The sequence below is a fragment of the Hydrogenophaga sp. genome (assembly GCF_011390835.1).
In the GTDB taxonomy this organism is placed as follows: domain Bacteria; phylum Pseudomonadota; class Gammaproteobacteria; order Burkholderiales; family Burkholderiaceae_C; genus Hydrogenophaga.
Map to the genome: position 1 here is coordinate 1 of NZ_JAABRQ010000021.1, position 56,231 is coordinate 56,231.

Here is a 56,231-nt window from a genome sequence, read left to right on the forward strand (position 1 = left end):
GCTGGGGGCCGTGGGCCAGCTGCAATTCGAGGTGGTGGCGCACCGGCTGGAGCACGAGTATGGCGTCAAGGCCCGCATCATGAACAGCCCCTATCAGGTGGCGCGCTGGGTGACTTGTGCGCCGGAAGACGGCGGCGAGATTGAGCTCAAGAAGTTCATCGATGCAAACAGTCACCGGGTGGCGCTGGATGCGGTAGACGCGCCAACGTTGCTGGTCGACCACGCCGCCACCCTGCGTGCGGTGGAGGCCAACTGGCCGAAGATCAAATTCCACGCGATGCGCGAGCATGCGGGGCTGGTATTTCAAAAGAGCATGTGACCCCCCCGCGCCGAAGGATTGAACCACCCCCCGCACCGGGCTTCGCCCGTCACCCTCTCAAGGGGGCTATGCCTGCGGCCTGGCAGAGCCAGTTCCGCGACATTCGGAAGTGCTCCCCTTCACGGCAAAGTTATCAGTCGCTCCACCACCCTGGGGTAAATCAAATGCTCTTGCGTGAGCACACGCGCCGCAAGCGATTCGGCCGTGTCGCTCGGCAGCACGGGCACCACCGCCTGCTCGAGTATTTCGCCATAGTCGAGCTCGCCGGTCACCCGGTGCACGGTGCAGCCCGCCACATGGCAACCGGCGTCGATGGCGCGCTGGTGGGTTTTGAGCCCGGTGAACGCGGGCAGCAGACTGGGGTGGATGTTGATCAGGCGGTCTGCATAGTGGGACACAAAGAGCGGCGTGAGAATGCGCATGAAGCCTGCCAGCACCACCAAGGCGGGTTGGTGCTGATCGATTTGTGCGATGAGCGCGGCGTCGAAACCCTCGCGAGTCGGGTAGGCTGTGTGATCGATCACGCCGGTCTGCAGACCCAGCTCGCGCGCCAGGGAAAGTCCTGGCGCCTCAGTCTTGTTGCTGAACACAGCCACCACCTGGGCACCATGGCGCTGGCGCCAGTGGCAGCGGCGAGACGCATCGACAATGGCCGCCATGTTGGAGCCACTGCCCGAGATCAGAATCACAATGTTTTTGTTCACGCCAGCCCGCACGCGCCGGCGTGCATGTTCTTCCAGAGGCCCGAAGTGTAATGACCCCTGAATCCACCACCCCAGACCCGCACCGGCACGACGTCGCTCAACACCCCTTCACTGCGGTCGAGGCGCGCGTCCTGGGCACGCTGATGGAAAAGGCCCGAACCGTGCCCGACAGCTACCCGCTCACGCTCAATGCGCTTGTGACCGGCTGCAACCAGAAATCGAGCCGAGAGCCGGTGATGCAGCTGCCCGACGCCGCGGTGATCGAAGCTCTGGACGACTTGCGCCAGCTCAACCTTGTGTTCGAGACCAGCGGGGGTCGAGTGGCCCGCTACGAACACAACTTCCTGCGCGTCATGGGCGTGCCGGAGCAGTCGGCAGTGTTGCTGGGTATGCTGGTTCTGCGCGGTCCGCAGACCGCGGGCGAGCTGCGGCTGAACACCGAGCGCTGGTACAAGTTTCTCGACATCGCCTCGGTCGATGCGTTTCTGGAGGAAATGCAGGCCCGCTCGGCGGACAAGGGAGGCCCGCTGGTGGTGAAGCTGCCACGCGCACCCGGCGCGCGCGAGCAACGCTGGGCGCACCTGCTGTGTGGGCCAGTGGACCTGAGCGCAGCCCAAGTCATGGCCAGCGCCCCCGGCACCAGCGCCACCGAAGACGATGTCATCAGGCTCACCCGTCGCGTGGCCACTTTGGAAGAGACAGTCGCCACACTACAGGACCAGCTGGAAAACCTGTGCGAGCAGCTCGGTCTGTCGCAGCCCGGACAGGACTGAAACAAACGGTCGTGCGAAACTAAATTGAACTTCCGGCGATCGCTTGCCGGCCACCGAACAAGGAGACCCCCCATGGACTTGGCATTCACGCCCGACGAACAGGCGTTTCGCGAAGAGATTCGCTCGTGGGTCAAGGCCAACCTGCCCGCCGATATTGCCCAGAAGGTGCACAACGCGCTGCGCCTCTCGCGCGACGACATGCAGCGCTGGGCCAAGATCCTCGGCAAGAAAGGCTGGTTGGGTCATGGCTGGCCCAAGGAATTTGGCGGCCCAGGATGGAACGCGGTGCAAAAGCACCTGTTCGAAGAAGAATGTGCGCTGGCCGGCGCACCCCGAGTGGTGCCGTTTGGCCCGGTGATGGTGGCGCCGGTAATCATGGCCTTTGGCAACAAGGAGCAGCAAGAGCGCTTCCTGCCCGGCATCGCCAGCGGCGAAGTCTGGTGGAGCCAGGGCTACAGCGAGCCTGGCTCAGGCTCGGACCTTGCCTCGCTCAAATGCAAGGCCGAACGCCAGGGCGATCACTTCGTCGTCAACGGCCAGAAAACCTGGACAACTCTCGGCCAGTACGGCGAATGGATCTTCTGCCTGGTGCGCACCAGCAGCGAGGGCAAGCCCCAGACCGGCATCAGCTTTCTACTGATCGACATGAAGTCGCCCGGCGTGAGCGTGCGGCCGATCAAGCTGCTCGATGGCGAATGTGAAGTCAACGAAGTCTGGTTCGACAACGTCAAGGTGCCGGCCGAAAACCTCATCGGCGAAGAGAACAAGGGCTGGACTTACGCCAAGCACCTGCTCAGCCACGAACGCACCAACATCGCCGATGTGAACCGCGCCAAGCGCGAGCTGGAGCGGCTCAAGCGCATTGCCAAGGCGGAGGGTGTCTGGGACGACATCCGTTTCCGCGACCAGATCGCGCTACTGGAGGTCGACGTGGTGGCGCTGGAGATGCTGGTGCTGCGCGTCTTGTCGGCCGAGAAATCGGGCAAGAATTCGCTCGACATCGCCGGTCTGCTCAAGATTCGCGGTAGCGAAATCCAGCAACGCTACAGCGAGCTGATGATGCTGGCGGCCGGCCCTTACAGCCTGCCCTTCATCGAGGAAGCCATGGACGCTGGCTGGCAGGGCGACTTCCCCGGCGGCGTAGTCGCCAATGCACCGCTGGCCTCGACCTACTTCAACATGCGCAAGACCACGATTTACGGCGGCAGCAACGAAGTGCAACGCAACATCGTCGCCCAGACTGTTCTGGGTTGACCACAAGGAGCTGAGATGGACTTCGACTTTTCTGACGACCAAGAACAACTGCGCGACGCTTGCACCAAGTGGGTGGAGAAGGGCTACAGCTTCGATCGCCGGCGCGCCATCGTGGCCGCCGGTGGCTTTGACCGCGCGGCCTACTGCGAGCTGGCCGAACTCGGGCTGACCGGCCTGTACATCCCGGAAGCCCTCGGCGGCATGGGCATGGGCCCGATCGAAGCCATGGTGACGCTAGAGGGCCTGGGCCAGGGCATTGTGCTCGAACCCCTCGCGCAGGCGCTCATCAGCGGGGCGGTGCTGGCAGGCTACGCCCCCGAAGTCGTGCAGACCGACTGGTGCCCACGCATCGCAAGCGGCGAGGCGCTGGTGGTGCTGGCGCATCAGGAGCGGGGCTCGCGGTATCGACTCGATGCCTGCTCCGCACAGGCACAGACCAGTGGCGACGCGTGGACGCTCACCGGCCACAAACACCTGGTGCCCGCCGGCGACCAGGCCAATGGCTACCTGGTTCCGGCCCAGATCAAGGACAAGATGGCGCTGTTTATGGTCGCCAGTAAGGACCAAGGCGTCACCGCCCAGGGATATCTCACCCAGGATGGCAGCCGTGCGGCCGACATCAGCTTCGACAAGGCGAGCGCCACCCTCGTGACCCTGGATGGTCAAACCGCGCTGGATCACGCCGTGGACATCGGCATCGCCGCCACCTGCGCCGAGGCGGTGGGCGTGATGGACAAGACCCTCGCCATTACGGTCGAGTACATGAACACCCGCAAGCAATTCGGCGTGGCGATCGCCAGCTTCCAGGCTTTGCGCCACCGGGCGGCCGACATGAAGATGCAGCTGGAGCTGGCGCGCTGCATGAGCTACTACGCGTCGCTCAAACTCAACGCCCCTGCCCCGGAGCGCCGCGCCGCCATGGCGCGCGCCAAGGTGCAGCTCGGCCAGTCCATGCGCTTTGTCGGACAACAGAGTGTGCAACTGCACGGCGGCATTGGGGTGACCGACGAGTACATCGCCAGCCACTACTTCAAGAAGCTCACCCAGATGGAAATGAGCTTCGGCGACACGCTGCACCACCTGGGCGAGGTCAGCGCCCGCATGCAAGACACTGCTGGCGTCTTCGCCTGAGCGTCCGCCAGGATGTGCTCTGCAGCTGAGCCTGACGAGATCCTGAGAAATACTGCTCACCTGGCGTAACCCGCCATGTAAGCCAGGTGGGGTCAAGCGGTGGGGTAGACCTACAATGCGAACTTAAGTTCAACGTTGGTTCCGCTGGCCATGACTCCTTTGCGACTGATCTTGTCTCGCGTTCGTATTCTCGCGACCACCTTAGCATTGGGGGTGGCTTCCACCACCAGTTGGGCCCAATCCAGCGCGTGTGGGCCCAACGAAGACGCTGTCACCTTCAACTTCGCCGCCGCATCCAGCACCTCCGCCACTGGAAGCTCCCGAACGTGGACCGCCTCGGCCACCAGCGCCACGTTCGGTGTGGCTACGCCCGGCACACTGCGCAGCAACACGATCAACTTCAGCATTTCCATTACTGGCGCAGTATGGGTTACCGGTTTTCCCGCGCTCAATCAGCAAGGCGGAGTTCCGAACAGCCTCGACCTCAACATGGACTCCGGCGCTCCCGGCGACAGCGTCAACATGCTCATGACCTTCAACCGTCCGATGAGCAAGGTGCGCTTCAACATGTACGACGTCGACAGACAGAATGGCAGTTGGCAAGACGTGCTTCGCATCTCTGGCTCGTTGAATGGCGCGACGGTTCCGATTCCGGTGCTTGTGCCGACCACGCCCGGCAATTACTCCACAGCGACCATCGCCGGCGGCAACCAGATCACAACCAACGTCAGCAGTAATTGCGCCAGCACCATTGGCAACTGCAATGTACAAATCAACTTCGACAATCCAGTTAACCAGATCAGCGTGCTCTTTTTGGCAGGCCCCGCGGTGGCCAGTCCAACGAGCCAGCGTGTCGGATTCAACGATTTCTCTTACTGCGTCATCAAGCGCGATCTCAGCCTAAGCAAGGTCGGCGTGGCGCCCACCTTTGTGGCCGGGCAGAGCGGGTCCTATACCCTTACCGTGACCAACCGGGGCGGCGCCGCCACCACAGGCAACGTCACGGTGAGCGACATCTTGACCGACAGCAGCGTCAGCTTCGTTAGCCCGCAAGTCCCTGGAGGGGGATGGGTATGCAGTCTGAGCGCCACCAGCCATGCCAACGACACCGCTACCTGCGTGCGGTCGGCCAGCATTGGCGCCGGTTCGTCGGCCCAGCTCCCACTGACTGTGACCGTCAGTCCCGACGCAAATTCTGCGAGCTTTGACAACCGGGCCAAGGTCTTTGGTGGAGGTGATGATTTCAAACCCACCCTGACGACCACCGGCCCCATTGCTGATTGCAGCAGTCTCAACGAAGGCACCTCCGGCGGCGGCTCCGGCAGCAACGCTGGATGTGCATTTGAAAACACTTTGCTCGTCCGTCAGGGCGCGCTGAGCATCAACAAGACCAATGTGCTCAACACGCTCACAGCCGGACAGACAACAACCTACACGATCAACGCCACCAACGCCGGTCCCAGCAGCGCAAACAGCGCCATCTTGACTGATCCAGTGGCTGGTGGCCTGATCTGCACCAGCGTGACCTGTTCGGCTGCGAGTGGTGGGGCGGCCTGTCCACCGAGTGGCTCTGTGACGATCTCGGCGCTGCAGAACAGCGGCATCGCCCTTCCCGTGTTTCCACCAAACTCCAGCCTGGAATTCCAGGTCACCTGCACCGTCAGCGCGACCGGGGTTCCTTAGGCGGCGTACCCGGATGGGGATCGCGGCAAAGACTGCAGGTATTTGGCCCGAGCAGGTCCTGCAGGCGGCGAGATCACGTCCATCAGATTGGTCTTAGTCAAACTCAGTCTGCGGTCGGCAGCTCAACCAGCAGATAGCGCCCATTCCCTTGTATCGGCGACGAGAGGACATAGCTTGTCCCATCGAGCCGACTGGTCGCCGGGATGCATGCCCAAGCATCGCCCGCTCCCAGTATGCACAGGGACATGTTGTCGGGGCGTGGGACAACACTGACATCCAAAGTGAAGTAGATAGTTGGGTTGCCGGGTTCAAAGTTGCCGAAGAGCTCGATGCCCGCCACGGGCACCCCCGGCAGCGAATTCACCGGCAGATGCGGTAGCGCATCGCTGAACCACTGCACCTCGGTCTGGCCCTCCACCACGTTCACGCGGGCCAAGCCTTTCACACAGGCCAGAGCACCGACCAGAAATGGGCCATTCATCGCCACGCCCATCCGGTTGACACCATGTCCCAAGTCGAGGCTGCCCATCCGGAAGTCGGTCTGAGGAATCGCGATGTCCATGCGCACAGATGTGTCGAAGTAATCAGCGGAAGCCAGATAGCCCACCACCTGTGAGAACCCGCCAAATGTCGCGAGAAAGCTGCCGCTGTTGATGGTTGTGGCACCAAAGTCTTCAAAACTGCTTTGGCCACAGCGGCTGGATACCGAACCCAGCTGGCGAGCGTCGGCGGAGGGCCGTGAGTCAATCGAGGTCGGTGCGCTACCGACCAAGGGCGCGAGGTCGTCACCCCCGCCGCCGCAGCCTACCAGCAGCGTGGCCGCGACCGTCACAGAGACACCCACCATCCGTACGTCCCTGAGCGATACCGACATGAAGTTCCCCTTGTTCAGATTTCGAGATACCGCAGAGACAGCGTCGAGATGGACGGGCCGCAACTGAGATTCATTCTGTTTTCGGTCATCGCTCAGCTTTCTTGAGCGCTTTGATCGGTACTTTTCCTCGGAGACCGAGGCCAACGGACAGGCTCCTTTGCTGAACCAGCTAAACTCCCATTAGTACTTTTTTCGCCCTTTCCGGTGACGTTTCGCGTACCCGCTTTGTGACGTGCCTGATCGACTCCAAGAGCTCAAGATGCACCGCCTATTGAAATATTTGTGCCTAGGCGTGTTGACGCTCACCCTGATCGGACTGGTCAGTCCAGCCTGGGCGCAGGTCTGCGGCGCGCCGGGCAAGGACGGTGTCAGCTTTTCCCGTAACAGCTACTTCCCTGGTAGCGGCACCGCTGGCGCCGGGTCAAGCGTGGTGAACTTTGGTGCTGCACGAATCGACGCCAACGCGGTATCGACGGCATTTGGGGCAGGGGACCTGGCCCTGGTGATTCAGATGCAGGACGCGCTGGTCAATAACGCCGACTCGGGCGCCTATGGCGACGGCGTCGCCGGGGACCCTGCCACCGGCTCGACCAACCTGCGCAGCACGGGCTTCTACGAATTCAGACGTGTGGTGGCCGCCAGCGGCGGTTCGATCACGCTGGACACCCCCCTAGTCAACACCTACACCACCGCCAACGCCGACACCACTTCTGGCAACCGCCGCTTCCAGGTTGTGCGCGTGCCCCAGTTCGCCTCCGTCACACTACCGGGCGGCATCCTGAATGTCACACCCTGGAACGGCAGCACCGGGGGCCTGATGGTGATCGATGCGTCGGGCCTACTGAACCTCAACAGCACCACAATCAACGCCAATGCCGTCGGCTTTCGCGGCGGTGGCTCTCAAAATGCCACCGTCATCTCTGGTAGCAACGTCACCACCTATGCCAGCGCCCAGGTAGCTGGAACACCACCCGCTAATCTTGGTGCAGCCAAAGGTGAAGGCATCGCGGGTACGCCCCGCTTCGTGCGCTCCGACACGGTCATCAGCAACGGCTACAGCGGTATCAACCTCGGCACATCGGGCTACGCGAACGGATTCGATCTCGCCCGCGGTGCGGCAGGCAACGCCGGCGGCGGCGGCACACAACACAACGCCGGTGGCGGCGGCGGAGGCAATGCAGGTACTGGCGGTCGGGGCGGCAATACCTATGCCAACTTCAGCGGCACCAACACAGGCAGCTGCGTTCAATTCGGTCCTGGCTTTTTCGCTTGTGGCGGCGATGGCGCTCGAGCCATGGGTGGCTTTGGCGGACTGGGTGTGACGCCCACCGCTGCCCGCCTGTTCCTTGGCGGCGGCGGCGGCGCTGGCGAAAGCAACAACGCCAACGACAACCCCACCGTGGCGCAAGGCAGCGGCGGCAACGGCGGTGGTCTGATCTTTGTCCGGGCCCGAAGTGTCTCGGGCAGTGGTGTGTTCAACGCCAACGGTGGCATTGGACAGCCGGGCGGGCGCGACGCGGCGGGTGGCGGCGGCGCCGGGGGAACGGTGGTGCTGATCACTGAATCGACTTCGGTGCCAGGCCTTCAGGTCAACGTCTCAGGCGGTGCGGGCGGCAACACGGGTCTACCGCTTCGAGGCAACGAAACTCAGGGTACGGGCGCCGGTGGCGGTGGTGGCGCCTTCATCCGCTCGACCGGGGTGACCGTCGGTGCGACCCAGATCGCAGGCGGCGCTTCCGGCGTCAACGTACCGGTGAATGGCGTGTCCAACACCTTTGGTGCCTCTGGTGGCGCAGGCGGTGTGGCGAACGTCAATTTCTCCGGCACCCAGTTTCCCAATCCCACCAGCTGCTTCCCGCAGCTCACCGTGCTCAAGAGCACGACAACGCCCACGCGCACCGTGCCCACCGACAGCACGGCAGGTTATGTGGTCTCGGTTCGCAACGCCGTGGGTGTCGGTGTGGCGGTGGGCGTAGCCGTAACCGACGTGCTGCCCGCACCGTTCACCTTACAAAGTAGCACCGCCACGGTGGCGCTGGGCGCAGGCTCTCTAGGCCCTTCGCCTGCCCCGGCCACAGGCACCTCCACCGTGACCATCGCCACACCTGGCAGCAGCACTGCCACCAGCTTTTTCATCCCGCCAGGTGGCGAGGTCACACTCACCTTCAATGTCAGCCTGAACGGGGCTGCACCCGGCACCTACCAGAACCCGGCCGACACCCTGTACAGCGATCCCACGCGATCGGTGGCGGCGGGCGTCGTCACGCCCGGTGGCGGCTACGCCAACGGCGGCGGCACAGCAGGCGGCTCCAACTACGCCTCGGGGGCCAGCATCCAGGAAGACGTGTCGATCACCGCGTCCACCTTGCTGACCATCACCAAAACCAATGCCGTCGGCACCGTGACCGCCGGCACCACCACCAGCTACACCATCACGGTGGCCAACGGTGGACCGTCTGCCGCAGCCAACGCCGTGCTCAGAGACCCGGCCGCCACTGGCCTCAACTGCACGGCTGTGAGCTGCTCCGTCAGCGGCGGAGCAGCGGTCTGCCCGGTAGCACCCGCGCTGAGCCTCGCCAACCTGCAGTCGCCTGTCGGCGTGACCATTTCAAGCTTCCCGGCCAACTCCAGCCTGAGCTTTGTGGTGACTTGCGGCGTGACCGCCACCGGCGTGCCGTGACGGCCCATCGATGCCGCTTATCAACAAAAAGCCCGCCTCGGCGGGTTTTTTCATGGCCTCCGAACGAAGGGATCAGGCATGCAGCCGCGAAGTCTTGGGCAGGTGCGACATCAGGAACTCCATCTGGTCTGCCAGGATGCGGCGGTTGCGCAGGATGAAATCCTCCCACAGGCTGGGCACGTACGGCGCGTACAGCAGCGGCATGTGGGCCTGCTCGGGTGTGCGGTTGCCCTTGCGGTGGTTGCACGATTTGCAGGCCGTGACCACGTTCATCCAAAGGTCGCGCCCACTCTGGCCCAGCGGCACGATGTGCTCGCGCGTCAGTTCGTCTTCGTGGAAATGACCACCGCAGTAGGCACACAGGCTCCTGTCACGGGAAAACAGCTTACTGTTGGTGAGCGAGGGCCGCAGGTCAAACGGGTTGATGCGCGGTACACCGTGGGTGCCGATGATGGAGTTGACCGTGATGATGGATTGAAGGCCGGTGACCGCGTTGTGCCCGCCGTGAAACACGGCAACCTCGGCGCCCATCTCCCAGCGCACCTCCTGCGCCGCGTAGTGCAGCACCGCTTCTTCGAGGCTGATCCACGACTGTGGCAACCCCTGGGCGGACAACTTCAAGACCTTCAAGACCCACCTCCCTGTTGAATTCCAACCGGACAATCTGTCTTCGCAATCGAACGCGCCCCATATTACGGGGAGCAACCATACGCGTATGTCAATATACCGTGCTTCCAAGCCAATCCGCCTGACGCTGGCGATTCCCATCTCGTCATGAACATCATCCGAGGCCTCCGAGGCCTACCCTCTTCAGGTGGCGCCGGCTGCGCCCTCATCATCGGCAATTTTGATGGTGTGCACCGGGGCCACCAGGCCATGCTGGCCCTGCTCAACAACGAGGCTCGGCACCGCGGCGTGCCCAGCTGCGTGATGACCTTCGAGCCCCATCCGCGCGACCACTTCGCCGCCGTGCACCAGAAGCCAGAACTGGCACCTGCGCGCATCGCCACTTTGCGCGACAAGCTGGAAGAGCTGGCTCGCTGCGGCGTTGACCAATGTGTGGTCATGCCGTTCAATGCCGCGCTCGCCGCCCAGTCGCCGCAGGCCTTCATCGAAGACATCCTGGTGGGGCAGCTTGGCGTTCGCTACGTGCTGGTGGGCGACGACTTCCGTTTCGGCGCCAAGCGGGCTGGCGACTACGCCATGCTCGATGCTGCCGGCCAGCGCCTGGGGTTCGACGTGGCGCGCATGCAGAGCTACGAGGTGCACGGCACACGGGTCTCCAGCTCGGCGGTGCGCGCGGCCCTGGCCGGTGGCGACATGGAGCGGGTCGCTGCCCTGCTCGGTCGGCACTACGCCATCAGCGGCCACGTGGTACACGGCCGCAAGCTCGGCCGCGAACTGGGCGCCACCGCGGCCGGTGCGGGTGACGGCTTTCGCACCCTCAACCTGCGCTTCGCCCACTGGAAGCCTGCGGCCAGCGGCATTTTTGCGGTACTGGTGCACGGGCTGCTGCCTAACGGACCAGCCTTGCCTGGCGTGGCCAACCTGGGCGTTCGCCCCTCGCTGGACCCGCAAGACGTCAACGGTGGCCGGGTGCTGCTAGAGACCCACTGCCTCGACTGGCCGGCGGCCCTGACGCTGCACCTGGGCGGCAGGGAGGCCTACGGTAAAATCATCCGCGTGGAACTGCTGCACAAACTGCATGACGAGCTGAAGTACGACAGCCTGGACGCCCTCACCCGGGGCATTGCCCAGGATTGCGACGCCGCGCGGCAGTTTTTTGCCACCCTGCCCGAGCAAGCCTACGGCCAGACACACCGCCAGACCACGCGCGACCGAATTTAGACCGGTTGGTCCGCCCGGTCGCCGCCCTCGACAGGCTCAGGGCGAACGGTTCACCCCTTTCCCACTTGCCCGCCCGAGCCCAGCGCCCGGGCTGAGCCTGTCAAAGTCTTCACCGAGCCGAGCCCATGTCAGACACACCACACACCGCGGGTGCATCGCCCGCCAGCAAGCCCGAAGCGAGCGCCTACCGCGCCACGCTCAACATGCCCGACACAGCCTTCCCCATGCGCGGAGACCTGCCCAAGCGCGAGCCGGCCTGGGTCACCGAGTGGAACGCCAGCGGTGACAACCAGGGCCTCTACATGCGCCTGCGCGAGGCGCGCAAGGGCGCGCCGCTGTTTGTGCTGCACGATGGCCCCCCCTACGCCAACGGCAAGCTGCACATCGGTCACGCGCTAAACAAGATCCTGAAGGACATGATCGTGAAGTCCAGGCAGCTTGCTGGCTTCGATGCGCAGTACATTCCCGGCTGGGACTGCCACGGCCTGCCGATCGAAAACGCGATCGAGAAGCTGCACGGTCGCAATCTGAGCCGCGATGACATGCAGGCAAAGAGCCGCGCTTTCGCCACCGAACAGATTGACCAGCAGCGCGAAGACTTCAAGCGCCTGGGTGTGCTGGGCGACTGGGAGCGGCCTTACCGCACCATGGACTTCGCCAACGAAGCCGGTGAAATCCGCGCCTTCAAGCGCGTGATCGAGCGCGGCTTTGTCTACCGTGGCCTCAAACCCGTCTACTGGTGCTTCGACTGCGGCTCGTCGCTGGCCGAGTTTGAGATCGAATACGCCGACAAAAAGAGCGACACGCTGGACGTGGCCTTTGAAACCGACGATGCATCGAAGCTGGCCAACGCATTCGACCTGGCCTCATTGCCCGCTGGCAAGAGCGCCTTCGCTGTGATCTGGACCACCACCGCCTGGACCATCCCCGCCAACCAGGCGCTCAACGCCCATCCCGAGTTCACCTACGCCCTGGTTGAGACGCCCATGGGCTGCCTGGTGCTGGCCGAAACGCTGGTGGAGAAATGCCTGGAGCGCTTCGGCCTAACCGGCAACGTGCTGGCCACCGCCACCGGTGACAAGCTCGGCGGGCTCAATTTCCGCCATCCACTGTTCGACGCCGACGCGGGCTACCGCCGACTCTCGCCGGTCTACCTGGCCGAGTACGTTAGCGACGCCGACGGAACCGGCATCGTGCACTCTTCGCCCGCTTATGGCGTAGACGACTTCAACTCCTGCGTCGCCAACGGCCTGGCCTACGACGACATCCTGAACCCGGTGCAAGGCAACGGCACCTACGCGGCCGATTTCCCGCTGTTCGGCGGATTGCACATCTGGAAGGCCGTTTCGGTCATCCTAGAGGCGTTGAAAACCGCTGGGCGCCTGATGGCCACCGTCTCCATCACTCACAGCTACCCCCATTGCTGGCGCCACAAGACGCCGGTGATCTACCGCGCCGCCGCGCAGTGGTTCATCCGCATGGACGAAGGCGAAGGGGTGTTCACTAAAGACAAAGCCTCTAAGTCCCTGCGCCAGCTCGCGCTTGACGCGATCGACCACACCCACTTTTACCCTGAAAACGGCAAGACCCGACTGCGCGACATGATCGCCAACCGGCCCGACTGGTGCATCAGCCGCCAGCGCAGCTGGGGCGTGCCCGTGCCCTTTTTCCTTCACAAGGATTCGGGCGAACTGCACCCGCGCACCATGGCCATCCTGGACCAGGCAGCCGACATCGTGGAGCAAGGTGGCATCGAGGCCTGGAGCCGCGTGACCGCCGAAGAGATCTTGGGCGCCGAGGACGCGCCGCACTACACCAAGAGCACCGACATCCTGGAAGTCTGGTTCGACTCGGGCTCCACCTTCCAGCACGTGCTACGCGGCAGCCACGCCCAAGCCTACCCCAACGGCGCCTTCCACGCTCAAGGTCCGGAAGCCGATCTCTACCTTGAAGGACACGACCAGCACCGAGGCTGGTTCCACAGCTCGCTGCTGCTGGGCTGCGCGCTGCACGACCGGGCGCCGTACAAAGGTTTGCTGACCCACGGCTTCGCCACCGACGGCCAGGGCCGCAAAATGAGCAAGAGCCTGGGCAACACGGTGGAGCCACAAAGCGTGACCAGCAAGCTCGGCGCGGAAATCGTACGCCTTTGGGTCGCGAGCACCGACTACTCGGGCGACCTCAACATCGACGACAAGATCCTCGCCCGCGTGGTCGACAGCTACCGCCGCATCCGCAACACGCTGCGCTTCCTGATGGCCAACATCAGCGACTTTGATCCTGCGACCGACGCGGTGCCGCTGGATCAGATGCTGGAGATCGACCGCTATGCCTTGGCGCGCGCCGCTGAGCTGCAGGCCGACATCCTGAAACACTTCGACGCCTACGAATTTCACCCAGTGGTGAGCAAGCTGCAGGTGTACTGCTCGGAGGACCTAGGGGCGTTTTACCTCGACGTGCTCAAGGACCGGCTCTACACCACCGCACCCAAAAGTCTGGCGCGCCGCAGCGCCCAGACCGCGCTGCACCAGATCAGTCACGCCATGCTGCGCTGGATGGCGCCCTTCCTCAGCTTCACGGCCGAAGAAGCCTGGCCGGTGCTGGCGGGTGACAAGACCCAGGGGTCGATCTTTTTCGAGACCTTCTCGCCGCTGCCCTCTCCGAACGAGGCGCTGCTGGCCAAGTGGTCGCGCATCCGCGCCATCCGCGATCTGGCCAACAAAGAAATCGAAGCCGTGCGCACCACCGGTAGCGTCGGCGCCTCACTGCAGGCCACGCTGACTATCACAGCAGGTGCCGACGACGCGTCGCTGTTGCGCTCATTGGGCGACGATCTGCGCTTTGTCACCATCACCTCGGCGGTGAAGGTGAACGACGGGACCGAGCTGGCCGTGACCGTCACGCCCAGCACCGCCACCAAGTGCGAGCGCTGCTGGCACTACCTTGGCGACGTTGGCAGCGACCCCGCCCACCCCACCATTTGCGGCCGCTGCGTGAGCAACCTCGCTGAAGCGGCGGGCAGCGGCGCGGGCGAAGCCCGAAAGGTCGCTTGATGGCCGCGCACCGCAACGCCAGTTTCTGGCCCTGGATCGGCCTGGCGGCGTTGATCCTCCTGGCTGACCTCTTCACCAAGGCGCTGATCCTGGGTTATTACCGACTGGGCGACAGCACCTACGTGACCTCGTTCTTCAACGTGGTCCGGGTGCACAACTCGGGTGCTGCGTTCTCCTTTCTGGCAGGCGCCGGCGGCTGGCAACGCTGGTTTTTCACCGCCATCGGCATCGGTGCAGCCATCTTCATCGTCTGGATGCTGCGCTCACACAGTGGTCAGAAGCTGTTTTCGTTCGCCCTGGCCTGCATCCTGGGCGGCGCGATCGGCAATGTGATCGACCGGGTGGTGCACGGCTACGTGGTCGACTGGCTTGACTTCCACTTCAGCTTTCTATCGGGTATCTTTCACGGTGGGCATTTCCCGTCGTTCAACATCGCCGATGTGGGCATTTCCATCGGCGCGATGTGCCTCATCCTGGACGAAATACTGAGGGTTCGGCGAAGCCGCTGAGCGGGTCGCTGCCCACGCACCGGGAGGGACCCGGTGCCTTCCGAGTCCAGGGGCTGATCCGGCTTGGTGCTGCCTGGCGCCGGATCGATCGTCGCAGCGCTCTGCCGCTTCGTGGGTTGCTGCCCCTGTGCTAATCTGATTGACCCGCTGCCGTCCGGGCAGCTGAAGGAGACACCATGCCCGCCCTGCTGCCCAACATCGATCCTGAAGGCCTGCTCGAATTTTCGGTGGTCTACACCGATCGCGCGCTCAACCACATGTCCAAGCGCTTCCAGGGCGTGATGACCGACATCTCGGACATGCTCAAGCGCGTCTACGGCGCTCACTCTGCCGTGCTGGTGCCGGGCAGCGGCACCTTTGGTATGGAGTCGGTGGCGCGTCAGTTTGCTCACGGAAAACACGTGCTTGTGATCCGCAATGGCTGGTTCAGCTACCGCTGGACGCAAATCTTCGACATGGGTTCGATCCCTGCCAGCCACACCGTGATGAAAGCGCGCCGCACCAGCGAGGGCTCGCAGGCCCCATGGGCACCCGCGCCGATCGACGAAGTGAAGGCCGTAATTGCCAAGGAGAAGCCCGCGCTGGTGTTTGCACCGCACGTGGAAACCTCGGCTGGCATGATCCTGCCCGACGACTACCTGAGCGCGGTGGCCGACGCGGCGCACGCAGTGGATGGTCTGTTTGTCCTCGACTGCATCGCCTCGGGCGCGATGTGGGTCGACATGGCCGCCACTGGTGTGGACGTATTGATCTCAGCGCCTCAAAAGGGCTGGAGCAGCTCGCCTTGCTGCGCCATGGTGATGCTGAGCGAGCGCGCCAGGAAAGCCATCGACAGCACCCAGAGCACCACCTTCGCGATGGACTTGAAGAAGTGGTTGCAGATCATGGAAACCTACGAAGGCGGCGGTCACGCGTATCACACCACGCTGCCGACCGATGCGCTGGTCCGGCTGCGCGACACCATGAACGAGACCGAAGACTATGGTTACGCCCGGGTACGCGAGGAGCAGGTGGCGCTCGGGCAAGGGGTGCGCGATCTGGTGGAGCGCCACGGCTTCCCCAGCGTGGCCGCGAAAGGGTTCCAGGCGCCAGGCGTGGTGGTGAGCTACACAACCGATCCTGACATCCAGTCGAGCAAGAAGTTTCTCGCCGTGGGCCTGCAGACCGCCTCGGGCGTGCCGCTGCAGTGCGACGAGCCAGCGGATTTCCGCAGCTTTCGAATCGGGCTGTTCGGTCTGGACAAGTGGCACGATGTGCCGACCACGCTGCAACACCTGGAGACGGCTCTGGCTGAGGTGGCTCCTGCTACCGTGTCTGCCTGAGAGCGTCGACAACCAGCCCATAAATAGGCCCCGCTGCAGCCGCAGCGGGGCCTATTTTTCAGAGCACGGCGAGGTCAGGGCAGCAACACTGTGCACCCCGTAGTGGCACGCGCCTCCAGGCTCTTGTGCGCGGCCTGCACCTCGGTCAGCGGGAAGCGCTGATCAATCCGGATCTTGACCTGACCGTTCAGCACCACCGCAAACAGATCGTCGGCCATGGCCTGCGTGCGCTCGCGGCTGGTGATGTGGGAAAACAGCGTCTGGCGCGTCACGTAGATCGATCCCTTGGGACCCAGGATGCCAGGCGCAAACGGCGCCACCGGACCGCTCGCATTGCCAAAGCTCACCATCAGGCCAAAGGGCATGAGGCAGTCGAGCGATTTGTCAAAGGTGTCCTTGCCCACCGAGTCGTACACCACCTTCACGCCTTTGCCGCTTGTAATCTCCTTGACCCGGGCAGCAAAATCTTCGCTGCGGTAATTGATGGTGAACTCGGCGCCGTGCTCCCGGGCCAGCGCGCACTTTTCGTCTGAACCGGCCGTGCCAATCAGGCGCAGGCCCAGGGCCTTGGCCCACTGGCAGGCGATCAGGCCCACGCCGCCGGCAGCCGCGTGGAACAGCACGAAGTCGCCGGCCTTCAGGCCTTCCACCGGCGGGCAACGCTTGAGCAGGTACTGGACCGTCAGGCCCTTGAGCATCATGGCCGCGCCAGTTTCAAAATCGATGCCGTCGGGCAGCTTGCAGACGTTCATGGCCGGCATCACCCGCACATCGCAGTAGCTGCCGGGCGGGTTGGCGGCGTAGGCCGCGCGGTCACCGACCTGCAGGTGGGTCACGCCCGCGCCCACCGCCTCGATCACACCCGCGCCCTCCATGCCCAAGGCCAGCGGCATGCTGTTGGGGTAGAGGCCACTGCGCTGGTACACATCGATGTAGTTCAAGCCAATGGCTTGGTGGCGGATGCGCACCTCACCTGCACCAGGCTCGCCCACGGGCACGTTATCGATTACCAACTGCTCGGGGCCACCGGTGGCATGGATGCGCACAGCGCGACTGGTCTGGGTCATGGGGTCTCCTGGCCGGTGATCCGGCATCGTGTTGTTGGGAAAGGGCCCACATGCTGCCACGAAATCGCCGCGCCTGTGCGACAGGCGAGATCGCCCACGACGCAGTCGTGCAGCGCAGCATTGTTAAAGTGCCGGCCATGTCCTCACCTTCTTCCGGTCAGCTCACCGCCAGCACCGCCGCCCTCTTGCTGATTCCACCAATGATGTGGGCGGGCAATGCGGTGGTAGGCCGGATGATGCAGGGCGTGATCCCGCCGATCACGCTCAACTTCGCGCGCTGGTCACTTGCCCTGCTGCTCTTGCTGCCGCTGGCGGGCTGGGTGCTGCGGCGCGACAGCGACATGTGGCACCACTGGCGCCGCTTCGCCTGGCTAGGTCTGCTCGGTGCGGGCCTCTACAACGCGCTGCTGTATTTGGCGCTCAAGACCTCTACCCCCATCAACGTGACCCTGGTCGCAGCGGCCACGCCGATCTGGATGCTGCTGCTGGGTCGGGTGTTCTACAGCGTGGCGATTTCGCGCCGCGCCGCCTTTGGTGCCGCGCTGTCGCTCAGCGGCGTAGCGGTGGTGCTGTCGCGTGGCGATGTGGCGCAGTTGCTTGGAGTCAAGCTGGTGCCGGGTGACGCCTGGATGCTGCTGGCCTCACTGGTCTGGGCCACCTACAGCTGGCAGCTTGCCAAGCCGCCACCCGGCTCGGAGCCCCCGGCCATCAAGGCCGACTGGGCGGCGTTTTTGCTCGCTCAGGTGGTTTTTGGTGTGGCTTGGTCGGGCATGCTGAGCGCCGGCGAATGGCTGACGCTGCCGGCTGCCCCAGCTGGACAGCCTCATATCGTCTGGGGCTGGCCGCTGTTGCTGGCGCTGGTTTACGTTGCAGTCGGGCCTTCCTTGCTGGCCTACCGCGCCTGGGGGGCCGGCGTGGGCCGGGTGGGTCCGACCATCGCCGGCTTTTTCTCCAACCTCACACCGGTGTTTGCGGCGGTGCTGTCGACGGCCTTGCTGGGTGAGCCGCCGCATCTGTACCACGCGCTGGGTTTTGCACTCATAGTGGGCGGCATCCTGATCAACGCGCGGCGCTGAACAACCAACCCGCACGATTTCAATACGTACCCGGGTAGGCGCCACCATCGGCCAGCACATTTTGGCCCGTCATGTAACCCGCGTGCACGCTGCAGAGGAACGCGCAAATGGCGCCGAACTCCTGCGGCGTGCCGAAACGGCGGGCGGGAATGGTCTGGCGCCGCGCGTCCATCACCGCATCCAACGGCTTGCCGGTCTTGGCAGCCGCGCCTTCCATCGTGGCTTTGAGACGATCGGTGTCAAAGGCACCGGGTAGCAAATTGTTGATGGTCACGCCCTGCGCCGCCAGGCCGCTGCGCGAGACGCCGGCCACAAAACCGGTGAGGCCACTGCGCGCGCCGTTCGACAGCCCCAAGATGTCGATCGGCGCCTTCACCGCGCTGCTGGTGATGTTGACGATGCGGCCAAAGCCGCGCTGGGCCATGCCGTCCACCGTGGCCTTGATGAGCTCGATAGGTGTGATCATGTTGGCGTCCACTGCTTTGAGCCAGATCTCGCGGTCCCAGCCGCGGAAGTCGCCCGGCGGCGGGCCGCCCGCATTGGTCACCACCATGTCGAAATGCTTGCCCGGCCCTCCCGCCACCGAAAAAGCCGCCGCACGACCCGCCTCGGTGGTGATGTCGGCCGCCACTGGCAGCACCTGCACGCCGGGCGAAACTTGGCGAATGACCTCTGCCGCGGCGTTCAGCGCATCGACCCCACGTGCCACGATCACCAGGTTGACGCCCTCGCCCGCCAGCGCCTGCGCGCAGCCCAGGCCAAGCCCTTTGCTGGCGCCACACACCAGCGCCCACTTGCCTGAAATACCCATGTCCATTCAAGTCTCCTGAAAATTATTTGGCGCCCGCCTGGGCTCTACCATAGCGGGTCACCAGAAATACACCTGTGACCACCAGCACCGTGCCAGCGACGATCCAGGCGTTGAACGGTTCACCAAGAATCACCACGCCCATGGCAATGGTGGACATGGGTCCGATCATGCCAGTCTGCGCAGCCAGCCCCGCTCCCAGCCGCTCAATGCCCATCATCACCATGAGCACCGGCGCAAAGGTGCACAACGTGGCATTGAGCACCGAGAGCCAGATCACCTCGGGCGCCACCACCGCTGCGCTCATGGGCCTCAACAGCACGAATTGCAGAAGCACCAGCAGGCAGGCCACGCTGGTGGCCAGCCCAACCAGACGGAGCGAGCCAAGCCGCTTGACCAGTTCGCCGCTGTAGACGATGTAAATCGCGTAGCTGATCGCACTGCCGAACACCAGCAGCGCGCCAACAGCCGCGTCCGGCCCTTGCAGCCCGGCCTCGTGTCCGAACACCAGCAACACGCCGGCATAGCTCACCGCCATGGCCACCGCCTGCAGCCGCGTGATGCGCCGCTGGTACAGCACCCAGCCTAGCACCAGCACCAGCGTAGGGTTGAGGTAAAGAATCAACCGCTCAAGGCTGGCGGTGATGTACTGCAGACCCCAGAAATCCAGAAAGCTCGCTAGGTAATACCCGGTAAAACCCAGGCCCAGAATGCCCAGCCAGTCGCTGCGCGTGAGCGCCTCCTTGCCTCGGCTGGCCCACCACGCCAGCGCCAGAAACAGTGGCAGCGCAAACAGCATGCGGTACATGATGAGCGTGACCGCATCCACCCCGTACTGGTAAGCCAGCTTCACGATGATGGCCTTGCCGCTGAACGCGATTGACCCCAGGCCGGCCAGCAGCAGGCCGCTGGCGAGGTGGGTGGGCGGCACGTGCACGGCGGAGGTCATGCGGGGATTATCCGCAGCAGACCGCGCGGCCGCTGTCGCCCGGCCATCCCGCGTCAGCGTTCAGGGCTTAGGCGCCACCAGCGCCTCGGCATCCACCACCCGGTACACGCGGCCATGGTTGTCGAGCGGCTCGATGCAACCTTCGCGCACGAAGGCGTTGACAGTGCGGCTCACAGTCTCCAGCTTCAGGTCGAGCATGGCGCCCATGTCTTCGCGCGAAAACAGCGTACTGACCGAGGCGTCGTGATCGGCGCGCATCTTCAAGATCAGCCCGGCGACTCGCTGGCGCGCGGTGCCGAAGTTGAGGTCGGCCAGCCAGTCGTCGGCCTCCTTGAGGCTGCGGTGCCAGCGCTCCAGCAGGCGCTGGTGCAGCCGGGGCGTTTCCCGGTTCAGCCGCTGGATCACTTGCAGCGGCAGGCGGCAGACCTTGATGCTGGTGAGGCCAATGGCGTCGGACTCGTAAGTGGGCGCCATCAGCGCTTCCAGCCCGATCACGTCGCCCGCGCGCAGCACGCGCACGATGCGCTGGCGACCATCCAACGTGTTGCGCACCAGTTTGACGATGCCGGCGCGCAGGGTGTAGAGCGAGGTCGCGGTCTCGCCCATGCGCACCAGCGCGTGGCCCGCCGGGTATTCCAGATCGTCGATGGGCGCGTGGATGAGCTTGAAGTCTTCTTCATGCAGATCGGCAAACAGCACCATGTCTCGGATGCCGCAGCTGCGGCAGTCGGCGGTGCCGCGCCAGGCGGATTCGGTTTTGATGGGGATCATGCAGGTGGCGCTCGGTGTGGGTGGCCCAGTGGTCAATGTACGGCAGTGAACGCGATCCGACGCCGGGCCGCCCCAGGGCGGATCGGCCCCCGCGGGGGACTGCGACCCGCGAAGCAGCGGAGCGTGGGGGCGCTCAATTCACCGGCGGCGTGGTCGCCAGCACCTCATCGAGCGTGGTGAGGCCTTCGGCCACGCGGGCGGCGCCGGCCAGGCGCAGCGGGCGCATGCCGTCTTTCACCGCCTGCTTGCGCAAGCTCTCCAGGCGTGGCTCGCGGTTGATCTGGTCCTTGAGGTCTTCGGTGACCACGAGCAGCTCGTACAAGCCCATGCGGCCGCGAAAGCCGGTCATGCGGCAATCGACGCAGCCCACGGGTCGATAGGGTTTGTACTTGCCGCTCACCTGCCAGGGTTTGACCAGGTCGGCCAGCGATTCGCGCGAGGACTTGGTCTCTGCTTCGTCTTCGCGTGTGCGGCAGGCCGGGCACAGGGTGCGAACCAGGCGCTGCGCGAGCACGCCGAGCACGGTCGCGTTGATAAGGTAAGGAGGAATGCCGAGTTCCATGAGCCGCATGATGGCGCTGGGGGCATCGTTGGTGTGCAGCGTGGTGAACACCAGGTGGCCGGTGAGCGCGGCCTGCACCGCCATCTCGGCGGTGGGCAGGTCGCGCACCTCGCCCACCATGATGATGTCCGGGTCCTGCCGCATCAGGGCGCGCAGACCCTGGGCGAAGTCCAGATCCAGGTGCGCCTGAACCTGGGTCTGGTTGAAGGCTGGCTCGATCATCTCGATCGGGTCTTCCACCGTGCTCACGTTGACCTCTTCGGTCGCCAGGCGCTTCAAGGTGGCGTAGAGCGTGGTCGTCTTGCCCGAGCCGGTCGGCCCGGTCACCAACACGATGCCGTGCGGCCGCTGCGTGAGGCCTTCCCAGCGCTGGGCATCGTGCGCCGCAAAACCGAGTGCGCTCAGGTCCTTCACCGTGGAGTCGGGGTCAAAGATGCGCATGACCAGCTTTTCGCCAAAAGCGGTGGGCAGGGTGGAGAGGCGCATTTCCACTTCGTCGCCCTTGGCCCCACCGATACCGGGGCGCAGCGTCTTGATGCGCCCGTCCTGCGGCCGGCGTCGCTCGACCACGTCCATGCGCCCGAGCAGCTTGATGCGCGCCGTCATGGCGTTCATCACGCCGATCGGCATCTGATACACCGGATGCAGCACACCGTCAATGCGGAACCGGATCACGCCCTGCTCGCGCCTCGGCTCCAGGTGGATGTCGCTGGCTCGCTGGTCAAACGCGTATTGCCACAGCCAGTCCACCACCTGCACCACGCTCTGGTCGTTGGCGTCAAGCTGCTTGTTGGTCTTGCCCAGCTCCACCAGCTGCTCGAAGCTGCCAAAGCCGGCCTGACCACCGCTCTTGTTGGCTGCACGAACCGACTTGGCAAGCGCAAAAAACTCGGCGGTGTAGCGCGAGATGTCTTGCGGGCTGGCCAGCACCAGGCGCACCGTCTTGCGTGTCTGGCGCTCCACCTCTTGCACCCAATCGCGGATGAAGGGCTCGGCGGTCGCCACCACCACCTCGACCGGGCTCACCTGGACCGGCAGCACCTTGTGGCGCTCGGCGTAAGCGGCGCTCATCACATCGGCCACCCTGCCCACGTCGACCTTGAGTGGGTCGATGCGCAGGTAGGTCAGGCCTGAGCGTTCAGCCAGCCACTGGGTGAGCGACTCGGCATCGAGCACACGACCATCGGCGGCCCGCGCCATGGCCACCACGGCCAGGCGCTGCAGGGGGTGCTGGGCGCTGTGGGCAGAGGCGCAGCGGGCAATGGTGCGACGCGCCTCGTCGGCCGAGATCACCTCGTCGGCGCGCAGCCACTCGACCAGCGTGCGCCAGTCCAGCGGACCGGGGTTGAATTCGGCTGCGGCGGCATGGGCAGAGGCTTGGTTTTTCATGCAGGCCTCAGCATACCGGTTTGAACAGCTTGAGCCATTTGACCGCCGGCAACCCCCAGCGGGCCTGCACGACTTCAGCGCGGGCCAGCAGCTCCATGCGTGTGGGTCGCTCTGGCGTGCGCTGGGCCAGCACGATGGTGTTGCCTTCGCGCGTGGGCTTGAAAGCCCACAGGGCATCGTCACCAAACGCAGCTGCCAGGCTTTGCAGCGAGCGCTCGTAGCTGGCGTCGCGACCGAACAGGTTGACGGTGAGCAGGCCGTCGTCGCTGAGCACGGTGCGGCAGTCGGCGTAGAAGTCGGGGCTGTCGAGCACAGGGGCGGCGGCTTCGTGGTCGTAGAGGTCGACCTGCAAGGCGTCGATTCTGCCGGTGTGCTCGGGCTTTCGCACTTCTTCGGCCGCATCGGCCAGCAGCACGCGCAGGCGCGGACCATCAGCCGGCAGCTTGAACCAGCCACGGCAGGCCGCGAGCACCTGCGGGTTGATCTCCACCGCGGTGGTGTCCATGCGGCAGGCCTTGAAACAGAACTTGGTCAGTGCCGCCGAGCCCAGACCCAGCTGCATGGCGCGGCGCTTGGGCACCGAATCGGGCTCCACGAACAGCAGCCACGCCATCATGCGCTGCACATAGTCGAGCTCGATGACAAACGGCGCGCCGATCAGCATCGAGCCCTGGATCCATTCGGTGCCCAGGTGCAGAAATCGAACCACACCGTCTTCGGACAGAGTGACCTCGGGCAAGTCCTGAGGGCCACTGCGGCGCCTGGCGGCTGCGTTGGCGCCGGCCTTCACGCCCACCTCTGCTTATGGTAGGCACGCAACACCCATGGGTACAAGGCCACGCTTGAGCCATCGAATTGGCCTGCAGGCGACCGGTGCCGAGGGGCAGGGGATGGGTCGGACATAAGGTTGAAGTTCACCATGAAAGGCTGAATTATGAACACCGACGTGATCCTGAATTTTCTGACTACCCAGGGCGCCGACTTCGCGCTGAAGATCTTGGGCGCCATCGTCGCCTGGATCATCGGCCGCTGGCTCATCGGCCTGGCGACGAGGTTGATGGGCAAGGCTCTGGAGCGCGGCAACAAGTTTGACGCCACGCTCATCACCTACCTCAAGTCCATCGTCTCTGTGGCACTGACGGTCATCCTCGTCATGGCCATCCTCGGCATCTTCGGTGTCCAGACGACTTCGTTCGCCGCCTTGCTAGCAGGTGCCGGATTGGCCGTCGGCGCAGCCTGGAGCGGCATGCTGGGCAACTTTGCCGCAGGCCTTTTCCTGCAGGTGCTGCGGCCCTACAAGGTGGGTGATTTCATCAACGCCGGTGGCACGCTGGGCACGGTCAAAGAACTGGGCCTGTTCACCACTACGGTGCTCACCATGGACAACGTGCTGACCATCGTCGGCAACAACAAGGTCTTTGGCGACAACATCCAGAACTTCAGCGCCGAGCCCTTCCGCCGCGTGGACTGCGTAGCCAAGGTGGCCAACAGCGTGGACGTTCAGGACGCCATCGCGCGCCTGCGTCCGGTGATCACAGCGATCCCCAATGTGAAGGACAGCCCCGCGCCGGACATCGAAATCCTGGAGTTCACGCCCGAAGGCCCCAAGCTGTGCGTGCGCCCCTACACCCACACCGACCACTACTGGCAGGTCTACTTCGACACCCACAAGGCCATCGTCAACACCTTTGGTGCGGCCGGCTACCCTGTGCCGGAGACACCGGTGGCGCACCGAACCGTGTGAATCCCAGCGCGGCGCATCGCGCTTGACCCTCCAGCGAGGGGCGATGCTGGCGGACCCGCCAAGCCGGTTCCGCGGTGTCCTGGATCAGGCATTTGGCGCCGCCACTCCTGCTGCTTCAAAGGCATTTCGCCACGCCTGCAGTTTTCGCTCGAAAGACCAGCTCGCGTTGGCTGGGCTGGTCGACGGCAGCTTGTGCACGGGTAAACCCAGCACAGCCGTATGGCGAGCATGTTTGAAGCTTTCGCCGCCGTTGTGTGCGATGGCCTGCAGCTGGGGACAGCGTTGGCGCAACCCCGCAAAGTCGTTCAGTTCGCCAGCGCGGATGGCGGTATCCAGGCTGCCAACGCGCTCGCAGGCGGCGTACACGTCCCAGATGCCCAGACCGTGGACGCGCGCCGACGCGATGCGCTCGGCGTAGGAGCAAGCCATCAGGTCTTGCGACCAGAGCGATCCCAAAATCTTCCAGAACTGGTTCTGCGGATGGCCGTAGTACTGCTGCGCGCGCAGCGAGGCCACGCTGGGGAAACTGCCCAGCACCAGCATCCGCGTGTTTATATCGACCATCGGCGCCAGGCCGACCAATCGCACCATGTCAGCCTGCACCGGCCTGCAGCGCTGCGAGCCGGGGCAAGGCGGCGCGGGCGTTGGCGCTGGTGGCACGGGCCAGGACCTCGGGGCCCATGCTGCGCAGGCCGGCGATCACCGCGCCAATGCGGGGCAACTCGGCTGGCGTGTTCAGGCCTTGGGCCTGGCCCGCCGCGCGCTCGGCTGCGGTGGCGTACAGCCATTGCGGCGGGATGTCGGGCGCGTCAGTTTCCAGCACCAGGGCCGTGAGCGGCAGGCTGGCCGCGAGCTCGCGCAGGCGGCGTGCTGGCTCAAAGGTGGCCGCGCCGCCAAAACCGAGCTTGAACCCGAGGTCGATGAAGGTTTGGGCCTGTTGCGCGCTGCCGTTGAAGGCGTGTGCGATGCCCCTCCCGATGGGAAGCTCGCGCAGGTGCTTGAGCAGGGCGTCGGCACTGCGGCGCACGTGCAGGATCACCGGCAGGTGGTGTTGGCGCGCCAGGCGCAACTGCTCGCGGTAGAAAAACGTCTGGCGCTCGCGCATCGCGGGCTCGCACAGCGCAGGCACAAAAAAATCCAGCCCGATCTCGCCCACTGCGACCAGGCGCGGATCGTCGCGGTGCTCGGTGAGCGCGGCGTCGAGCGCCAACAGATCGTCTTCTTGGGCCTGCGGCACGAACAGCGGGTGGATGCCCAGGGCGTAGGCGTCACCCATGCGGTGCGCCAGGCGGCGCACGGTGTCGAAATTGGCGCGTGCCACCGCGGGGATCACGCACAGGTCAACACCCAGACTCGCGGCGCGCTCGCGGGCCTGTACTGCCAGCGCGTGGTCCGGACCGAACTCGGGCGCGTCCAGGTGGCAGTGGCTGTCGATCCACATGGCAGGATTCAGGTCAGCACGCCGGTGGTGAGGCGCAGCACGCGGCTGCAGCGGGCGGCCAGCGTTTCGTCGTGCGTGACGACGATGAAGGCCGTGCCTTGATCGCGAGCGAGCTGCAGCATGAGTTCAAACACCCCGTCGGCGGTGGCGCGGTCAAGATTGCCCGTGGGCTCGTCGGCCAGCACGCAGGCCGGTTGCGTGACCAGGGCGCGCGCGATCGCCACGCGTTGGCGTTCACCGCCTGAGAGTTCGGCAGGCCGGTGGTGCAGCCGCTCGGCCAGGCCGACGCGGGCCAGCACCTTCGCGGCCTGCTCGCCGGCCTGGGCACGCGGCAGGCGGCGGATCCACAGCGGCATGGCCACGTTGTCGCGCGCGCTGAACTCGGGCAGCAGGTGGTGAAACTGGTACACAAAACCCAGGTGCTGGTTACGCAGCGCGCCCTGCTTCGAGGCGCTGAGGCCATCCAGGCGCTGACCCTGCAAGGTCACATGGCCGCTGGTTGGCGCGTCCAGCCCACCCAGCAGGTGCAGCAAGGTGCTTTTGCCCGAGCCCGACGCACCAACAATGGCCACGGTTTCGCCAGCGCGCACCGTCAGATCCACACCCTGCAGCACGGTCACATCGAGCCGGCCTTCGGTGAAGCGTTTGGTGAGACCTTGAGCAGCGAGCACCACCCGGCCTTCAACCACAGACGAACGATCCGGCGCCGGGCCACCCCAAGCCAGATCAGCCCCCTCGGGGGGCAGCGACCCGCGCAGCGGTGGATCGTGGGGGCTCAATTCATTCATACCGGAGTGCCTCCGCCGGGTTCACGCGGCTCGCGCGCCAGCTAGGGTAGATCGTGGCCACGAACGACAGCGCTAGTGAAATGATGGCTACCGGCAGGATGTCAGTACGTTGGGGATCGCTGGGCATGCGGCTGATCAGGTACACGTCCTTGGGCAGGAAACTCGCGCCCAGCACACGCTCCAGCGCCGGCACCAGGGTATCGATGTTGAAGGCCACGCCCAGGCCGAGCAGCAAGCCCAGGCCGGTGCCAATCACGCCCACCATCGCGCCCTGCACCATGAACACGCCCATGATGCTGCGCGGGCTGGCGCCCAGCGTGCGCAGGATGGCGATGTCGGCACGCTTGTCGGTGACCGTCATGACCAACGTGGACACCAGGTTGAACGCGGCCACCGCCACGATCAGCGTAAGGATGATGAACATCATGCGTTTCTCCAGCTGCACAGCGGCAAACCAGGTGCGGTTCTGGCGCGTCCAGTCGCGCACCAGCAGGCCGGGATCCAAGTCGGCGGCGATCGAGATGGCCACTTCGCGCGCAGCATGCAGGTCCTCGATCTTGATGCGCACGCCGGTCGGCCCTTCCACGCGGAAGATGCGCGCGGCATCGTCTTGGTGCAACAGTGCCAGGGCAGAGTCGTACTCGAAATGACCGGAATCGAAGGTGCCCACCACCGTCATGCTGCGGATTCGCGGCACTACACCTGCCGGCGTGACTTGACCGCTGGGCGCGATCAGCGTCACCGTGTCGCCCGGGATCACGCCCAGGCTGCGCGCCAGTTCACCGCCCAGAATGATGCTGAAGCTGCCCGGCACCAGGCGCTGAAGCGTGTTGGGCGCCATGTCGCGCACCAGATCTGTCACACGCGGCTCCAGCGCCGGGTCGATGCCGCGCACCAGCGCGCCTTTCATGTCTTCGCCGCGAGCGATCAAAGCCTGTGCGCCCACAAACGGCGCGGCACCGAGCACCTCGGGATGGCGCTCGATGGTAGCCAGCGTCTGCGCGAGGTTGGGAATGGCCTGACCGCCGGGCTCAAACACCTCGATGTGCGAGAGCACGCCCAGCATGCGGTCGCGCACCTCTTTCTGGAAGCCATTCATGACCGAGAGCACGATGATGAGCGCCGCCACGCCCAGCGCAATGCCCAGCATGGACACGCCCGAGATGAAGGAGATGAAGCCGTTGCGCCGGGTGGCGCGGCCGGCGCGGGTGTAGCGCCAGCCGAGAATGAGTTCGTAGGGAGTTTGCATAAATGGGGTTGAGCCGAGAGATTGTGGCATCCCCGACAATCGCGTCATGCCCGCTTCCCACCCAGCACCTGAGTCCGCCCACCACCTGCTGGTTCCCTTCGCCACCGCCAGCGCGCCTGAATGCCGCGCCCTGCTCAGCGGTTTTGCCCTGCCCGGTCTGACCGCCCTGCTGGCCGAACTGACCCTGGTGGCCAGCGAAACAGGTGACGATCAGGATCTGGATGCACCGCACGAGCGTGCGCTCGCGTCGGCCCTGGGTCTGCAGGCAGCCGGGGCCGACTGCCTGAGCCCCGGGCGTTTCCCCTGGGCCGCCGCGTCCAGCGAGCAGCCGCTGCAGCCCCAAGCTTGGTTCACGCCCAGCCACTTCCAGGTTGGTATGGATCAGGTAACGCTGTTGCCCGGCGACCGGCTGGCGCTGATGGATGCCGATGCGCGCCCGCTGTTCGACGCTCTCACCCCGCTGGCGGCCGAAGATGGCATCGAACTCTTCTACGAATCGGCGACGCGCTGGCGCGCCACCGGCGAACCGCTGCGTGATCTCGTGTGCGCCAGCCTGGACCGCGTGAGCGGCCGCTCGGTGGCCGACTGGACACCCACCCAGGGGCGTCACCCGCTCATCACCCGCCTGCAGAGCGAAGCGCAGATGCTGTTCTACACGCACCCTGTGAACGACCGCCGCGAGGCCGCACACCAGCCCATCGTGAACGGGTTCTGGGTGCACGGCGCGGGGGCACTCACGCAGCCTATCGCCGAGCCTCAAAGGCCCACCCAACCCGACACCCTGCGCCAGGCCGCGCTGCTGGGCGACTGGCGCTCCTGGCAGCAGGCCTGGCAGGCGCTGGACAGCGGAGCCATCGCCGAGCTGCTGGCGCGCGCGCGCGCTGGCGAGCCTGTCACCCTCACCCTGTGCGGCGAACGCGGCTGGGCGCAATGGGCCTTACGGCCGCACGGCCTGGGTCAGCGCCTCATCCGCGCCCTGCCATCGTTGCGCGGCATACCGCCAGCCTGGAAACACCTCGACACCTTATGAAAATCATCACCCGCGATGTCCCCCCGCGAGCCGCCTGGGCGCTGGAACAGGCCGGCCTGCATCCGCTGCTCGCGCGCCTGTTCGCCGCCCGCGGCATCACCCACCAGGACGAGCTGGACGACGCGCTGTCCCGCCTGCTGCCACCCGCGAGCCTGCTGGGCGCTGACACTGCTGCGCGCGCCCTGGCCGACGCCATGGCCGGGCAACAGCGCATCTGCATCGTGGCCGACTACGACTGCGACGGCGCCACCGCCTGCGCCGTGGGCCTGCGCGGCCTGCGCATGCTGGGCGCGCCCATGGGCTTTGACCGGGTGAGCTACCTGGTGCCCGATCGAGTCACCGACGGCTACGGCCTCACGCCTTCGATCGCGCAGCGCGTCAAAGCGGCCGGCGCTGATGTGCTCGTCACAGTGGACAACGGCATCGCCAGCCTGGCTGGTGTGAGTGCCGCCCGCGCGCTGGGCCTGCAAGTCATCGTGACCGACCACCACCTGCCCGCGCTGCAAGACGGCGAAGTGGTGGTGCCTGCGGACTGCCTCATCGTCAACCCCAACCAGCCCGGCTGCGGCTTCGAGAGCAAGGCCATTGCCGGCGTGGGCGTGATGTTTTATGTGTTGCTCGCGCTGCGCGCCGAGTTGCGCACGCGTGGCGTGTTCGACGCCACCACGCAACCGCGCATCGACGCGCTGCTGCCACTGGTGGCGCTGGGCACCGTGGCCGACGTGGTCAAGCTCGACGCCAACAACCGCCGCCTGGTGGCGCAAGGCCTGAAGCGGGTGCGTGCCGGCGCCATGCCGCCGGGCATGAGGGCTTTGTTCAACGTGGCCGCACGCCGGCCCGAGATGGCGACCAGCTTCGACTTCGGTTTTGCGCTCGGCCCACGCCTGAACGCCGCGGGTCGCCTGGCCGACATGACGCTGGGCATCGAGTGCCTGATCACAGACGACGCGCTGCGCGCCGACGAGCTGGCCCGCACGCTGGATGGCATCAACCGAGAGCGCAAGGCCATCGAAGGCGACATGCGCGAGCAGGCACTGGCGCTGGCCGAAGACATGTTCGACGACTCAGAAGAACCTCCGCCTGCGATGATCGTGTTCGATCCCGATTTCCACGAGGGCGTGGTCGGCATCGTGGCGTCGCGCCTGAAAGACAAGCTGCACCGCCCGACATTTGTGTTCGCCGCCAGCGGCGCCGAGGGCAAGGAACACGAGCTCAAGGGCTCGGGCCGGTCCATCCCCGGCTTTCACCTGCGCGACGCGCTCGACCTCGTGGCCAAGCGCCACCCCGGAGTGTTGCTGCGCTTCGGCGGCCATGCCATGGCCGCGGGCTGCACCATCGAAGAAGAACACCTGGAGACCTTCGAAGCAGCGCTGCAACAGGTCGCCCACGAATGGCTGGACGCCGCCACCCTGCAGCGCCGCCTGGAGGCCGACGGCGCACTCGACAAGCAGTACCGTCGCACCGATCTGGTCGACACCCTTCACAAAGAAGTCTGGGGCCAGGGGTTTGCGCCGCCAGTGTTCTGCGAAGAGGTGCAGATCGTCAGCCAGCGCCTGGTCGGCGAAAAACACTTGGCGCTGAAGATGAAGCACCAGGGCGAGCCGGTCGACGGCATCTGGTTCGGCCACACCGAGCCACTGCCCGAGCGGGTCAAGCTCGCTTTCCGGCTCGATGCCGATGAATGGCAAGGCCAGCGAAGGGTGCGGTTTCTGGTCGAAGCGGCGGAGCTGTAGCCCAACTCGCCGCTCCTACCGGAACGCGGCGTTGATGGTCATGAAGCCGATGAACAGCCGCGTGGGCAGATCGAGGGTTGACGGCAGATTCACCACCAACTCCCGCTTCACGCTAAACCAACGCGGTTCCTCCACCGTTCCAAGGCACTGACCTGCCTGCTCCAATCGGTAGCGAACCCGGCCCCATCGGCCCGCGGGTTTGAGCTGAGCTGCCAGGGGATGACGCAGGTGCACCTCCTGTCGCCGCAACTTGCCTAGCGGCGACATCACATCGGCCACCGACAGCGGTTCGGCGCCTTGGTGCAGGGTGTAGCGGGTCTCGTTCAGAAAACCCCGGCTCAGGTATTCGAACCCGATGCGGTACAGACCTTGCGGCATGCGAATCTGCACGTCGCCGTCGGGTGAGTCGTTCGGGTACCAGCGCAGCCGCGCATTTTTTGCTTGCGCAAAGTTGGGCCAGACCAGGTCAGCCAACAGGGCGTTTTGGGCGTCGAAGGCCTGGTAGTGAAAACCGGAGAGCGGGGACTTCTGCCGAATGCGAAGCATGCTGGCCGCGTCGCGATCAGGTCATCAGTGCCTCACGCACCGCCGCCAGCTGGCGCCGCGAGACTGCGAGGCGCTCGTCCACGCCGTCGAGCCGCACCGTCCAACCTTCGCCCTCGACCGGGTCGTTGTGCTTCTCCACCGCGCGCACGGCGCGGCGGGCCACCAGTGCGTTGCGGTGCACCCGCACGAACAGGTGAGCGTATCGCTGCTCCAGATCGTTCAGTGCGCCGTCGTAGATGTGTTCCTTGTCTGCGGTGCGCACGGTGATGTATTTGAGCTCGGCCTTGAGGTAAACCACTTCCGACAAAGCCACGCGCTCGCTGCGACCACGTTCCTGGATGATGAGGTGCTCGGTGGCACCACCGGTGTCGACACCGCTTTCGGCCACGCTGCGCGCCCGCTGCACCTTTTGCAATGCTTGCTGCAAGCGCTCGCGGCGCACCGGCTTGGTGAGGTAATCGATCGCTTCCAGCTCGAAAGCTTCGACCGCGTGCTCGGCGTAGGCGGTCACAAACACGATGGACGGCGGCGCCCCCATTTCGCGCAGGCGGCTCGCGAGCTGCACGCCGTCCACGCCAGGCATGCGCACATCGAGCAACAACAGGTCGCAATGCGTGCGCTGGATCTGCTCGACCGCCTGCACCGCGTTAGCGGCTTCGCCCACCACATCGGCACGCGGATCGGTGCACTCAGCCAGCAGCGTGCGCAAGCGGGATCGCGCGTGCGATTCGTCGTCAACGATCAATACCTTCAATGTCATACCATGCTCCGTTGCCCTCTTACCCTGCAGCTTATACCGGGATTTCCAGCCGCACCTGAAAAACGTCCTTCACCAGCGCACTCTGGAAGCGGCCTTGCACATCGTGCAACAAGGTCAGCCGCTGGCGCACATTGTCCAGCGCCAGGCCGTGGCCGCGCCGCCCGCTGCCCGCTGGCACGGTGTTGGTCACCTTGATGATCACCACGCCACCGCGTCGTTTGGTACTAATGCGTACCATCGCGCCGCCCGGGCTGGGCTCCACGCCGTGCTTCACCGCGTTTTCCACCAGCGGCTGCAAGATCAGCGGTGGTAGCTTAGCCCGCGACGCGGCCTCGTCCACGCTCCACTCCACCTTGAGCCGGTCGCCAAAGCGCACCTGCTCGATCGCCAGGTAATGCTCGGCCAGCTCCAGCTCCTGCCACAGCGGTACCGATTCCTGGGTGTCGGCCAGCGCGTGGCGAAACAGCTCGCTCAGGTCTTCCAGCAGGCTCTCGGCCTTGGCTGGCTCCTCGCGCACCAACGCGATCGCGGTGTTGAGCGTGTTGAACAGAAAATGCGGTCGGATGCGGGCCTGCAACTCGGCCAGCTGCGCCGTCGTTCCGGCGGGCATGCGCGCCTTGGCGCGCCAGACCAGGGCGGCGACCAGCACGGCCGACAGCAGCGCACCCGCGGCCGCGCTCGCCAGCCAAGGAGCCGGCTCCACCAGACCCATCCAGCTCAGCAGCCCGCACCCGTACAGCCCCGCCAGCATACCCAGGCCAATACCCACCGCCCACTGCATCGGCATCGACAGTCGACTGATGGGCTTTTTCACCGCGCACGCGCTCAGCAGCCAGGCCAGCGTGGCGGGCAGAGCCGCGCCGGTCAACACCGCCATCTGCGTCAGCCAGCCCCAGGCGCTCGGCGCACCAAACAGCGCGGCCACCGCCACCACAGCCTGCACGAACAGCACCGCGCGCAAGACCACGCCCACCTTGCAGGTGTCGAACACCAGCTCGCGCGTTACCTGCGGCATGTCCGACAGCGGCAAGGCGCCGAGGGTCGGATGCAGGTCCTGGTAGCTCGATAAAATCTTGGAGTCTTTCATGGCTGCACACTATAGGCGCACTGCGCCGCGCGTCCACCCGCGCTGACGCACCGTGAAACACCTCCCCTGGACCGGGCGCAGCTGCTAGATGCTGGCCTGGCGCCCAGCCCCCACCCCGATCGCCGGACCCCGCGGCGGCGAGCACCGACCCCCACCATGAGCAACACTCAGCAGTTCGACCAAAAAGCCCAAGCCTGGTCCGCCTTGTTTTCCGAGCCCATGAGCGAGCTAGTCAAGCGCTACACCGCCAGTGTGTTCTTCGACCAGCGCCTCTGGTTGGCCGACATCACCGGCAGCCTGGCCCATGCCGAGATGCTGGCCGCGCAGGGCATCATCAGCGCACAGGACCGCGCCGAGATTGAGCGCGGCCTGGCCCAGGTCCGCAACGAGATCGAAGCTGGCTCTTTTGACTGGAAGCTCGACCTGGAAGATGTGCACCTCAACCTCGAAGCTCGCCTGACCCAGCTGGTGGGCGATGCCGGCAAACGCCTGCACACCGGGCGCAGCCGCAACGACCAGGTCGCCACCGACGTGCGCCTGTGGCTGCGCGACGAGATCGACCTCATCACCCAGCTGCTGATCGAGATGCAGACCGCGCTGGTCGACGTGGCGGAAAAAAACGTGGAAGTCATCCTTCCCGGCTTCACACACCTGCAGGTGGCGCAGCCGGTGAGCTTTGGTCACCACCTGCTAGCGTATGTGGAGATGTTTTCGCGCGACGCCGAGCGCATGAGCGATGTGCGCCGCCGCACCAACCGCCTGCCGCTGGGCAGCGCGGCCCTGGCCGGCACCACCTACCCGCTGGACCGCGAGCGTGTAGCGCGCACCCTGGGCATGGTGAATGAGCAGGGTGAGCCCCAACTGTGCCAGAACAGCCTGGACGGCGTGAGCGACCGCGACTTCGCCATCGAATTCACCGCCGCGGCCACGCTGTGCATGGTGCACATCAGTCGCCTGAGCGAAGAGCTGATCTTGTGGATGAGCCAGAACTTCGGCTTTGTGAAGATCGCCGACCGCTTCACCACCGGCTCATCGATCATGCCGCAGAAGAAAAACCCCGACGTGCCCGAGCTCGCGCGCGGCAAGACCGGCCGCGTAGTCGGCCACCTCATGGCGCTGATCACCCTCATGAAGGGCCAGCCTCTGGCCTACAACAAGGACAACCAGGAAGACAAAGAGCCGCTGTTCGACACGGTCGACACGCTGAAAGACACGCTGCGCATCTTCAGCGAGATGGTCGGCGGTCAGCTCAACCCGGCCACCGGCCAGAAAGAAGGCGGCATCACCGTCAACGCCATCGCGATGGAAGACGCCGCCAAAAAGGGCTATGCCACCGCCACCGACCTGGCCGACTACCTAGTGAAAAAGGGCTTGCCGTTTCGCGATGCCCACGAAACCGTGGCCCATGCGGTGAAGGCTGCGCAATCGCACCAGTGCGACCTGTCCGAGCTGCCGCTGGTGGTGCTGCAAGGTTTTCACGCGAAGATCGAAAAAGACGTGTACGAGTGCCTGAGCCTGCGCGGCTCGCTCAACGCCCGCAACACCCTGGGCGGCACCGCGCCCGCTCAGGTGCTTGCCCAGATCGCGCGCCACCGCCAGCGCCTGGCCTGAGCGCCCATTGAGGCCCCGGAGCAGGGTTCAAAACGCCCTTTTTCGGGCTCAAGATCGGGCCTTACGCGCCGATGACATGAGGACAACCGGGGGGACCCTTGCCTCGGCACTTTTTTTCGTGACGGGAGTCTTCGCGTGTCAACCCTGTACCTTTGGATCGCCCTGGTGCTTGCCGCTGCCTTGGGCTGGTGGGCCTGGCGGCGCCCCGCGTCGCGCCCGATGTCGGCCCCGGCCTCCACGCTGACCGCTTTTCCCCCCCAGCCCACCCGGACACCCCGCTCCGCCCGCCCCGCACCGGTTGCGACCGTGGTCCCCGCTGCGCCGCCTGCCGAGCCGGTGCCGCCCGAGCTGGCCGCGCTGGTGTGGCAGCGCGAAACCGATCTGGAAACGTCGCGTCGCGAGGTCTTGCTGGCCACCATTCGCGGCATCCCGCGCCCACCGGGCTCGCTGCAGCAGCTGCTGTCTCCCGAATTCGTGGCCCGCGCCAGCTCGGCCGAACTCAGCGAACTCGTCATGGCCGAACCGCTGATCGCCGCCAAGGTGCTGGGCACGGTGAATGCGCCCTTTTACGGCCTGCACCGCCCGGTGAATGGCGTCGGCCAGGCCGTGACCTTCCTGGGCATGAACACGGTGCGCAACATCTGCCTGCAGTACATGCTGGCCGAAGCGTTCAAACCCCGCTTGGCCTCCTCAAAGCGGGTGTTTGACGAAGTCTGGAAAGCCAGTGCCATCGCCAGCGAACTCAGCGTTCGCCTGGGCAAGGCCTTGAACCTGCCCGACCAGGGCGGCCTGGCCACCCAGGTGGTGCTCGGCTTCGTCGGCCACCTCGCCACCGCCTCGCTGATGCCGCCCGAAGCACTGGACAGCTGGTTGTCCCGCCACCGCGTGGACCGCACCGCACACGAGCAGGCGGTGATGGACCTGAGCGCCAGCGAAATCGGTGGCTTGCTGCTCAAATCGTGGTCCCTGCCTGACGCCCTCATCGCCGATGTGGGCGACATCGGCCGCCTGCTGGTCACACCGGTGGGCAGCATCGAACCTGCGCGCGTGCCACGGCTGGCGCTGAGCTACCTGTGCTCTCGCCTGGGCGAGCGGCTGGCGCTGGGCCAGCTGCCCAGCCTGGCCGACTACGACGCCACGCAAGACCTCGGCCCCGACACCCACCACCTGCGCAGCTGCCTCGCCCACCCCGCGCTCGCCGGGCTCAACGCCGCCCTGCAGGCGCCCGAGCTGCACACCGCGCTCCAGCTGATGCTGGACATCACTCCCCGGGCCAAATAGGCCTGTTGCCCGCGCCGGCCTGCACACTGGCGGGCCTGTTCGCACCCAGAAAGACCGTGTGAACAGGCCCTAAACTGCTCCCTCGATTCACGAGGGCCGTTCCATGCAGGTGTTCACCCCCCAGGGCTGGCTGGAAAAGCTGCTGGCCGGCCTGCAGCGCGCTTCGCTGCAGTTGCTGATCAAGCCGGTGTTTTCGCCGCGCTTCTCCATCGGCTTTCAGCGCCGCTGGCTTTCGCTGCTGGCCAAGCTCTCGCTGCCGGTGCCGCGTGCCGCTGTGGTCACTGCCGACCAGGTGGGCGGCGTGCCGGGCGAATGGCTGCGCCCGCGCAAACACAACCACGCCACGCCACCTGCCACCGTCCTCTACCTGCACGGCGGCGCCTTCTGCATCGGCTCACCGCGCACCCACCGCTCGCTCACCGCGCGCCTGAGCCTGGCCAGCGGCCTGCCGGTGTTTGCACTCGACTACCGGCTAGCGCCCGAGCACCCCTACCCCGCCGCGCTGAACGACGCGCTAGCCGCCTTCCGCGCGCTGCGGGTTGATGGCCCGGTGATTGTTGGTGGCGACTCGGCCGGCGGCGGCCTGGCGCTGGCGCTGGCCATGGCCTTGCGCGACGCGGGCGAGCCCGGGCCGGCCTCGTTGTTGCTGCTCTCGCCTCTGGGCGATGCGGTCACACCCGATCTGCTGCCGGTGCCACCGCCCGGCGAAGCCATGCTGAGCACCGCCTGGGCCCAAGCTTGCGTGGACTTTTACCGCGGGCAATACAGCGCGGCAGAGCCCGGCATCTCCCCGCTGCGTGGCGACCTGAGCGGCCTGCCGCCCACGCTGATCCAGGCCGGCACCGACGAGCTGCTGCACGACCAGGCGCTGGCGCTGGAGACCGCGCTGCAGGCCGCCGGCGTGCACACCCGCGGCGAGATCACACAACACCGCTGGCATGTTTTCCAGCTGCACGGTGGCGTGCTCAAGAGTTCGGACGAAGCCATCGTGCGCCTGGCCAGCTTTGCCCATGCGCACCTGCCGCGCGAGTCTGAAGGCGTGACCGAGCATGAGGTGGTCATCCTCGGCGCCGGCATGTCGGGTCTGTGCATGGCCATGCAGCTGCAACGCGCGGGGCAACACGACTTCGTCCTGCTGGAAAAACAGCCCGGCCTGGGCGGCACCTGGTGGGACAACACCTACCCCGGCGCGCATGTGGACGTGCCCTCGCCGGTCTATTCGTTCTCCTTCGCGCCGAACCCAGGCTGGACGCGCCGCTTCGCCGGCGCCCGAGAAATCCAGACCTACATGCAGCAGCTCGCCGAGCGCCACGGCCTCACCGAACGCATCCGCTTCAGCACCCGACTCGCCGAAGCGCGTTTTGACGAAGCCAGCGGCCTCTGGCACTTCACCACCGAAGACGGCCGCCGGCTGCGCTCGCGTTTTTTCGTCTGCAGCACCGGCCCGCTCAACCAGCCGCGCTGGCCCGACATCCCCGGCCTGGACGGCTTCCAGGGCCAGCGCCTGCACTCCGCGCGCTGGGACCACAGCCTGCCGCTGGCGGGTCAGCGCGTGGCTGTCATCGGCACCGGCTCCACCGCTTCGCAGCTCATCGCCCCGGTGGCCGAGCAGGCCAAGCAACTGTTTGTGTTCCAGCGCACCGCCAACTGGGTCATGCCCCGGCTGGACCGTCGCTACGGCGCCCTCGACCGCGCGCTGGCGCAGTCCACGCTCTACAACCGCGGCGTGCGCTGGTGCTGGATGCACATCCTCGAATGGGGCCGCCGCGGCTTCGACGAAGGCACGCTGGCGCGAAAGGGCATGCTCAAGACCGCTGCCATGCACCGCCAGCGCCAGGTGCCCGATGCCACGCTGCGCGCCCAGCTCACGCCCGACTACCCGCTGGGCTGCAAGCGCATCATTTATTCCAACGACTTTTTCCCCGCGCTGGGCCAGCTCCACGTGGCGCTGGTCACCACGCCCATCGAGCGCTTCACACCCACCGGCATCGTCACCAGCGACGGCCAGGCCCGCGAAATCGACGTGCTGGTCTGCGCCACCGGCTTCGACACCCAGCATTTGTTGTCCAGCATCACCGTCACCGGGCGCGGCGGGCAGACGCTGGCGCAGGCCTGGCAGGCCGGCCCCGAGGCCTACCAGGGCGTGAGCGTGGCCGGTTTCCCCAACCTCTTTCTCATGCTTGGCCCCAACACCGCCACCGGCCACACCTCCACCCTGCTCTTCATCGAGCCCGAGGTGCAACACGCCATCGCCTGCATGCAGGCGGTGCGCGCCGGCGGCCAGCGCAGCATCGAGGTCAGCGAGGACGCCATGGCCACCTACAACCGCGAGCTGCAAGCCCGCCTGGGTGGCTCGGTGTGGGGCCAGTGCCGCAGCTGGTACCGCATGAACGACGGCAAGATCGTGGCCATCTTTCCCGGCTTCACCGCCGAGTATGTGAGCGCCGTGCGCCAGCCCGACTTGAGCCGCTACCGCTTTGCATGAACCGGCCGGCTTGACGTGCATCAAGCACCGCCCCAGGGCAGCCGGGTAAGCTCGCCCCCCATGCACACCGACAGCCCCACCCTCACCGCCCCGGCCAGCGCCGGCCTGGACTGGTCGCCCGCCCTGTCAGTTGGCGACAGCCGCATGGACCACACCCACGAAGAGTTCGTGACCATGCTCAACCGCCTGCTCGCCATCCCGCAGGATCAGCAACTGCCCCTGTACCGCGAATTCCTGGCTCACACAGTGGAACACTTCGCGCAGGAAGAGCGCTGGATGCTGGCCACCGGTTTTTCTGCCGACAACTGCCACGCCTCGCACCACGCCACGATCCTGGAAACCATGAGCGCGGTAATTCCGCACTATCAGAACGACGACCCGGAGATCATCACCCGCCTGGCCGAGGCGCTGGCCGAGTGGTTTCCGCAACACGCCGCCAGCATGGACGCCGGCCTGGCGCAACACCTCAAAGCAGTGGGCTTCGACACCACCACCGAAACCGTGGCCGACCCTTCGGAGATCCGGCCTGCGAGCATCAGCGGGTGCGGCAGCGTGAGCTGCAGTTGAGCGAGCCCGCGCCCAGCCAAAGAGCACCGCATTCGCTGCGCAGCAAGCAGGCTCTGCATCGGCAAACCCGCACAACTCTTTTCAAACCTGCAGGCACGCGCGGCGTTTTTTGAGGACGCTCATCAGAGCCAGCTTGCCCACGAGTGTGTTTCAATCGATCTGCCGTGCATTGCTCGCAGTCACCGACTGCGCCGTGTTGGTCCATCGAGAGGTTTCGAACACATGAACACAGCCAAACTCCTGGGCATCGCACTGCTGGTGGCGGGCGCACTTGCTCTCGTCTATGGAGGCTTCAGCTACACGAAGGACACAACCGCGGTGAAGCTTGGCCCGCTCGAACTGACCGTGAAAGAGAAGGAGTCTGTCAACGTTCCTGTCTGGGCAGGTGTCGGCGCGATCGTAGCGGGTGGCTTGCTGCTGGTGTTCGGAGGCAAGAAGGGCTGAGGCCTGGAGGAAAGCGGCGAACGGGTCGCGCTGCTCGCGGTCGGCGACAAGTCCAGCCGGCATCGAGACCGGGAGACCGCCTTGGCGCGGGCTCGAAAGCTCGGAAAGAATAGCCATGACGCAAGCCGCCCGGCAGGCCAGGACCGCAGCCTACGGCGTGACCGAGCCACTGCGCTCGCCGTGAGCAAGGGCCGCCAGCGTCGGCACCTCGCACAGCGGCCTGGGATCGGGCCGCGGAATCAGAACAGGGCGGGCCGCCCGGCGCTCACTTGCGCTGGTCGCTGATCCAGTCGGCCAGGGCGAACAGCAGGCCCGAGACCACGAAAGTCAGGTGAATTGCGATCTTCCACTTCAGTTGTTCGCTGCTGAGCGTGGTGCTGACGAGGAAGGCCTTGAGCAGCTCCACCGCCGAAATCGCCACGATCGCGCCGATCAGCTTCATCTTCAGGTCGGAAAAGCCCACTTTGCCCATCCAGGCCGGCCGGTCCTCATGGTCGCCAATGCTCAGCTTGGAGACGAAGTTTTCATAGGAGCTGAACACGATGATCAGCAGCAGCACCGCGATCAGCGCGGTGTCCACCAGCGTCAGGATGGAAATGACCGTGTCGTGCTCGATGATGCCCAGCACACCCTGGATCAGCAGCGCCATTTCCTTGAAGAACTTGATCAGCAGCACCGCCATGCTGACGATGAGCCCCAGAAAAAATGGCACCAGCAGCCAGCGGCTGGAGAAAATGACCTTCTCGAGCGTCAGCTCGAATTTGTTGGGGATGGAGGACATAGGAAAGGCTGGCGTTGCACAAGCGCGCAAGCATAGCGAAAGATGGGCGCGCTGGCGGGGCGGCACCCGCGCGGCACCGTTCATCGCCGCGGCACGGGCATCACACCAGGGCGTTGAACCGAGTGCCCGCCGTGACCTCGCTCGCCAGCGGCAGCTGACCCGCCACGGCATTCAGCAGCGCCGAAGCGGCTGACTTGGCGTTCAGCACCACAAACGCCACCAGCACGACCTCTCGCCACCCGGCTGCTCCAGCCGCCGTTCATCAGCGCTGGGGACTATCCGGCGCACGACCCTGCGGTGATCGGCACGCCGCGCCGCGGCCTCGCTCAGTCCGTAGGCGGGCAGCGCCAGGGCAAATGGCAGCAGATAGTAGGCGGCCCGATAGGCCAGCATCGCGGCCAGCAACTCGGTCTTGGGTAGCCGGTCGCCGAGCGAGGCCACCACCAGCGCTTCGAGTACGCCAACGTTGCCGGGTACATGGGTCACGACGCCGGCCACCGCCGCCAGCAGCATCACGCCGAGTACCGAGGGGTAGTCGACGCGCATGCCGAGCAAGATCCAAACGATGGCGCCAATGAGCAGCCAGTTGGCACCGCCCGCTGCCGCCTGCCAGCTGGCCATGCGCCCGCTTGCCAGTTCCAGCCGATGCACGCGCCAGCTCAGCTGTCGCTTCGGCGAGTACCGGCACAGCGCCAGGTAGGCGAGCGCGGCGCCGATCATCACCAGCCCGATCACACGCAGCCAGCCGGCAGAGGGCAACCCGACCAGGGCCAGCGTGGGCGGCGCCCACACCAGCACGGTGCCGCCCACCCAGAGGTAGCCCAGCCAGTTGGTCACCATGCTGTAAGCGACGATTTGCACCACGGTCTCAGTCGGGAGCCCCCAGCGCGTGTACAGCCGCAGGCGCAGGGCCAGACTGCCCACCCAGGAGCCCAGGTTGAAGTTGAAGGCGTAGCTGATGGCGGCGATGCCCAGGGTTCTCGACATCGGCAGCCGGTGGCCGGTGAGCCGGCGCCCGATGAGGTCGAAGGTGGCGTACAGGGCGTAGCTGATCAGCGACAGCGCTGCTGCGGCCACCAGCCAGCCGGGCGATTGTTGTCGCAGGGCCAGCCAGACGGCTGGCCAGTCGACCCGGCGTGCCTCGAACGCGACCAGCGTCAGCACCAGCCCCGCCAGCACCCAGGGCGCCACCCGCTTGAACCACCACCAGGCGCGCTGCGCGGCCGACCTCACGGCGCGTCGCCGCGCAGCGGCACAACCCGCGGCGCACTCGCCGGAAACATCCGGATCCAGACGGGAAAGCGGCGCATGACGTGGAACAGGGCGAAACTGCGCAGCGCGATCCAGGCCGAGCGGAGCGGCCCCGGCGTTGGCACTTGCACGCGCTCACAGCGTTGCTGCATCAGATGTTCGAGCCGATCGCGCAACTGCCCGGCAAAGACTGGGTCGCGTACGACGACGTTGGCCTCGAGGTTCAACCCCAGGCTGGTCGGGTCGAGGTTGCTCGAGCCGACGGTCGCCCAGTGGTCGTCGATCACCGCCACCTTGGCGTGCAACGGCCGCTCGCCGTACTCGTACACGCGCACGCCGGCACGCAGCAGGTAACCGTACAGCAGTTCCGACGCACTGCGCACCCAGGGCAGATCAGGTCGGCCCTGCAGGATGAGGTCGACCTGCACACCGCGCCGCGCCGCATAGCGCAGATCGCGCAGCAGCCGGTGGCCGGGAAAGAAGTAGGCGTTGGCGATCAGCACGCGCTGGCGAGCACCGCGGATGGCCACGCGGTAGTGGCGCTCGATGTCGGTGCGGTTGCCCTGGTTGTCGCGCGTGACGAAGGCGGCCAACGGGCCGCTGGCGGCGTCGGCCCGAGGGACACCGGCGGCGCCAGCGCCAGCGCCAGCACGGCCTGCACGCCAGCGCCTCAGCCACAGGAACCGGGGCGGTTGCGGCGCTTCCACACTGGCGCGGCAGAAGGCGCGGATCTGCCCGACCAGCGGCCCCTGGACCTCGACCGCATAGTCCTGCTTGCCCAGCGGCCCGGACCCGGCCAGCTGATCGACCGAGAAGTTGATACCCCCGACAAAGGCCAAGCGGCCGTCCACGACCACCAGCTTGCGGTGCATGCGGCGCAGCAGATTGACGCGGGTACCGAACAGGCGCTGGGCGGGCTCGTAGCTGCGCAACCGCACACCGGCTTCGAGCAGTGGCTCCGTGAACGACGGCGGCAAGTCGGGCGAGCCCCAGCCGTCGACCATCACGTGCACGGTGGCGCCACGCCCGGCGGCGCTCAGCAGGGCTTGCTGCAAAGCGCGACCGACCTCGTCGTCGAACAGGATGAAGGTCTCCAACAGCACCTCTGTCTCAGCCGCGGCGATGGCCTCAAAAACGCGTGGATAGTAGGCCTCACCGTTTTCGAGCAGTGCAATGCGGTTGTCGGGCAGCCAGTGCGAGTTCACGGCAACTCCGGCAGATCGATTTCGGCCGCCAGCGGCGCGTGGTCGGACAGGCGCGCCCAGGGCTGGCGGGGCAGTCTCAGCGGCCGGTGCGCGGCGGTGCCGCGCACGTAGATACGGTCGAGCGGCAGCAGAGGCATGCGAGCCGGGAAGCTGCGCGCATGGCGCCCGTGCGCCTGACGGAAGACTTCGATCAGACCGCACGGTGCCAGCAGCGAGTCAGCGCGCGCGCGCCAGTCGTTGAAGTCGCCGGCAACGACCAGTGTCGCGTCGGCGGGCACGCTGTGGCGGATGACCTCGCACAACCGAGCCAGCTGGTGGCTCCGGTGCGCCTCGCTCAGCCCCAGGTGCACGCACATCACATGCAACTCCGGCTGGCGCGCCGGCCGGGCCAGCACACAGTGCAGCACCCCGCGCGGCTCGACGCCCGGCAACGACACATCGTGGTTGTAGCTGCGCAGCACCGGCAACCGGGACAACACGGCGTTGCCGTGGTCCTGCCCTTCCGCCACGGCATTGCGGCCGTAGGCCCGGTCGTGCCAGATCTCGTCAGCGAGAAACTCGTAGTGCGCGCCGATGTCGGCTGCGCCTGCGGGAACCGATCCGCCCCCGACCTCCTGCAGGAACACCAGATCGCTGCCCTCCGCGCGCACCGCGTCGCGCAATTCGTGCAGGACGAATCGCCGGTTGAAGGCGTTGAAGCCCCTGTGGATGTTGAGGGTCAGCACACGCAAGGGCCTTGGCGATCGCTGTTCATGCATGGTGCTCAGCATGCCACATGGACAACCGCAGACCCGATGTCCGCCAGTCCCGCAAGCAACGGGTACGTCGCCCGCACCTCACGCACGCAACCGAATCCTGCAACCAATATCCAGTCTTGAGAATTTCCCAAGAGCCAATCTGCTTTCTTAGCACCGTCTTCAACACCTTGTCATAGTTGTTCTTCGGCAGCGCGTCCACGAACGCATAGCGCTTGGCCGCTTGAAGCGGGCGATATGGTCCAGGCAGAAGGCGTCCAGCGATCTCGAATCCACCGTCTCTGAAGCCGCAGCATTCGCCTGCAGCACCACAAACGCCACCGCGATTTCGCCCCACTCAGGATCCGGCGCGCCGACCACAGCCAATTCGGCCACACAGGGGGCCGTGAGCAGCACCTCTTCCGCCTCGCGCGGGTCGATGTTGCCGCCGCTGATGATGATCGCCTTGCAGCGCTATGCAGAGACTGACGCTGTCAGTGGGAGTCATGCCACGAGGTACGCGCACCGCACAGGCCTTGGCGGCGCTGCCGAACCACCAATGGCAGCTGGCTCAGACCTGTTCGGCAACTGGCTCGAACGCAGCCGTTGGCGGGGTCAGCCCGGCGAGGTTGGTGAGGGTAGCGGCGGCGCGGCGCGGCACGATCCTGGCGGGTACACCCACCGCGACCGAGTTGGATGGCACATCGTGGGTGACCACCGAGTTGGCGCCAATGCACACGTTGTCGCCGATGGTGATGCGTCCCAGCAGCTTGGCGCCCGTGCCGATGTCCACGTTGTCCCCGAAAACCGGGGCGCAGGGTTCGTCAACGCGGGCCAGACCCACCACCACGCCCGAACGGAGACGGCAGTTGTCACCAAATCGCGCGTAGCCACTGACCACGATGCCGCCAAAGTGGTCGATCACAAAGTTCTTCCCCACCTGGACTTCGCAGGGAAGTTCGATGCCCGTGATGACTTGAACGAATTTGTACAACACCTTGTACAGCAACGAAAACGCCTTGCGCAGGAGGACTGGACGCACGCCATAGCGCCAGCGCCCCAGTCGATACACCAGCATGACCCAGAAACCTTGCACACCCCAATCGCGTCCATGGGCACGGTAATCAGCGCGAATGTGGTCAAACATGATGCATCTGCCGATCTACAGAGTGAAATTGATGCGAATCCACCACAGGTTTCCGAAGTTGCCTGCGCCCCGAACCGAAAGTGAAGATGCCGTCTCTGGGTCCGACCGACCCTCTGCCGGCAAGAATGAAATGGCACGCTGAGCAGTGGGTCGCGCGGGCGATACCCACGCAATGTGCCCAAGACAACAGCCTGTCTCTGTGCGCTGGCGCACAGAGGAGGTGACGGAGGTGGGTATGAGGAGCCTCTGTGTGGACTGCCTGCGGCGATCTGCTGCCCGGCTGCGGCACCACCAAGACCACCACGATGCCGCCCCACTCCGCCCATACAGGCACCGAACCGACGGCGCCACAGCGCGTCAGGCTGCCAAAGGGTCTGCTGTCTTACATTGCTTGGCATGACCACCGCGCTGCCGCCCCTGATCACCGCTTTGCTGGCGCCGGCGCGCTATGCGCACCCGGTGGACCGGGTGGAGCTGGTGGAGACGCACGGCGCCTGGGTGCTGCTGGCGGGCGAATTCGCCTACAAGATCAAGAAGCCAGTGCGGTTTGACTTCATGGATTTCGGCACCCTGGCGCTGCGCCGTCGCGCCTGCGAGGCCGAGATCCGGGTGAACCGGCGTTTCCAGTCGCCCGACCAGCCCGCCACCCACCTGTACCTGGGCGTGCTGCCCATCGTGGGCACGCCCGACCAGCCGCGCTGGGGCGACCTGGGCGACGCCGACGATGGCCGCGCCATCGAGTTCGCGGTGCAGATGCGCCGATTTGACGAAGCGGCCCGCCTGGACCACCTGTGCCAGCGCGGCGCGCTCACGCCAGGGCACATCACCACGCTGGCTCGGCGCATGGCGGCGTTTCAGGCTGGCGCCGCCGCAGCCGACGCCGACAGCCGATGGGGCCATGCCGCAGCCGCCATGCGCTGGCCACGTGACAATTTCAGCACGCTGCGCACCGCGCTCCCTGACCCGACCGACGCCACCCTGCTGCAAGCACTGAGCGCCTGGACCGAGCAGCGCTTCAGCGCCATCGAGCCGCTGCTCTCGCGCCGGCGCCAGAAGGGCCGGGTTCGCGAAGGCCATGGCGATCTGCACCTGGCCAACACGGTGCTGATCAACGACGCGGTGCTGCCCTTTGACGCCATCGAGTTCAACGACGAGCTGCGCTGGATCGATGTAGCCAACGACATGGCCTTTGCGTGGATGGATTTGTTGAATCACGGCCAGCCCGGCCTGGCGAACCAGCTGCTGAGCGACTGGCTCGATGCCAGCGGCGATGTGTCGGCACCCACGGTGTGGACCTTTTTTGCCTGCTACCGCGCCGGCGTACGGGCCAAGGTGACCGCGATCCGCCTGGGGCAGCAGGGCGGCGCAGGCGCTTCGACCGAAGCCGACGCCAGCCTCGCCGAGGCGCGCCGCTACCTGACGCTGATGCGAGACATGGCCCACCCACCCGCGCCGCAACTCGTTATCACCCACGGCCTCTCGGGCAGCGGCAAAACCTGGGCTTCCAGCCGCTGGCTGCAGGCCGAGCCCAGTGGTCGCGTGATCCGCCTGCGCTCGGACGTGGAGCGCAAACGCCTGCATGGCCTGAGCGCGCTGGCCAGCAGCGGTTCTGGCCTGAACGCCGGCCTCTACAGCGCCCAGGCCCATGGCGATACCTACGCTTCGCTGCTCTCGCGCACCCGCATGCTGCTGGGTGAAGGCTGGACGGTGCTGGTCGATGCGGCCTTTCTGCGCCACGCCGAGCGCCAGACCTTCGCCGCGCTGGCGCAGGCAGGCGGTTACCCTTTTCACATACTGGCACCCGAGGCCTCGGTAGCCGAGTTGCGCGAGCGCATCGCGGCGCGCCAGGCGAGTGGCGGAGATGCTTCAGAGGCCACGCTGGCCGTTCTGGAGCAGCAACTGGGCTGGGTGGAACCGCTGAACGAGGCCGAGCGCGCGCAACGCTGGCCCACGCCAAACTGACAGCGGCGAGAAGAAATTTCAATCAGCTTCGGTGGGGTTTCACAAGCCAGCGGCGCCGGCTCTCGCTACCATGGCCGCAGATCAACACATTCCAACACCCCGGAGACAAGCCACCATGCCCGTGATCACCACCGTTGAAGACCTCCGCGTCCTGGCGAAAAAGCGCGTGCCGCGCATGTTTTACGACTACGCCGATTCCGGCTCCTGGACCGAGGGCACTTACCGCGCCAACAGCGAAGATTTCCAGCGCATCAAGCTGCGCCAGCGCGTGGCGGTCAACATGGAAAACCGCAGCACCGCCACGAAGATGGTGGGGCAAGACGTGAAGATGCCGGTGTGCATCGCGCCGGTCGGTCTGACCGGCATGCAAAGCGCCGATGGCGAGATCAAGGCGGCGAAAGCGGCCGAGCAGTTCGGCATTCCGTTCACCCTATCGACCATGAGCATCTGCTCGATCGAGGACGTGGCCGAGCACACGACCGCACCCTTCTGGTTCCAGCTCTACATGATGCGCGACCGCGAAGCCATGGCGCGCATGATCGAGCGCTGCAAGGTCGCCAAGTGCAGCGCGCTGGTGCTCACGCTGGATCTGCAGGTGATCGGTCAGCGCCACAAGGATCTGAAGAACAAGATGCGCGCCTCGGTGATCCCGAGCCTGGGCAACATCGTCAACATCGCCAGTAAGCCGCGCTGGGTGATGGGCATGATGGGTACTCGCCGTCACACCTTCCGCAACCTCGTCGGCCACGTCAAAGGCGTGAGCGACATGGCCTCGCTCGCCTCCTGGACCAACGAGCAGTTCGACCCGCGCCTGTCGTGGGAAGACGTGGCCTGGGTCAAGCAGCAGTGGGGCGGCAAGTTCATCCTCAAGGGCATCATGGATGTGGAAGACGCGAAATTGGCCGTGGCCAGCGGCGCCGACGCCATCGTGGTCAGCAACCACGGCGGCCGCCAGCTCGACGGCGCGCCCAGCAGCATCGATGCGCTGCCGGCCATCGTGGCCGCGGTGGGCGACCAGATCGAGGTCTGGATGGACGGCGGCATCCGCAGCGGGCAAGATGTGCTCAAGGCCTGGGCCCTGGGCGCTCGCGGTACCATGATCGGCCGCGCCATGGTCTACGGCCTTGGCGCCATGGGCGAACAAGGCGTGTTGAAAGCGCTGGAAATCATCCACAAGGAGCTGGACGTGACCATGGCGTTTTGCGGCCACACAGATATCCGCACGGTCGACAAAGGCATACTGCTGCCCGGCACCTACCCGACCTGATGGACACCGTGCACCGCATGAACGAGCCTTCGACCTCTTCCGACCCTACGCCCGCCTCTGGGTTTCGCAGCGTCAGCACCTGGTGGCGTGCACTCGCCATACTGCTGCTGCTGGTGCTGCTGATCGGCTGGGCGGCAAGCGCCAGCATGTTCGAGCAGCTCAAGGCCCAGATCAGCCACCTGCAAAGCCGACTGGTCGAGGTGCCGCAGGTGCGCCAGATCGCGGTGCTGCAAGACGATGACCAGCTGCCGGCCATGCTAGTCACCTACGATCCCAAGCGGGGCGCGCTGCTGCTGCAGCGGCTCAACGAAGTGCGTGAAGGTCGCGAAGACAGCATGCAGCTTTGGGCCCTGGTCGGCGGCGCGCCACCACGCTCGCTGGGCGTGATCACCAGCAAGTACCAGACCCTGGAACTGCCGGTGAGCGAAGCGGCGCTCGAGAACGTCAGCCAGCTCGCGATCAGCGCCGAAAACAAAGGTGGTGTGGCCGCCGGCGCCAGCCCTAGCCTGCCCTATTTGTTCAAGGGCTGGTGGGTGAAGAAGACGATTTGAGCCGCAGGGCTCTCAGCGCAGCTCGTACTCGAAGGTGCTCACCACCCGCAGGCGCTTGCCGCGCGAGCTGCCGTCGTCGTAGTCGTTGCCGTCGTCACCGGTGATGCGGATCACGCCCTGGTTGGCGTTTTTCAGCGGGCCGAGCTGGGCACCAGCCTCGGCGGCGAATTTTTGTGCTTGCTCGCGCGCGTTGCGTGTGGCTTCGGCCAGCAACGGTGCCTTCACATCGTTGAAGCCGCGCAGCTGAAAACGCGGGCCGCTGCGCGCGCCATTGTTTTCGCCACCAAGCTGCACGCCTTCCTGGATCAGCGGGTCCACCGCCAGCGCGGCCTTCTCCACCTCGGCCACACGGGCTGACTTCACCAGCACCTGGCCAGTGCCATTGAAGCGAAACGGCACATTGCCCTGGGCGTATTCGCGCGCCAGCAGGTCTTGCACCTGCAGCGGGCGTGTCTCCAGCTCTTCGTCGGTGAAGCCGCGTGCCTTCAAGAACGCCAGCACCTTCTCGCGGTCGGCGGCCAGCGCTTGCTGAACGCCGCTGAACTCAGCGCCGGCACGGCGAAAGCTCAGCGTCCAGATAGCGAAGTCGCTCTCCACGTCCTTCTCGGCCAGGCCTTTGACGGTGACGGAGCGGTCAGCCATGCGAAAGCGCTCCAGCCCCTGGCTGACGGCAAAGCCGGCGATGGCGATACCGGCGGCGACCAGCAAGGCGGTGAGAAAACGGGCGATGTGGTTCATGGTGTGGGGCTCCCGGTCTGGGCGGCGCTGCGGGAGCGAGCGCCGCTCTATTGAATGAGTTTAGCCCTCGGCATTGACGCTAGGGTGCCAAGCTGTGAACCGATGGCGTGCAACCGCCTGACGCTCGCCCGGACGCTATGCTTGTCCCGTGAATACCGATCCCCCGATCAAAGCCGACCTGCCCCGGCGCATTGCGCACCTGGACATGGACGCGTTTTTTGCGTCGGTCGAGCTGCTGCGCTACCCGCAGCTCAAGGGTCTGCCGGTGGTAATCGGCGGCGGGCGGCGGCACGCCGACGACCTGCTGGCGCAGTTGCGCAACACCTACCCGGAGCGCGACTGGAGCGAGACCACGCTGGACCGTATTCCGGTCGACTTCTTTCCGCGCTTGGCCGGCTACACCGGGCGCGGCGTGGCCACCACCGCCACCTACGCGGCGCGGCAGTTTGGCGTGGGCTCGGCCATGGGTCTGATGAATGCGGCCAAGCTCTGCCCCCAGGCCATCCTGCTACCGGTCGACTTTGACGAGGTGCGACGCATCTCGCGCCTGTTCAAAAGCACCATCATCGAAATCGCGCCCGTCATGGAAGACCGCGGCATCGACGAGGTGTACATCGACTTCACCGAGGTACCCGGCGGGCAGCGCGAACACGGCCGCGCGCTGGCGCGGCTGATCCAGCGAAGCATCCATCAGGCCACCGGCATCACCTGCTCCATCGGCGTGGCGCCGAACAAGCTCATCGCCAAGATGGCCAGCGAGTTCAACAAGCCCAACGGCATCAGCATCGTGATGCCCGACGACTTGCAGACCCTGATCTGGCCACTGCCCTGCCGCAAGATCAATGGCGTGGGCCCCAAGGCCGACGCCCGCCTGCAAAGCCACGGCATCCACACCATTGGCGAGCTCGCTGAGCGCGAGCGCAGCTGGCTGATCGAGCATTTCGGCAAGAGCTACGGCGCCTGGCTGCATGAGGTGAGCTGGGGTCGCGACGAGCGCCCGGTGGTGACCGAGAGTGAGCCGGTCAGCATGAGCCGCGAAACCACCTTCGAGCGCGACCTGCACGCGGTGCGCGACCGCACCGAGCTCGGCGCCATCTTCACCCGCCTGTGTGAGCAGGTGGCGGCCGACCTGCAGCGCAAAGGCTACGCCGGCAAGACCATCGGAATCAAGCTTCGCTACGACAACTTCCAGAGCGTGACGCGCGACGTGACCCTGACCGGCGCCACCGATGACGCCATCACCATCCGCCGCCACGCCGGCCTGTGTTTGAAGCGCGTGGATCTCACACGGCGCATCCGCCTGCTGGGCGTACGCGTAGGCAAGCTGGTAAAGCCCGGGACAGAGGGTGTCTCGACGGCGGGCTACAGTGAAACTCAATCTTCCAACTCCCGAACCGTCCAGGAAACATCTCAAGATGACCTCACCAACCTGCTTTTCCCTGAGCTCGACTGACGACTTTGTGGCCCACCTGGTGCTCAACCGGCCCGAGGTGCTGAACACCATGCACCCGACGTTCTGGCGCGAGCTCGACGAGATCCTCACGCAGCTGCACCGCGATGGTACGGCGCGCGCGCTGGTCATCAGCAGCACAGGCAAGCACTTTTCCGCCGGCATGGCGCTCGAAACCTTCACCAGCGCCATCGCCATGGACGACCAGAGCCCCGAGGGCCGGGCTGGGGTGTTCGATCTGCTGAGCGACATGCAGACCACCTTCACCAAGATCGAGAGCCTGCGCATCCCGGTCATCTGCGCCATCCAGGGCGGCTGCATCGGCGGCGCGGTGGACATGGTCACCGCGGCTTGCATCCGCTACGCCACGGCCGACGCGTTTTTCTGCATTCAGGAAATCAACATCGGCATGGTGGCCGACGTGGGCACGTTACAGCGCCTGCCCAAACTGATTCCGTTCGCCGTGGTCAAGGAGCTGGCCTACACCGGTCGCCGCCTGCCCGCGAGCAAGGCGCTGGCCTATGGCCTGGTCAACGAAGTGTTCGACACGCCTGAAGCCATGCTGGCCGCGGCGCTGCAGTGCGCCAAGGAAATTGCCAGCAAGCCGCCGGTGGCCATCTGGGGCACCAAACAGGCCGTGACCTACGCGCGCGACCACTCGGTGGAAGACAGCCTGCGCCAGATGGGCTGGCTGCAGGGCGCGATCTGGAGCAACCAGCATGTGCGCGAAGCCATTGCGGCCATGAAAGAAAAGCGCGCCGGCCAGTTCACGCCGCTGGCCGCGTTGCAGTCGTTCAAAGAACTCGACGCCGGTTAGGCACGAGCCTGCTGTGTGAGGCTAGTCAAGTCGCCAGCGAGGCGCTGATTTCGGCGAAGTTGTGGGCGTGCTCGATCACGTCGATCGGATGACCCAGCTGACGCTCGATCTGCGCCTGTGAGATCACCCCACGCAGCTCCGGGGTCTGCCCGTCCTGTCCGTGATCGACCACCAGCATGTGGCGCCGACCCAGGTGACGGATGGTGGCGATCACCTTGGCCACCGTGGCATGGCGCAGCTGCTCCATGCCCACCGCGTCGAGCGAGCTCAGCGGCGACATCACATCGCCCACCACCAGATCCTCGTAATGCACACCCCGGCTCGCAATCACCTGCATCGGCCGTTCACCATCCAGGTCGAGGGTGGTGATGAGCCCGTCCACACACGGCATTTCGCTCACCACGAACAGCAATCGCACGCCCTGGTGGATCATGTGCTCGCGCGCCATCAGCAGAGACTCTTCCGGCCGCACCGTCGCCGCACGCACCAGCGCGAGGTCGGTCATGACCGACAGCGCCGGCGAGGCCAGGGTGACGCTCTCTGCGGTCGTTGGTTTCGACTGGGCAAAACGGGTGCCTGCGGGGAAGTGGAACGAAGGCAGGATGTCGTGGTTCATGTGGATCCTCATGCTGAGTCAAAACAGGGCTTTATTGGACGCCCAAACCCTTAGGGAGCCCTTAAGGTCCGTCCCGGGCACTGCGCTCGAATCAACGCACCCCGGGTTTGAACCACCCTCACAGTAACCGCCAAGCCGGCAAACACAAAATCAGGCCATCAGCGCTCCGCAGGCGGACATGTGCCGCCGCGCGACACGGAACCATCCTTGCACTCGGTCAGGATCTCGGTTTCGGGCGTGGGCCGCCGTACCGGTCGCACCGGCGGCGGGCTGGTCGGCCGGGCAGACTGGGCGTTGGGGGGCGCAGGGATGCCAGGCGCTTCGGCACCGACGCCGCGGGTGTACACGATCTTCTGCTGCCCGTTGTCACACGAACCGACCACCTCGCCTGTGACCGGCGTGTCGTTCGGCACCACCGTCACGCTGAAACGCGCCACGCCGGCGTCGCGGATCTGGGCTTCGATCCTGGCGCGGATCGGCTCACAATTGTCGGCATGGGCTGCGCCGACCTGGGCGAGCAACACCAAGACGGGCAGGATGCGGTATCGAAACAACATGGGCTCAGTGTAGTTTCACAGAGGCTTGAGCACCTTGGGCACCGCATTGGGCCGAAGCCGGAAGGCGTCGGGCATGCGCGAACCAAGCAGCGGACGCAAGTACAGGCGAAAGGCGTCCGTCACGTCGGTGCCGTTGGCCGATATGAACTCGTCTTCCATCACGCGCGTCTTGCCCGCTACTGCGGAGAGCGGCAGCAGCTCGTAGTCGGCCGAATAAAAACCAGTGCGCTTGATCGCCACCGAGCCGTCGACTTTGCCCCACATCGCGTACTGAACCGCCTTCTCACCCACCTCACGTGCTTCGCGCTGGTCCACATCGCTCACGCAGCCGATGAAGCTGCGCTGCAGGTAGCCAAAGGTGTCGCCGCGCACACGTTTGATGCCAAGCTTGAGCTTGATCTCTTCGCACAGCAGGTCGGCCAGCGCGCCGGTGCCCGAGAGCTGGACATTGCCATGCGCATCCTTTTCGATGTCCTTTGCCAGCTGCGTGATGATGGGCTGACCCGAGGCATCGTGAATGCCTTCGCTCACCGCGATCACGCAGCGTCCATGGCGCTCGTACACCGCCTTCACCTCAGCCAGGAATTTCGGGATATCGAACACCCGCTCGGGCAGATAAATCAGGTGCGGACCGTCGTCGTCGAACTTCTTGCCCAAAGCGGAGGCTGCCGTGAGAAAGCCGGCGTGTCGCCCCATGACCACGCCCACGTACACGCCCGGCAGCGCCGCGTTGTCGAGGTTGGCACCTGCAAAAGCCTGGGCCACGAAGCGCGCCGCCGAAGGGAATCCTGGCGTGTGGTCGCTGCCTACCAGATCGTTGTCGATGGTCTTGGGAATGTGGATCGAGCGCAGCGGGTAGTTGGCCTTCCGCGCTTCCTCGGACACGATGCGCACCGTGTCTGAAGAGTCGTTGCCGCCGATGTAAAAGAAGTGCTCGATCTCATGCGCTCGCAGCACCTTGAAAATCTCCTGGCAGTAGGCCAGGTCGGGCTTGTCGCGCGTGGATCCCAATGCGGAGGATGGGGTGTTGGCCACCGCTTCCAGGTTGTGGCTCGTCTCTTGTGTGAGGTCGACAAAGTCCTCGTCCACGATGCCGCGTACGCCGTGGCGCGCGCCGTAGACCAGCCTCACATCGCGAAAGCGCCGCGCTTCCAGCGCCACGCCCACCATGGACTGGTTGATGACCGCCGTGGGCCCGCCGCCCTGGGCAACGAGGATTTTTCCGGATGACATGGAACAGACTCCTTCAATGTTGGTTGGCCAAGTGTGGACCCAATTGCACCCACCCTTCAACGGTCACGGCCGAAACCGCAGCGCAAGCCTGGCACCTGGAAGGTACCGAAGCGCTTCACTGCCCAAAACAAGTGTGACGCGAGGGTCTCATCGAATCCCTGGACAACTCCCCTCTCACGCAGGTGCGAAACTCTTGTCCATGAAGACCTTCCACAACCCCCACCAAGCGATGCACCAAGGCCAACAGGAAATGTTCCGAGGGCGTCTGGTGCCCTGCCACGAAGTGCCAGCACGGCTCGACTTTGTGCTGAATGAGCTGCAGCGCCGGCCGCTGGGCACGCTGGAGACCCCGGCGATCACCGCCGCAGAACTGGACGCCGCGATCGCCCGCGTGCACACCCAGCGCTACACAGACTTTCTGGCGAACGCCTGGGACCATTGGGTGGCGATGGATCCGGCGAACGCGCAGCGCGACGTCTTGCCTTCGGTCTGGCCGCTGGGCAACCAGCACGCCTTCCGTGCCGACGTCCTGCCCCTCAATTTCGCAGCCCGCCTGGGTCTGTTTGCCTTTGACGCCGGTTCACCCCTGATGGCAGGAACCTGGGTGGCCGCGCGCGGGGGCGCAGCCTGTGCACTGGCGGCGGCGCGCGAGGTGTTGGGCGGCGCGCGCTCGGCGTTTGCCCTCACCCGTCCACCGGGCCACCATGCCGGCCCCGACTTCCTGGGCGGCTACTGCTTTCTGAACAACGCCGCCATTGCCGCGCAGGCCTTGGTGGATGGCGGCGAGTCGCACGTGGCGGTGCTCGACGTGGACTACCACCACGGCAACGGCACGCAGACCATCTTCTACGAGCGCGCTGATGTGTTCACCGTCTCCGTCCACGGTGACCCCATGACCGAGTACCCGTTTTTCCTCGGTCATGCCGATGAACGGGGCGCTGGCCCGGGCGCGGGCTTCAACCTCAACCTGCCGCTGCCCCGCGGCACCGGCTTTGCCGCCTGGCGAGCCGCGCTCGATCAGGGGCTGCAAGCGGTGAAGGACTTTGGTGCCGGCGCCCTGGTGGTGCCCATGGGCCTGGACACTTTTGAAGGCGATCCGATCTCGGGCTTCACGCTCAAGACCGAGGACTACCTCGACCTCGGAGAAGCACTGGCCAGCGCCGGTCTGCCCACCGTATTCACCTTCGAGGGCGGTTACGCGGTGGACGCGGTGGGCGTGAACGCGGTCAACCTGCTCGAAGGTTTCCAGCGCGCTGGGTGATCGGCAGGCCAGAGTCGGGCATGGACTTTAGGCGCTCGTGGATGGCGGTCTGGACCTCGAGGTGCAGGCGCAGCACAAACGCCAGCTCGGCCACCAGGAACAGAGGGCCGACGAACAGGCCGACGATGTCGTCCACGAAGGCCGGTTTCCTGCCCTCGCACCAGTGACCCAGAAACTGGATCGACCAGCCGACGATGAACGTGCCCAGGCCCACACCCAGCCACACGCCGGTGGTGTGTGCCGCCAGCACTTGACCGGCCAACAGCGCTGCACCGATCAGCACCAGCATGACCGAACCAAGGCGCAGGTCGATCCGCGGATGGAAAACGATGGTGCCCAGACCCAGCAAGGTCGTGAGCGAAACGGGCCAGTCGCCCACCAGGAGGCTGGGACGCGAGAGCAAGGTGGCGACGGAAGGGTCGTGACGCATCATGCGTCCCTCGCCCAACCCCGCGCGTCTGTCAGCTGACCGACACCGACCCTACTGGAAAACCCGCAAAACACCCGCCATGCTGCCCACCCCAGCCGAACTGCATCCGCTCACCCAGGGGTGCTGGTTCCAACGCCTTCCCATTGAGTCTGCCCAAGCCTTACTGAACCTCGGTCGGCTGTACACGCTGCAGCTCGGCGAAGCGCTTTTTCTTCTCGAGGGTGCGCCCTGCGGCCTGTATGGCCTGGTGTCTAGCGCAATGCGGTTTACGGGCCACTGTGGTGGAAGCGAGTCTGCACGATCAGCCCCCACACTCGCGCGAGCTAGGGCTGCCGATGGCCGACAAGCTGCGGCTCGCTCTGGTGAGCATGAAGGCTCAGATGCTGCTGTCACCCACCCAGCGCCTGCTGCTGGCACAAGGCACTCAGGCGGGCGAGTTCCGCCGCCACATCGGCGTGACCCAGGACAAGCTGGCAGGCATGCTGGGGGTGTCGCGCCAGACCACCAACCAGATCCTGCAGGCGTTAAAGGACCAGGGCCTGATCGCACTGCAACGGGGCGAACTGGAAGCCCTGGACATCGACGCGCTGCACGCGCTGTCGCAGTAGCGCTGCCGAGCACGCAGCTTGCTCGCGCACTTGCCTATTGCCGGGCAGTGCGCAAGTTGGGCGGTGGCAGTTGCGGGTGGCTGGT

At 65.6% G+C, this 56,231-nt stretch carries 53 protein-coding genes and 2 pseudogenes (1 of these 55 running past the window's edge); 26 read left to right on the top strand and 29 right to left on the bottom strand.

What is annotated here, in order from left to right; genetic code table 11:
* Positions 1-319, top strand: a pseudogene (prfC, locus tag GPT34_RS12930) (peptide chain release factor 3); the annotation flags it as partial.
* 119 nt (positions 320-438) lie between these two features.
* On the opposite strand, the gene purN reads toward prfC, so the two are convergent.
* A complete protein-coding gene (gene purN, locus GPT34_RS12935; RefSeq protein WP_291013088.1) occupies positions 439-1,023 on the bottom strand; it encodes a phosphoribosylglycinamide formyltransferase in 585 nt (194 codons plus the stop codon).
* A gap of 50 nt (positions 1,024-1,073) precedes the next feature.
* Between purN and GPT34_RS12940 the strand changes: the two genes are divergently transcribed.
* From GPT34_RS12940 to GPT34_RS12955, 4 genes are all read left to right on the top strand, one after another.
* Positions 1,074-1,796, top strand: a complete 723-nt coding sequence (locus GPT34_RS12940; RefSeq protein WP_291013090.1) for a YceH family protein — start codon at positions 1,074-1,076, stop codon at positions 1,794-1,796.
* A 72-nt stretch (positions 1,797-1,868) separates the two neighbouring features.
* On the top strand, positions 1,869-3,050 hold the full coding sequence (locus tag GPT34_RS12945; protein ID WP_291013093.1) for an acyl-CoA dehydrogenase family protein: 1,182 nt from the start codon (positions 1,869-1,871) through the stop codon (positions 3,048-3,050).
* A 15-nt stretch (positions 3,051-3,065) separates the two neighbouring features.
* On the top strand, positions 3,066-4,181 hold the full coding sequence (locus tag GPT34_RS12950; protein WP_291013096.1) for an acyl-CoA dehydrogenase family protein: 1,116 nt from the start codon (positions 3,066-3,068) through the stop codon (positions 4,179-4,181).
* 213 nt (positions 4,182-4,394) lie between these two features.
* On the top strand, positions 4,395-5,864 hold the full coding sequence (locus GPT34_RS12955; RefSeq protein ID WP_291013099.1) for a hypothetical protein: 1,470 nt from the start codon (positions 4,395-4,397) through the stop codon (positions 5,862-5,864).
* 103 nt (positions 5,865-5,967) lie between these two features.
* Here GPT34_RS12955 and GPT34_RS12960 read toward each other — a convergent pair whose 3' ends face one another.
* The gene (locus GPT34_RS12960; protein ID WP_291013100.1) at positions 5,968-6,882 is read right to left on the bottom strand and encodes a hypothetical protein; all 915 of its coding nucleotides are present in this window, start codon (positions 6,880-6,882) and stop codon (positions 5,968-5,970) included.
* A gap of 115 nt (positions 6,883-6,997) precedes the next feature.
* Between GPT34_RS12960 and GPT34_RS12965 the strand changes: the two genes are divergently transcribed.
* On the top strand, positions 6,998-9,418 hold the full coding sequence (locus tag GPT34_RS12965; RefSeq protein ID WP_291013102.1) for a hypothetical protein: 2,421 nt from the start codon (positions 6,998-7,000) through the stop codon (positions 9,416-9,418).
* Positions 9,419-9,490: 72 nt separating this feature from the next.
* Here the strand turns inward: GPT34_RS12965 and GPT34_RS12970 are convergent, their stop codons facing one another.
* Positions 9,491-10,048: an HNH endonuclease gene (locus GPT34_RS12970; RefSeq protein ID WP_291013105.1), complete on the bottom strand. Its 558-nt coding sequence runs from the start codon at positions 10,046-10,048 to the stop codon at positions 9,491-9,493.
* Between the two features lie 144 nt (positions 10,049-10,192).
* Between GPT34_RS12970 and GPT34_RS12975 the strand changes: the two genes are divergently transcribed.
* From GPT34_RS12975 to GPT34_RS12990, 4 genes are all read left to right on the top strand, one after another.
* Complete coding sequence (locus tag GPT34_RS12975; RefSeq protein WP_291013107.1) at positions 10,193-11,266, top strand: bifunctional riboflavin kinase/FAD synthetase; 1,074 nt, start codon at positions 10,193-10,195, stop codon at positions 11,264-11,266.
* 125 nt (positions 11,267-11,391) lie between these two features.
* Positions 11,392-14,319, top strand: coding sequence for an isoleucine--tRNA ligase (ileS, locus tag GPT34_RS12980; protein ID WP_291013109.1), 2,928 nt, complete (start codon positions 11,392-11,394; stop codon positions 14,317-14,319).
* Positions 14,319-14,828, top strand: a complete 510-nt coding sequence (gene lspA / locus GPT34_RS12985) for a signal peptidase II (protein ID WP_291013112.1) — start codon at positions 14,319-14,321, stop codon at positions 14,826-14,828. Before ileS ends, lspA begins: the two co-directional genes overlap by 1 nt.
* 176 nt (positions 14,829-15,004) lie before the next feature.
* Entirely contained in the window at positions 15,005-16,150 is a 1,146-nt protein-coding gene (locus tag GPT34_RS12990) for an aminotransferase class V-fold PLP-dependent enzyme (RefSeq protein ID WP_291013114.1), read from the top strand.
* A gap of 74 nt (positions 16,151-16,224) precedes the next feature.
* On the opposite strand, the gene GPT34_RS12995 is transcribed toward GPT34_RS12990, so the two are convergent.
* Entirely contained in the window at positions 16,225-17,217 is a 993-nt protein-coding gene (locus GPT34_RS12995; protein WP_291013117.1) for a quinone oxidoreductase, read from the bottom strand.
* Between the two features lie 137 nt (positions 17,218-17,354).
* Between GPT34_RS12995 and GPT34_RS13000 the strand changes: the two genes are divergently transcribed.
* Complete coding sequence (locus tag GPT34_RS13000) at positions 17,355-18,293, top strand: DMT family transporter (protein ID WP_291013119.1); 939 nt, start codon at positions 17,355-17,357, stop codon at positions 18,291-18,293.
* Positions 18,294-18,312: 19 nt separating this feature from the next.
* Here GPT34_RS13000 and GPT34_RS13005 read toward each other — a convergent pair whose 3' ends face one another.
* From GPT34_RS13005 to GPT34_RS13025, 5 genes are all read right to left on the bottom strand, one after another.
* The gene (locus GPT34_RS13005; RefSeq protein ID WP_291013122.1) at positions 18,313-19,110 is read right to left on the bottom strand and encodes an SDR family oxidoreductase; all 798 of its coding nucleotides are present in this window, start codon (positions 19,108-19,110) and stop codon (positions 18,313-18,315) included.
* Between the two features lie 16 nt (positions 19,111-19,126).
* Positions 19,127-20,050: a DMT family transporter gene (locus GPT34_RS13010; protein ID WP_291013124.1), complete on the bottom strand. Its 924-nt coding sequence runs from the start codon at positions 20,048-20,050 to the stop codon at positions 19,127-19,129.
* A gap of 60 nt (positions 20,051-20,110) precedes the next feature.
* Positions 20,111-20,821, bottom strand: a complete 711-nt coding sequence (locus GPT34_RS13015; RefSeq protein WP_291013126.1) for a Crp/Fnr family transcriptional regulator — start codon at positions 20,819-20,821, stop codon at positions 20,111-20,113.
* A 133-nt stretch (positions 20,822-20,954) separates the two neighbouring features.
* A complete protein-coding gene (locus tag GPT34_RS13020; protein ID WP_291013129.1) occupies positions 20,955-22,772 on the bottom strand; it encodes a GspE/PulE family protein in 1,818 nt (605 codons plus the stop codon).
* 7 nt (positions 22,773-22,779) lie between these two features.
* Positions 22,780-23,562, bottom strand: a complete 783-nt coding sequence (locus GPT34_RS13025) for a spermidine synthase (protein WP_291013132.1) — start codon at positions 23,560-23,562, stop codon at positions 22,780-22,782.
* 144 nt (positions 23,563-23,706) lie between these two features.
* Between GPT34_RS13025 and GPT34_RS13030 the strand changes: the two genes are divergently transcribed.
* A complete protein-coding gene (locus GPT34_RS13030; RefSeq protein ID WP_291013135.1) occupies positions 23,707-24,516 on the top strand; it encodes a mechanosensitive ion channel family protein in 810 nt (269 codons plus the stop codon).
* A gap of 84 nt (positions 24,517-24,600) precedes the next feature.
* On the opposite strand, the gene GPT34_RS13035 is transcribed toward GPT34_RS13030, so the two are convergent.
* The 4 genes from GPT34_RS13035 to GPT34_RS13050 all read right to left on the bottom strand — a co-directional run bounded on the left by GPT34_RS13035 (position 24,601) and on the right by GPT34_RS13050 (position 27,994).
* Positions 24,601-25,107, bottom strand: coding sequence for a DNA-deoxyinosine glycosylase (locus tag GPT34_RS13035; RefSeq protein ID WP_291013138.1), 507 nt, complete (start codon positions 25,105-25,107; stop codon positions 24,601-24,603).
* Position 25,108: 1 nt separating this feature from the next.
* The gene (locus GPT34_RS13040; protein WP_291013141.1) at positions 25,109-25,957 is read right to left on the bottom strand and encodes a TatD family hydrolase; all 849 of its coding nucleotides are present in this window, start codon (positions 25,955-25,957) and stop codon (positions 25,109-25,111) included.
* A gap of 8 nt (positions 25,958-25,965) precedes the next feature.
* Entirely contained in the window at positions 25,966-26,646 is a 681-nt protein-coding gene (lolD, locus tag GPT34_RS13045; RefSeq protein ID WP_291013233.1) for a lipoprotein-releasing ABC transporter ATP-binding protein LolD, read from the bottom strand.
* A gap of 91 nt (positions 26,647-26,737) precedes the next feature.
* On the bottom strand, positions 26,738-27,994 hold the full coding sequence (locus GPT34_RS13050) for a lipoprotein-releasing ABC transporter permease subunit (protein ID WP_291013142.1): 1,257 nt from the start codon (positions 27,992-27,994) through the stop codon (positions 26,738-26,740).
* 46 nt (positions 27,995-28,040) lie between these two features.
* Here GPT34_RS13050 and GPT34_RS13055 point away from each other — a divergent pair, with 46 nt between their 5' ends.
* Positions 28,041-29,024 (top strand): phosphoglycerate mutase, encoded by a 984-nt coding sequence (locus GPT34_RS13055; protein ID WP_291013145.1) that lies wholly within the window; start codon positions 28,041-28,043, stop codon positions 29,022-29,024.
* On the top strand, positions 29,021-30,757 hold the full coding sequence (gene recJ, locus GPT34_RS13060; protein ID WP_291013148.1) for a single-stranded-DNA-specific exonuclease RecJ: 1,737 nt from the start codon (positions 29,021-29,023) through the stop codon (positions 30,755-30,757). Before GPT34_RS13055 ends, recJ begins: the two co-directional genes overlap by 4 nt.
* Positions 30,758-30,772: 15 nt before the next feature.
* Here recJ and GPT34_RS13065 read toward each other — a convergent pair whose 3' ends face one another.
* From GPT34_RS13065 to GPT34_RS13075, 3 genes are read right to left on the bottom strand one after another with little or no spacing between them, the layout of a single operon-like run.
* Positions 30,773-31,303: a hypothetical protein gene (locus GPT34_RS13065; protein WP_291013151.1), complete on the bottom strand. Its 531-nt coding sequence runs from the start codon at positions 31,301-31,303 to the stop codon at positions 30,773-30,775.
* Positions 31,304-31,319: 16 nt separating this feature from the next.
* The gene (locus GPT34_RS13070) at positions 31,320-32,063 is read right to left on the bottom strand and encodes a LytTR family DNA-binding domain-containing protein (RefSeq protein WP_291013153.1); all 744 of its coding nucleotides are present in this window, start codon (positions 32,061-32,063) and stop codon (positions 31,320-31,322) included.
* A 31-nt stretch (positions 32,064-32,094) separates the two neighbouring features.
* Entirely contained in the window at positions 32,095-33,150 is a 1,056-nt protein-coding gene (locus GPT34_RS13075; protein ID WP_291013156.1) for a sensor histidine kinase, read from the bottom strand.
* 156 nt (positions 33,151-33,306) lie between these two features.
* Here GPT34_RS13075 and argH point away from each other — a divergent pair, with 156 nt between their 5' ends.
* The 5 genes from argH to GPT34_RS13100 all read left to right on the top strand — a co-directional run bounded on the left by argH (position 33,307) and on the right by GPT34_RS13100 (position 39,538).
* Entirely contained in the window at positions 33,307-34,761 is a 1,455-nt protein-coding gene (argH, locus tag GPT34_RS13080; RefSeq protein WP_291013159.1) for an argininosuccinate lyase, read from the top strand.
* Positions 34,762-34,896: 135 nt separating this feature from the next.
* Positions 34,897-36,042: an HDOD domain-containing protein gene (locus GPT34_RS13085; RefSeq protein WP_291013161.1), complete on the top strand. Its 1,146-nt coding sequence runs from the start codon at positions 34,897-34,899 to the stop codon at positions 36,040-36,042.
* A 103-nt stretch (positions 36,043-36,145) separates the two neighbouring features.
* Positions 36,146-38,527: an FAD-dependent oxidoreductase gene (locus GPT34_RS13090; protein ID WP_291013164.1), complete on the top strand. Its 2,382-nt coding sequence runs from the start codon at positions 36,146-36,148 to the stop codon at positions 38,525-38,527.
* 60 nt (positions 38,528-38,587) lie between these two features.
* Entirely contained in the window at positions 38,588-39,094 is a 507-nt protein-coding gene (locus GPT34_RS13095; RefSeq protein WP_291013167.1) for a hemerythrin domain-containing protein, read from the top strand.
* A gap of 222 nt (positions 39,095-39,316) precedes the next feature.
* The gene (locus tag GPT34_RS13100) at positions 39,317-39,538 is read left to right on the top strand and encodes a hypothetical protein (protein WP_291013169.1); all 222 of its coding nucleotides are present in this window, start codon (positions 39,317-39,319) and stop codon (positions 39,536-39,538) included.
* A gap of 265 nt (positions 39,539-39,803) precedes the next feature.
* Here the strand turns inward: GPT34_RS13100 and GPT34_RS13105 are convergent, their stop codons facing one another.
* From GPT34_RS13105 to GPT34_RS13135, 7 genes and pseudogenes are all read right to left on the bottom strand, one after another.
* Positions 39,804-40,319, bottom strand: a complete 516-nt coding sequence (locus GPT34_RS13105; RefSeq protein ID WP_291013172.1) for a TIGR00645 family protein — start codon at positions 40,317-40,319, stop codon at positions 39,804-39,806.
* A gap of 100 nt (positions 40,320-40,419) precedes the next feature.
* Positions 40,420-40,545: a hypothetical protein gene (locus GPT34_RS13110; protein ID WP_291013175.1), complete on the bottom strand. Its 126-nt coding sequence runs from the start codon at positions 40,543-40,545 to the stop codon at positions 40,420-40,422.
* Positions 40,521-41,552 (bottom strand): lysylphosphatidylglycerol synthase domain-containing protein, encoded by a 1,032-nt coding sequence (locus tag GPT34_RS13115; RefSeq protein WP_291013178.1) that lies wholly within the window; start codon positions 41,550-41,552, stop codon positions 40,521-40,523. Before GPT34_RS13115 ends, GPT34_RS13110 begins: the two co-directional genes overlap by 25 nt.
* On the bottom strand, positions 41,549-42,775 hold the full coding sequence (gene clsB, locus GPT34_RS13120; RefSeq protein ID WP_291013180.1) for a cardiolipin synthase ClsB: 1,227 nt from the start codon (positions 42,773-42,775) through the stop codon (positions 41,549-41,551). The genes GPT34_RS13115 and clsB overlap by 4 nt, the downstream gene beginning before the upstream one ends.
* Positions 42,772-43,533 (bottom strand): endonuclease/exonuclease/phosphatase family protein, encoded by a 762-nt coding sequence (locus GPT34_RS13125; protein WP_291013182.1) that lies wholly within the window; start codon positions 43,531-43,533, stop codon positions 42,772-42,774. The genes clsB and GPT34_RS13125 overlap by 4 nt, the downstream gene beginning before the upstream one ends.
* A gap of 139 nt (positions 43,534-43,672) precedes the next feature.
* Positions 43,673-43,983: pseudogene (locus GPT34_RS13130) on the bottom strand (long-chain fatty acid--CoA ligase); the annotation flags it as partial.
* A gap of 97 nt (positions 43,984-44,080) precedes the next feature.
* A complete protein-coding gene (locus GPT34_RS13135; RefSeq protein ID WP_291013184.1) occupies positions 44,081-44,656 on the bottom strand; it encodes a serine acetyltransferase in 576 nt (191 codons plus the stop codon).
* Between the two features lie 396 nt (positions 44,657-45,052).
* Here GPT34_RS13135 and GPT34_RS13140 point away from each other — a divergent pair, with 396 nt between their 5' ends.
* The 3 genes from GPT34_RS13140 (at position 45,053) to GPT34_RS13150 (ending at position 48,436) form a co-directional block, all read left to right on the top strand.
* Positions 45,053-46,618, top strand: coding sequence for a bifunctional aminoglycoside phosphotransferase/ATP-binding protein (locus GPT34_RS13140; protein ID WP_291013187.1), 1,566 nt, complete (start codon positions 45,053-45,055; stop codon positions 46,616-46,618).
* Between the two features lie 115 nt (positions 46,619-46,733).
* Positions 46,734-47,885, top strand: coding sequence for an alpha-hydroxy acid oxidase (locus GPT34_RS13145; protein ID WP_291013189.1), 1,152 nt, complete (start codon positions 46,734-46,736; stop codon positions 47,883-47,885).
* The gene (locus GPT34_RS13150) at positions 47,885-48,436 is read left to right on the top strand and encodes an anti-sigma factor (protein ID WP_291013191.1); all 552 of its coding nucleotides are present in this window, start codon (positions 47,885-47,887) and stop codon (positions 48,434-48,436) included. The genes GPT34_RS13145 and GPT34_RS13150 overlap by 1 nt, the downstream gene beginning before the upstream one ends.
* Positions 48,437-48,448: 12 nt before the next feature.
* Here GPT34_RS13150 and GPT34_RS13155 read toward each other — a convergent pair whose 3' ends face one another.
* On the bottom strand, positions 48,449-49,174 hold the full coding sequence (locus tag GPT34_RS13155; protein WP_291013192.1) for an SIMPL domain-containing protein: 726 nt from the start codon (positions 49,172-49,174) through the stop codon (positions 48,449-48,451).
* Positions 49,175-49,379: 205 nt separating this feature from the next.
* On the opposite strand from GPT34_RS13155, the gene GPT34_RS13160 reads away from it, so the two are divergent.
* Both GPT34_RS13160 and GPT34_RS13165 read left to right on the top strand, forming a co-directional pair.
* Positions 49,380-50,627, top strand: coding sequence for a DNA polymerase IV (locus GPT34_RS13160; protein WP_291013235.1), 1,248 nt, complete (start codon positions 49,380-49,382; stop codon positions 50,625-50,627).
* Complete coding sequence (locus GPT34_RS13165; RefSeq protein ID WP_291013194.1) at positions 50,590-51,441, top strand: enoyl-CoA hydratase-related protein; 852 nt, start codon at positions 50,590-50,592, stop codon at positions 51,439-51,441. Before GPT34_RS13160 ends, GPT34_RS13165 begins: the two co-directional genes overlap by 38 nt.
* 25 nt (positions 51,442-51,466) lie before the next feature.
* Here GPT34_RS13165 and GPT34_RS13170 read toward each other — a convergent pair whose 3' ends face one another.
* From GPT34_RS13170 to GPT34_RS13180, 3 genes are all read right to left on the bottom strand, one after another.
* Positions 51,467-52,057 (bottom strand): hypothetical protein, encoded by a 591-nt coding sequence (locus GPT34_RS13170; protein ID WP_291013200.1) that lies wholly within the window; start codon positions 52,055-52,057, stop codon positions 51,467-51,469.
* A 158-nt stretch (positions 52,058-52,215) separates the two neighbouring features.
* Positions 52,216-52,614, bottom strand: a complete 399-nt coding sequence (locus GPT34_RS13175; RefSeq protein ID WP_291013202.1) for a DUF1161 domain-containing protein — start codon at positions 52,612-52,614, stop codon at positions 52,216-52,218.
* Between the two features lie 15 nt (positions 52,615-52,629).
* Complete coding sequence (locus GPT34_RS13180; RefSeq protein ID WP_291013204.1) at positions 52,630-53,847, bottom strand: 6-phosphofructokinase; 1,218 nt, start codon at positions 53,845-53,847, stop codon at positions 52,630-52,632.
* Between the two features lie 199 nt (positions 53,848-54,046).
* On the opposite strand from GPT34_RS13180, the gene GPT34_RS13185 reads away from it, so the two are divergent.
* A complete protein-coding gene (locus tag GPT34_RS13185) occupies positions 54,047-55,108 on the top strand; it encodes a histone deacetylase family protein (RefSeq protein ID WP_291013206.1) in 1,062 nt (353 codons plus the stop codon).
* Here the strand turns inward: GPT34_RS13185 and GPT34_RS13190 are convergent.
* Positions 55,074-55,541 carry an Mpo1-like protein gene (locus GPT34_RS13190; protein WP_291013207.1) on the bottom strand — a complete coding sequence of 156 codons (468 nt, stop codon included), beginning with the start codon at positions 55,539-55,541 and terminating at the stop codon, positions 55,074-55,076. The two genes, GPT34_RS13185 and GPT34_RS13190, sit on opposite strands and share 35 nt — an antisense overlap.
* Positions 55,542-55,873: 332 nt before the next feature.
* Between GPT34_RS13190 and GPT34_RS13195 the strand changes: the two genes are divergently transcribed.
* Positions 55,874-56,146, top strand: coding sequence for a helix-turn-helix domain-containing protein (locus GPT34_RS13195; RefSeq protein WP_291013209.1), 273 nt, complete (start codon positions 55,874-55,876; stop codon positions 56,144-56,146).
* 34 nt (positions 56,147-56,180) lie between these two features.
* Here GPT34_RS13195 and queF read toward each other — a convergent pair whose 3' ends face one another.
* Positions 56,181-56,231 carry the final stretch of an NADPH-dependent 7-cyano-7-deazaguanine reductase QueF gene (gene queF / locus GPT34_RS13200; protein ID WP_291013210.1) on the bottom strand. 795 nt of this gene lie beyond the right edge of the window, so the window shows 51 of its 846 coding nt (coding positions 796-846); its start codon lies off the right edge, out of view — the gene reads right to left on this strand; the stop codon is at positions 56,181-56,183.

Bases quoted from the DNA above. Each gene is read 5' to 3' on its own strand.
- GPT34_RS12940 (WP_291013090.1), top strand. From the start codon at position 1,074: ATGACCCCTGAATCCACCACCCCAGACCCGCACCGGCACGACGTCGCT.
- GPT34_RS12945 (WP_291013093.1), top strand. From the start codon at position 1,869: ATGGACTTGGCATTCACGCCCGACGAACAGGCGTTTCGCGAAGAGATT.
- GPT34_RS12950 (WP_291013096.1), top strand. From the start codon at position 3,066: ATGGACTTCGACTTTTCTGACGACCAAGAACAACTGCGCGACGCTTGC.
- GPT34_RS12965 (WP_291013102.1), top strand. From the start codon at position 6,998: ATGCACCGCCTATTGAAATATTTGTGCCTAGGCGTGTTGACGCTCACC.
- GPT34_RS12975 (WP_291013107.1), top strand. From the start codon at position 10,193: ATGAACATCATCCGAGGCCTCCGAGGCCTACCCTCTTCAGGTGGCGCC.
- ileS (WP_291013109.1), top strand. From the start codon at position 11,392: ATGTCAGACACACCACACACCGCGGGTGCATCGCCCGCCAGCAAGCCC.
- lspA (WP_291013112.1), top strand. From the start codon at position 14,319: ATGGCCGCGCACCGCAACGCCAGTTTCTGGCCCTGGATCGGCCTGGCG.
- GPT34_RS12990 (WP_291013114.1), top strand. From the start codon at position 15,005: ATGCCCGCCCTGCTGCCCAACATCGATCCTGAAGGCCTGCTCGAATTT.
- GPT34_RS12995 (WP_291013117.1), bottom strand. From the start codon at position 17,217: ATGACCCAGACCAGTCGCGCTGTGCGCATCCATGCCACCGGTGGCCCC.
- GPT34_RS13000 (WP_291013119.1), top strand. From the start codon at position 17,355: ATGTCCTCACCTTCTTCCGGTCAGCTCACCGCCAGCACCGCCGCCCTC.
- GPT34_RS13005 (WP_291013122.1), bottom strand. From the start codon at position 19,110: ATGGACATGGGTATTTCAGGCAAGTGGGCGCTGGTGTGTGGCGCCAGC.
- GPT34_RS13010 (WP_291013124.1), bottom strand. From the start codon at position 20,050: ATGACCTCCGCCGTGCACGTGCCGCCCACCCACCTCGCCAGCGGCCTG.
- GPT34_RS13015 (WP_291013126.1), bottom strand. From the start codon at position 20,821: ATGATCCCCATCAAAACCGAATCCGCCTGGCGCGGCACCGCCGACTGC.
- GPT34_RS13020 (WP_291013129.1), bottom strand. From the start codon at position 22,772: ATGAAAAACCAAGCCTCTGCCCATGCCGCCGCAGCCGAATTCAACCCC.
- GPT34_RS13030 (WP_291013135.1), top strand. From the start codon at position 23,707: ATGAACACCGACGTGATCCTGAATTTTCTGACTACCCAGGGCGCCGAC.
- GPT34_RS13035 (WP_291013138.1), bottom strand. From the start codon at position 25,107: ATGGTGCGATTGGTCGGCCTGGCGCCGATGGTCGATATAAACACGCGG.
- GPT34_RS13040 (WP_291013141.1), bottom strand. From the start codon at position 25,957: ATGTGGATCGACAGCCACTGCCACCTGGACGCGCCCGAGTTCGGTCCG.
- GPT34_RS13050 (WP_291013142.1), bottom strand. From the start codon at position 27,994: ATGCAAACTCCCTACGAACTCATTCTCGGCTGGCGCTACACCCGCGCC.
- GPT34_RS13055 (WP_291013145.1), top strand. From the start codon at position 28,041: ATGCCCGCTTCCCACCCAGCACCTGAGTCCGCCCACCACCTGCTGGTT.
- recJ (WP_291013148.1), top strand. From the start codon at position 29,021: ATGAAAATCATCACCCGCGATGTCCCCCCGCGAGCCGCCTGGGCGCTG.
- GPT34_RS13065 (WP_291013151.1), bottom strand. From the start codon at position 31,303: ATGCTTCGCATTCGGCAGAAGTCCCCGCTCTCCGGTTTTCACTACCAG.
- GPT34_RS13070 (WP_291013153.1), bottom strand. From the start codon at position 32,063: ATGACATTGAAGGTATTGATCGTTGACGACGAATCGCACGCGCGATCC.
- GPT34_RS13075 (WP_291013156.1), bottom strand. From the start codon at position 33,150: ATGAAAGACTCCAAGATTTTATCGAGCTACCAGGACCTGCATCCGACC.
- argH (WP_291013159.1), top strand. From the start codon at position 33,307: ATGAGCAACACTCAGCAGTTCGACCAAAAAGCCCAAGCCTGGTCCGCC.
- GPT34_RS13090 (WP_291013164.1), top strand. From the start codon at position 36,146: ATGCAGGTGTTCACCCCCCAGGGCTGGCTGGAAAAGCTGCTGGCCGGC.
- GPT34_RS13095 (WP_291013167.1), top strand. From the start codon at position 38,588: ATGCACACCGACAGCCCCACCCTCACCGCCCCGGCCAGCGCCGGCCTG.
- GPT34_RS13100 (WP_291013169.1), top strand. From the start codon at position 39,317: ATGAACACAGCCAAACTCCTGGGCATCGCACTGCTGGTGGCGGGCGCA.
- GPT34_RS13105 (WP_291013172.1), bottom strand. From the start codon at position 40,319: ATGTCCTCCATCCCCAACAAATTCGAGCTGACGCTCGAGAAGGTCATT.
- GPT34_RS13125 (WP_291013182.1), bottom strand. From the start codon at position 43,533: ATGCATGAACAGCGATCGCCAAGGCCCTTGCGTGTGCTGACCCTCAAC.
- GPT34_RS13135 (WP_291013184.1), bottom strand. From the start codon at position 44,656: ATGTTTGACCACATTCGCGCTGATTACCGTGCCCATGGACGCGATTGG.
- GPT34_RS13140 (WP_291013187.1), top strand. From the start codon at position 45,053: ATGACCACCGCGCTGCCGCCCCTGATCACCGCTTTGCTGGCGCCGGCG.
- GPT34_RS13145 (WP_291013189.1), top strand. From the start codon at position 46,734: ATGCCCGTGATCACCACCGTTGAAGACCTCCGCGTCCTGGCGAAAAAG.
- GPT34_RS13150 (WP_291013191.1), top strand. From the start codon at position 47,885: ATGGACACCGTGCACCGCATGAACGAGCCTTCGACCTCTTCCGACCCT.
- GPT34_RS13155 (WP_291013192.1), bottom strand. From the start codon at position 49,174: ATGAACCACATCGCCCGTTTTCTCACCGCCTTGCTGGTCGCCGCCGGT.
- GPT34_RS13160 (WP_291013235.1), top strand. From the start codon at position 49,380: ATGGACGCGTTTTTTGCGTCGGTCGAGCTGCTGCGCTACCCGCAGCTC.
- GPT34_RS13165 (WP_291013194.1), top strand. From the start codon at position 50,590: ATGACCTCACCAACCTGCTTTTCCCTGAGCTCGACTGACGACTTTGTG.
- GPT34_RS13170 (WP_291013200.1), bottom strand. From the start codon at position 52,057: ATGAACCACGACATCCTGCCTTCGTTCCACTTCCCCGCAGGCACCCGT.
- GPT34_RS13175 (WP_291013202.1), bottom strand. From the start codon at position 52,614: ATGTTGTTTCGATACCGCATCCTGCCCGTCTTGGTGTTGCTCGCCCAG.
- GPT34_RS13180 (WP_291013204.1), bottom strand. From the start codon at position 53,847: ATGTCATCCGGAAAAATCCTCGTTGCCCAGGGCGGCGGGCCCACGGCG.
- GPT34_RS13185 (WP_291013206.1), top strand. From the start codon at position 54,047: ATGAAGACCTTCCACAACCCCCACCAAGCGATGCACCAAGGCCAACAG.
- GPT34_RS13190 (WP_291013207.1), bottom strand. From the start codon at position 55,541: ATGATGCGTCACGACCCTTCCGTCGCCACCTTGCTCTCGCGTCCCAGC.
- GPT34_RS13195 (WP_291013209.1), top strand. From the start codon at position 55,874: ATGGCCGACAAGCTGCGGCTCGCTCTGGTGAGCATGAAGGCTCAGATG.